At 44.0% G+C, this 57,671-nt stretch carries 37 protein-coding genes and 1 tRNA gene (1 of these 38 only partly in view); 24 read left to right on the top strand and 14 right to left on the bottom strand.

Going from position 1 to position 57,671, the window contains the following annotated elements; translation table 11 throughout:
• From rarD (JMY05_RS01710) to JMY05_RS01730, 5 genes are all read left to right on the top strand, one after another.
• Positions 1-927, top strand: the 3' portion of a protein-coding gene (gene rarD / locus JMY05_RS01710; RefSeq protein ID WP_045444959.1) for an EamA family transporter RarD. Its footprint begins 144 nt before the window's first position; only the last 927 of its 1,071 coding nucleotides appear in the window; its start codon lies off the left edge, out of view; its stop codon occupies positions 925-927.
• Between the two features lie 241 nt (positions 928-1,168).
• Positions 1,169-2,239, top strand: a complete 1,071-nt coding sequence (gene rarD / locus JMY05_RS01715; RefSeq protein ID WP_201553568.1) for an EamA family transporter RarD — start codon at positions 1,169-1,171, stop codon at positions 2,237-2,239.
• 215 nt (positions 2,240-2,454) lie between these two features.
• Entirely contained in the window at positions 2,455-3,123 is a 669-nt protein-coding gene (locus tag JMY05_RS01720) for a glutathione S-transferase (RefSeq protein ID WP_045444962.1), read from the top strand.
• 93 nt (positions 3,124-3,216) lie between these two features.
• Positions 3,217-3,486, top strand: coding sequence for a hypothetical protein (locus tag JMY05_RS01725; RefSeq protein WP_045444965.1), 270 nt, complete (start codon positions 3,217-3,219; stop codon positions 3,484-3,486).
• Positions 3,487-3,518: 32 nt separating this feature from the next.
• The gene (locus JMY05_RS01730; protein WP_045444968.1) at positions 3,519-4,646 is read left to right on the top strand and encodes a ribonuclease Z; all 1,128 of its coding nucleotides are present in this window, start codon (positions 3,519-3,521) and stop codon (positions 4,644-4,646) included.
• 39 nt (positions 4,647-4,685) lie between these two features.
• Here JMY05_RS01730 and JMY05_RS01735 read toward each other — a convergent pair whose 3' ends face one another.
• Complete coding sequence (locus JMY05_RS01735) at positions 4,686-5,648, bottom strand: ATP-binding protein (RefSeq protein WP_045444970.1); 963 nt, start codon at positions 5,646-5,648, stop codon at positions 4,686-4,688.
• Between the two features lie 69 nt (positions 5,649-5,717).
• Here JMY05_RS01735 and JMY05_RS01740 point away from each other — a divergent pair, with 69 nt between their 5' ends.
• On the top strand, positions 5,718-6,752 hold the full coding sequence (locus tag JMY05_RS01740) for a serine/threonine protein kinase (RefSeq protein ID WP_045444973.1): 1,035 nt from the start codon (positions 5,718-5,720) through the stop codon (positions 6,750-6,752).
• Positions 6,753-6,867: 115 nt separating this feature from the next.
• Here the strand turns inward: JMY05_RS01740 and JMY05_RS01745 are convergent.
• From JMY05_RS01745 to JMY05_RS01755, 3 genes are all read right to left on the bottom strand, one after another.
• Positions 6,868-6,952 (bottom strand) — tRNA-Leu (locus JMY05_RS01745).
• A gap of 215 nt (positions 6,953-7,167) precedes the next feature.
• Positions 7,168-9,006 (bottom strand): sigma 54-interacting transcriptional regulator, encoded by a 1,839-nt coding sequence (locus tag JMY05_RS01750; protein WP_201614018.1) that lies wholly within the window; start codon positions 9,004-9,006, stop codon positions 7,168-7,170.
• 83 nt (positions 9,007-9,089) lie between these two features.
• Positions 9,090-10,514, bottom strand: a complete 1,425-nt coding sequence (locus JMY05_RS01755; RefSeq protein WP_045444976.1) for a two-component system sensor histidine kinase NtrB — start codon at positions 10,512-10,514, stop codon at positions 9,090-9,092.
• A 135-nt stretch (positions 10,515-10,649) separates the two neighbouring features.
• Here JMY05_RS01755 and rimO point away from each other — a divergent pair, with 135 nt between their 5' ends.
• The 12 genes from rimO to JMY05_RS01815 all read left to right on the top strand — a co-directional run bounded on the left by rimO (position 10,650) and on the right by JMY05_RS01815 (position 25,910).
• Complete coding sequence (gene rimO / locus JMY05_RS01760; protein WP_201503100.1) at positions 10,650-12,257, top strand: 30S ribosomal protein S12 methylthiotransferase RimO; 1,608 nt, start codon at positions 10,650-10,652, stop codon at positions 12,255-12,257.
• A gap of 228 nt (positions 12,258-12,485) precedes the next feature.
• Positions 12,486-13,211 carry a UMP kinase gene (gene pyrH, locus JMY05_RS01765; protein WP_045444979.1) on the top strand — a complete coding sequence of 242 codons (726 nt, stop codon included), beginning with the start codon at positions 12,486-12,488 and terminating at the stop codon, positions 13,209-13,211.
• Between the two features lie 163 nt (positions 13,212-13,374).
• Positions 13,375-13,929 (top strand): ribosome recycling factor, encoded by a 555-nt coding sequence (gene frr / locus JMY05_RS01770; protein ID WP_045444983.1) that lies wholly within the window; start codon positions 13,375-13,377, stop codon positions 13,927-13,929.
• A gap of 313 nt (positions 13,930-14,242) precedes the next feature.
• Positions 14,243-15,001 carry a polyprenyl diphosphate synthase gene (gene uppS, locus JMY05_RS01775; protein WP_201539595.1) on the top strand — a complete coding sequence of 253 codons (759 nt, stop codon included), beginning with the start codon at positions 14,243-14,245 and terminating at the stop codon, positions 14,999-15,001.
• 201 nt (positions 15,002-15,202) lie between these two features.
• Complete coding sequence (locus tag JMY05_RS01780) at positions 15,203-16,012, top strand: phosphatidate cytidylyltransferase (protein ID WP_045444986.1); 810 nt, start codon at positions 15,203-15,205, stop codon at positions 16,010-16,012.
• 153 nt (positions 16,013-16,165) lie between these two features.
• Positions 16,166-17,374, top strand: coding sequence for a 1-deoxy-D-xylulose-5-phosphate reductoisomerase (gene ispC / locus JMY05_RS01785; protein WP_201614019.1), 1,209 nt, complete (start codon positions 16,166-16,168; stop codon positions 17,372-17,374).
• An 85-nt stretch (positions 17,375-17,459) separates the two neighbouring features.
• Complete coding sequence (gene rseP, locus JMY05_RS01790) at positions 17,460-18,836, top strand: RIP metalloprotease RseP (RefSeq protein ID WP_045444988.1); 1,377 nt, start codon at positions 17,460-17,462, stop codon at positions 18,834-18,836.
• A gap of 262 nt (positions 18,837-19,098) precedes the next feature.
• Positions 19,099-21,522 (top strand): outer membrane protein assembly factor BamA, encoded by a 2,424-nt coding sequence (bamA, locus tag JMY05_RS01795; protein ID WP_193216919.1) that lies wholly within the window; start codon positions 19,099-19,101, stop codon positions 21,520-21,522.
• Positions 21,523-21,668: 146 nt separating this feature from the next.
• On the top strand, positions 21,669-22,685 hold the full coding sequence (lpxD, locus tag JMY05_RS01800; RefSeq protein WP_045445201.1) for a UDP-3-O-(3-hydroxymyristoyl)glucosamine N-acyltransferase: 1,017 nt from the start codon (positions 21,669-21,671) through the stop codon (positions 22,683-22,685).
• A 70-nt stretch (positions 22,686-22,755) separates the two neighbouring features.
• On the top strand, positions 22,756-23,265 hold the full coding sequence (fabZ, locus tag JMY05_RS01805) for a 3-hydroxyacyl-ACP dehydratase FabZ (RefSeq protein ID WP_045444990.1): 510 nt from the start codon (positions 22,756-22,758) through the stop codon (positions 23,263-23,265).
• Between the two features lie 202 nt (positions 23,266-23,467).
• Positions 23,468-24,247: an acyl-ACP--UDP-N-acetylglucosamine O-acyltransferase gene (gene lpxA, locus JMY05_RS01810; protein WP_045444992.1), complete on the top strand. Its 780-nt coding sequence runs from the start codon at positions 23,468-23,470 to the stop codon at positions 24,245-24,247.
• A gap of 310 nt (positions 24,248-24,557) precedes the next feature.
• Positions 24,558-25,910, top strand: a complete 1,353-nt coding sequence (locus JMY05_RS01815; protein ID WP_045444994.1) for a sodium-dependent transporter — start codon at positions 24,558-24,560, stop codon at positions 25,908-25,910.
• A gap of 96 nt (positions 25,911-26,006) precedes the next feature.
• On the opposite strand, the gene tgt is transcribed toward JMY05_RS01815, so the two are convergent.
• On the bottom strand, positions 26,007-27,158 hold the full coding sequence (tgt, locus tag JMY05_RS01820) for a tRNA guanosine(34) transglycosylase Tgt (protein WP_201614020.1): 1,152 nt from the start codon (positions 27,156-27,158) through the stop codon (positions 26,007-26,009).
• A 235-nt stretch (positions 27,159-27,393) separates the two neighbouring features.
• Here tgt and JMY05_RS01825 point away from each other — a divergent pair, with 235 nt between their 5' ends.
• On the top strand, positions 27,394-28,044 hold the full coding sequence (locus JMY05_RS01825; RefSeq protein ID WP_045444997.1) for an SOUL family heme-binding protein: 651 nt from the start codon (positions 27,394-27,396) through the stop codon (positions 28,042-28,044).
• Positions 28,045-28,207: 163 nt separating this feature from the next.
• Here the strand turns inward: JMY05_RS01825 and asd are convergent, their stop codons facing one another.
• A complete protein-coding gene (gene asd, locus JMY05_RS01830; protein WP_109590430.1) occupies positions 28,208-29,341 on the bottom strand; it encodes an aspartate-semialdehyde dehydrogenase in 1,134 nt (377 codons plus the stop codon).
• 383 nt (positions 29,342-29,724) lie between these two features.
• Between asd and JMY05_RS01835 the strand changes: the two genes are divergently transcribed.
• Positions 29,725-30,849 carry an endonuclease/exonuclease/phosphatase family protein gene (locus JMY05_RS01835; RefSeq protein WP_201603344.1) on the top strand — a complete coding sequence of 375 codons (1,125 nt, stop codon included), beginning with the start codon at positions 29,725-29,727 and terminating at the stop codon, positions 30,847-30,849.
• Positions 30,850-31,344: 495 nt separating this feature from the next.
• Here the strand turns inward: JMY05_RS01835 and JMY05_RS01840 are convergent, their stop codons facing one another.
• Together JMY05_RS01840 and lptD are read right to left on the bottom strand one after the other, a co-directional pair.
• Positions 31,345-32,748 (bottom strand): peptidylprolyl isomerase, encoded by a 1,404-nt coding sequence (locus JMY05_RS01840; protein WP_201614021.1) that lies wholly within the window; start codon positions 32,746-32,748, stop codon positions 31,345-31,347.
• A gap of 150 nt (positions 32,749-32,898) precedes the next feature.
• Positions 32,899-36,045 (bottom strand): LPS assembly protein LptD, encoded by a 3,147-nt coding sequence (lptD, locus tag JMY05_RS01845; protein ID WP_201614022.1) that lies wholly within the window; start codon positions 36,043-36,045, stop codon positions 32,899-32,901.
• Positions 36,046-36,462: 417 nt separating this feature from the next.
• On the opposite strand from lptD, the gene JMY05_RS01850 reads away from it, so the two are divergent.
• Positions 36,463-37,545: an aminoglycoside phosphotransferase family protein gene (locus JMY05_RS01850; RefSeq protein ID WP_227678074.1), complete on the top strand. Its 1,083-nt coding sequence runs from the start codon at positions 36,463-36,465 to the stop codon at positions 37,543-37,545.
• A gap of 133 nt (positions 37,546-37,678) precedes the next feature.
• The gene (gene murU / locus JMY05_RS01855) at positions 37,679-38,422 is read left to right on the top strand and encodes an N-acetylmuramate alpha-1-phosphate uridylyltransferase MurU (protein WP_045445004.1); all 744 of its coding nucleotides are present in this window, start codon (positions 37,679-37,681) and stop codon (positions 38,420-38,422) included.
• A gap of 369 nt (positions 38,423-38,791) precedes the next feature.
• Here the strand turns inward: murU and cydB are convergent, their stop codons facing one another.
• The 6 genes from cydB to JMY05_RS01885 all read right to left on the bottom strand — a co-directional run bounded on the left by cydB (position 38,792) and on the right by JMY05_RS01885 (position 48,230).
• Positions 38,792-39,808, bottom strand: a complete 1,017-nt coding sequence (gene cydB / locus JMY05_RS01860; protein ID WP_045445007.1) for a cytochrome d ubiquinol oxidase subunit II — start codon at positions 39,806-39,808, stop codon at positions 38,792-38,794.
• Positions 39,808-41,304 (bottom strand): cytochrome ubiquinol oxidase subunit I, encoded by a 1,497-nt coding sequence (locus JMY05_RS01865; RefSeq protein WP_227678075.1) that lies wholly within the window; start codon positions 41,302-41,304, stop codon positions 39,808-39,810. The genes cydB and JMY05_RS01865 overlap by 1 nt, the downstream gene beginning before the upstream one ends.
• A gap of 503 nt (positions 41,305-41,807) precedes the next feature.
• Positions 41,808-44,282, bottom strand: a complete 2,475-nt coding sequence (locus tag JMY05_RS01870; protein ID WP_201614023.1) for an esterase/lipase family protein — start codon at positions 44,280-44,282, stop codon at positions 41,808-41,810.
• A 320-nt stretch (positions 44,283-44,602) separates the two neighbouring features.
• Positions 44,603-45,772 carry a hypothetical protein gene (locus JMY05_RS01875; protein WP_201614024.1) on the bottom strand — a complete coding sequence of 390 codons (1,170 nt, stop codon included), beginning with the start codon at positions 45,770-45,772 and terminating at the stop codon, positions 44,603-44,605.
• A 290-nt stretch (positions 45,773-46,062) separates the two neighbouring features.
• A complete protein-coding gene (gene coq7, locus JMY05_RS01880) occupies positions 46,063-46,701 on the bottom strand; it encodes a 2-polyprenyl-3-methyl-6-methoxy-1,4-benzoquinone monooxygenase (RefSeq protein ID WP_201615316.1) in 639 nt (212 codons plus the stop codon).
• Between the two features lie 197 nt (positions 46,702-46,898).
• Positions 46,899-48,230, bottom strand: coding sequence for an MFS transporter (locus JMY05_RS01885; RefSeq protein ID WP_201614025.1), 1,332 nt, complete (start codon positions 48,228-48,230; stop codon positions 46,899-46,901).
• Between the two features lie 464 nt (positions 48,231-48,694).
• Between JMY05_RS01885 and JMY05_RS01890 the strand changes: the two genes are divergently transcribed.
• Positions 48,695-52,243 (top strand): autotransporter assembly complex protein TamA, encoded by a 3,549-nt coding sequence (locus JMY05_RS01890; RefSeq protein ID WP_201614027.1) that lies wholly within the window; start codon positions 48,695-48,697, stop codon positions 52,241-52,243.
• Positions 52,244-52,408: 165 nt separating this feature from the next.
• Positions 52,409-57,403, top strand: coding sequence for a translocation/assembly module TamB domain-containing protein (locus JMY05_RS01895; protein WP_201614029.1), 4,995 nt, complete (start codon positions 52,409-52,411; stop codon positions 57,401-57,403).
• The last annotated feature ends 268 nt before the right edge of the window (positions 57,404-57,671 follow it).

The raw sequence follows: 57,671 nt of genomic DNA on the forward strand, positions 1-57,671 counted from the left end.
CTAAGTTTGCTATTGTTAGTCAGTTTTACCAAGCAATGGCAACACGTTTTTGATTATTTGAAAACCTTAAAAACTCCGAAAGAGTGGCTGATATTTATTTTGCCCACACCGATTTTGGGTGGTCAAATTTGGCTATTTATGTGGGCACCGGTCAATGGCTTTGGGCTGGATGTTACCTTGGGCTATTTTCTGTTACCGCTGGTGATGATTGTACTTGGCCGTTTCTTTTATCACGAGCATATGAGTGCGTTGCAGTGCGTGGCCGCGCTATGTGCAGCCTTAGGTATTGGCTATGATATCTTTCAATATGGCTCAGTATCTTGGGTAACGTTGTTTGTGTGCTTGGGCTATCCACCCTATTATCTGCTGCGGCGTAAACTGGCTGTGCCGCCTATCACAGGGCTGTTGTCTGATTTGGCTCTGTTAACGCCAGTAGTGCTCATTATGTTGTATTTTAGCGGCGGCTTTAGTACGGCAGCACAGGACATCAAGTTCTGGTATTTATTACCACTGCTAGGAGCCTTTAGTGCGCTGGCGATGTCCTTAACCATGATTGCCAGTAGCAAATTACCCGTGTCATTATTTGGGGCATTAAGCTATGTCGAGCCTATGCTGCTGTTTGTTTTATCCATCACTGTTCTAAGTCAAAGCCTCGATGAGGGTGGCTCTTTGTTCATGTATGGTATGGTAAGTTTGGCGTTACTGGTGATGATTGCTGATAGTATAAAAGGTTATCTTAAGCGCCGCCGTGACAATCATTTGCATGGCTATCGAGAGCCACAAGTGGGTGGGTTTCCGCCGCGTCGTCGTTTCATAGATCAGCGTATTGATGGGGTTTTAACCGCGCATCGTTTTCGTAAGATTCGGCGCTATCAAAAAAAGATGGATAGAATACAGCAAAAAATCGAGCAGTTGAGTGCAAAGTAAGATGCTGAATGGGTAGGTGAACGCTTTAGTGAAGCAGGTGTATTGCTTATCTATTCTGACTTTGACATAATACCGACCACAAGATAAACACGATATATTCCAAGTATTTATCTCAATATTATATGATTATGTTGTAGATAACAGAGTTTATAGATCAAAAAGCCTTCGACGTCCGCGTCGGAGGCTTTTGTTTTTTTCTAAAATTGCCAAGGACGTGCGCTCATTTTTCAAGGTTGTCGTTATGCTCACCACGAATCAAACGTCGCAAGGTACCATCGCTGCAGTGGCAGCAAATTTTTTATATTCATTGCTATTCTTATTTGGTCTATTGATGCAGCCGTTGTCAGGGACGCAAGTCGCTTCTTGGCGCGTACTGATGATGCTATTGAGTCTGGTGCTGCTGATTAGTGTGCTTAAGCAGTGGCAGCATATTTTTGATTATCTAAAAACCCTAAAGTCGCCCAAAGAATGGTTTTTATTTATCATACCCACACCAATATTGGGCGCGCAAATCTGGATATTTATGTGGGCACCTGTCAATGATTTGGGGCTTGAGGTGACATTGGGTTACTTTTTATATCCAATGATTATGATTATGGTTGGTCGGTTTTTTTATAACGAAGACATGAGCTTGTTACAATGGATTGCCACCATTTGCGCAGGCGCAGGTATTGCTTATGATGTCTTTCAGTACGGTAGTATCTCTTGGGCGACTTTATTTGTTTGCTTGGGTTATCCGCCTTATTATCTACTGCGTCGTAAATTGGCAGTGCCGCCGATTACAGGGCTTATCTCTGACCTTGTTTTATTGACGCCGGTGGTGTTGATTGCTTTATATCTCAATGGCGGGTTTGCGCTCGCGATATCTACCGATAAGTTTTGGTATCTGTTGCCACTATTAGGCATTATCAGTACGGCTGCGATGTCGTTGACCATGGTTGCCAGCCAAAAGCTGCCCGTCTCATTATTTGGCACCTTATGCTACCTTGAGCCGATATTTTTATTCATATTTTCCATCACGATTTTGCATCAAAGTATCGATGAGGGCGGCTCTTTATTTATGTACGGCATGATTTTTGTCGCGCTGTTGATGATGATTGTGGATAGTGCGCTTGGTTACTTGGCACGTAAGCGTGATGACCGTTTGCATGGTTATAATGAGCCACAAGTGGGTAGCTTCCCGCCACGTCGCCGTCTGAAAAACCGCCGTATTAAAGGTGTGTTAACTGCGCATCGTTTCCGCAAAATTAGAAAGTATCAGCAAAAAATACATAAGATGACACGCAAAATTGAAGAGCTGCATTCAAAGTAGTACCTACCAGCAAGTCGATATAGACTTGGCTTAGCGGGTAATGTTTTTCGTCATTACTCTACACAGTTTCTGTGTTAAAGAGGCATTAATTACGCTATTATCGATAGCATTGCTGCCACGCTTAACAACGTTTACCAATGGAATGCGTGGCACCAACTATACATATTATGACTTATTCATACGATAACTTATTCACATTATAACTAGGATGGTTTATGTTACATCTTCATCATTTAGCAAATTCGCGCTCATTTCGTATTATTTGGCTGTTAGAGGAGCTTGGCGTCGATTATCAATTGACTTGCTATGAGCGCAATAAAGCATACCGTGCGCCTGACAGTTTAAAAAAAATACATCCGCTCGGTCATGCACCCATGTTAGAAGTAAATGACCGTGTGCTCATCGAATCAGGGTTTATAATCGAATACTTGTTGAAGCATTATGATAGCGAGAAACAGTTCAAGCCTGCGGATGATAATGAAGCGGCGTGGGAGGCTTACACGTTTTGGTTACATTTCGCTGAAGCATCAGTGATGCCGCCATTGGTCATGCGTTTGGTATTTACCAAAGTGGTTGAGCAGTCGCCCATGCTCATCAAGCCTGTGAGCAAAAGCATCCGCAACCAAGTCGAAAAAAATATGATAAGCAAAAGTCTAGATGCTATATTGGCGATGATGGAGCAGCATTTGCAAGACAATCATTGGTTTGCAGGGGCCGAATTTAGTGCCGCTGATATCCAAATGCATCTTGCGGTTGTGGGTGCTAATGCTGGTACAGGATTAGATAGCAGTAAATATGCCAATATCTTAATTTGGCTAAAACGCTGTGAAGAGCGTGATGCTTTTAAGCGTGCAGAAGAAAAGGGTGGTCGTTTGCAGTTCTAAAAGCGTCGCATTTAATCGTTCATAAATGATTGATTTAATATTAAAATGAAGGGTTTTGTTTATTCATAGACAAAACCTTTTTTAGGATAAGAAATGACAGACTTAAATAAATCGCATAACAAGCATACTGATGTCGATACTGGCATTGCTGCTAAGCCCGCGCTGGATACTACTGCTGATAATGTGAACCATCAGCAGGTATCTATTAAAGCATGGTCACAAAAATTGCTCGTAGTGATTCTATGTATTGCCAGCTTTTATGGCGGCTGGAAATCTTATGAGTCCAATATGGTCAGTGAATGTACGGCCAATGGTGGGCAGATGGTTGCAGCGCAAAAAACCATGATGTGCCAATTGCCATAGCAGATAAGTATCATGTGTAAGAGGGGCAATCTATGTTGAAGCTGACTTTTTTGGGTACCTCTGCCGGTGTGCCAACCAAACAGCGCAATGTGACCGCACTGGCGATTGAATGTCTGAATCCTTATTTATCTGGCGCACAGCAAGGCAATCAACCACAGAATGCCAATCAAAATAAAAAATCGCGTCCATGGCTACTGATGGATTGCGGTGAAGGCACGCAGCAGCAGCTGTTACATACCAAGCTTTCTTTGCATCAACTAGCCGCTATCTGTATCACCCATGTGCATGGCGATCATTGCTACGGGTTACCAGGGTTGTTGGCGAGTGCCGCCATGTCAGGACGCCGCGAGGCGTTGACCCTCATTGCCCCAAAAGTCATCGCAACATTGATTGAAGCCATTACCTTAACCACGGAATTGTATTTACCTTTTGCTCTCAATTTTGTAGCGATTGAAGAGGTGCTATCTGAGCAAAGTGATACAAACAAGGTAAATATTCGCTTAAGCGACCAGCATCAGCTTGATATTGATATCACGCTGCTAGCACATCGGGTTGCTTCTCATGCATTTGGTATCACGCAGACTATCCATCATCGCACGCTTGATACGGACAAACTGCTAGAGCAAGGTATCCCCGCAAGCGCACTATGGGGTAAATTGCAGCAAGGTCAAGATGTCATCACTGAAGACGGTCAGCAGTTATGTGCAGATGATTATGTCAATGATGAGGTATCACGAACGCGAGTAGTGGTGGCTGGTGATAACGATACGCCAGCGTCTCTCACTGCGGCGTTGGTTGATACGGATTTATTGGTACATGAAGCGACATATACGCATGAGGTATTGACTAAGATTCAAGGCAAAAATCCAGAGTTTGATCCAATGCATAGTAGTGCACAATTGGTGGCTGATTTTGTGGAAAAAAGTGGTGTAAATAATCTAATATTGACCCATTTTAGCGCTCGTTATCAAAGCTTTGATAATCCAAGCAGCAGCACGCCCAACATGGCGCATATTCGCTTAGATGCTGAGAGCGTTTACAAAGGTAATTTATGGTTAGCCGCAGATTTTGACCAATATATGGTCGATGGTGCCGTTGACTTGGCAGGTGTTAACGGAAATAACCGCGTACAATATTTGGGTTCTGCACGCGGTCGTTAAGCACTGAGCGTCATCATAAACATAACTTTTAATGAAGCTTTACGATGGACTGTCTTCAGCTGCTAATCGTGTCTGTCCTATCCAATAGCGGCTAAACTGATACGCCACTCGTCCTGAACGTCCACCGCGCTCTGATGCCCAACGTAGCGCTGCTGCTCTGATGTTATCAGATAGCGTCTTATTTTTTTCTTCATTATTACTTTCTTTAACGTCATTCGCACTATCTAGATGGCGGTTTGGCGAAAGTGATAAATAATGGCGCACGATGTGCAAATAAGTATTTTGATCCATTGGATGAAAGGACAACCAAAGCCCAAAGCGATCAGACAGCGATACCGTCTCATCAATGGTTTCATAAGGATTGACCTCATCGGTTTGACCATTATAAATATTGACATTGTCTTTCATTAGCTGAGGCAATAGATGACGGCGATTACTGGTCGCATAAACCAATAACTTGTCTTGCTCTGAGTCTAGCGAGCCGTCCAATACGCTTTTTAATGTCCGATAACTTTCATCTTGACCGTTAAACGCTAAGTCATCACAGTACACCACATAGTGACAACCACACTCGGTCGGCAGTGCATTAATGGCGGCGCGTATCTTATCAAGCACTCGAAGGTCATCACGGGCAATTTCAATAATGCGTAATCCTTCACTATGATAGGCTTGTAGCAATGCCCGAATCAGTGATGATTTGCCAGCACCACGTGTCCCTGTCATTAAAACATGATTGGCAGGATAGCCCTTTAGAAATTGCCGTGTGTTTTGTACCAGTTTTGCCTTTTGGATATCGATACCATGCAAATCATCTAAACTTAAAAATAAGTTCACTGCCAATGGCTCCAAATGTCCATTATGACCACCGACCCAGCGATAGGCCAGCTGTGCAGGGTCAATCTCGATAGTGGGCGTGACTTGCTCTTGTAGATACTGTCCGAGTAAATCCAATAAATGGTCGGGCAGGGCGTAATTCGTAACAGGCTTAGTGGATTGGGGCATAATACTCAGTCGCTCATAAAAATTAAAATGACGTTTGGCATACTAGTTATATAGAGGTATCACTTTACCATGAAAAATAATGCCAGTAATTCCTCTAATACAAAAGCGTGTGCAAAACAAGCATTACAAATGCAAGCGCAGCAAATGTTGCCAACATTGACCATGTTATTCTCAAGCTTGAATTATAGCGAGATTTCGCATCAGCGCATCAGCCAGCAAAGTAACAATAATAATAATAATAACGAGAATGACTACCAAGGCTTGACGCGTGCCCAGCATCTACAGTTTGGTCGAGTGATGATTAAATGGCAGTTAACGGCTGCTAGCAATCAAAATTTGGCTGGCTTAACCCATGAAATCGGTGTTCTAAAATCTATCAATAATTTATCAGCCAATCAAAAGAGATTTCAAGACAGTCTTTTTGCTATTGCTCCGCCAATGCTCGCTTATGAAACTCTAAGGGTAAAGGTATTAGATCAGTTTTCGCAGCTGACGATACTTACCATGCCATATTATCCCAGTGGTAGCTTAGCAACCCAGCTTAATATTCGAAATTACTCTTCATTAACCACTCAAAAAAAGCATCATTTTATGGTGCAATCTGCGCACCTTATCGCCACTCTACATAGCGCTGGCTGGCTACACAATGATATTAAGCCCAGTAATATTTTGCTAGATAATTTTTTGCCAAATCATGCGGATAATAGCTGTATCAAGGCTGATTTATTGTTAACTGATTTTGCCTTAGCAGAATGTCTTAACACCCCAATTTTGGCAAGTCCTGCTGGTACACCTGCGTATCTTGCCCCTGAACGCTGGCAAAGTCAGAGTGCAACAGTGCAAAGTGATATCTATGCGTTTGGCATCATGATGGTTGAAATACTAACAGGCAAGCGACCGTTTCAGATAAGTGCTAACAGTAATGACAAATTAAAAGCATGGGCGATTCAGCATTGCCAACAGCCTATTCCAACCTTACCGTTAGAATATAGTCACTATCAAGGTATCATTAATAAAGCATTGGCAAAGCGGGTGGAGAGGCGATATCAGAATATGAAGCAGATACTTTTAGATTTAGAAAGTATTGACAGGTCATGGCTCTAAGCAAATAAATCGGAAAATATAAATCCACCACACTCTAAATACAAAAAGAACAGACACAAAAAAACCTGCTAAAAAGCAGGCTTTGATATTTGGTCTAAGATGTACTATCCGAAAATGGTGGGGCTGGAGAGACTCGAACTCTCACACCTTGCGGCGCCAGAACCTAAATCTGGTGCGTCTACCAATTCCGCCACAGCCCCATTTTCCGTTACTCTATCATTATTAGCGTTTAAACTCAAACACAATATAGACAGTTAACTGATTCGGTAGTGCGTCTCAGTGGTTGGCTATTATATAGAGTTTGAAACGTTTGGCAACCCCTATTTGCAATTATTTTTAAATATTTATCATTTATTTTCACTTATTTTTATAAGCTATTGATATTAATGGTATTCATGTTTATGAGTTTGCGCCTTTAATAACGATTATTTTGTCCTTCTTCTGAAGAAATATCTAATTGCTGTAATTTGCGTGTCAGGGTATTGCGCCCCCAACCGAGTAAATTAGCAGCAGCGATCTTTTTGCCACCACTATGGTTGAGCGCTGCCGTCAATAAAACGCGTTCAAACTGAGGGGTTGCCGTCTGCAAGATATCGGTTTCTCCTGTTTGTAGCGATTGCTCAGCCCAAGCAGCCAATGCTTGTTGCCAACTGGAACTGTGGGAATAAGGGCGTATTTGGTCATTGTGAGTCATAGCTTGTGTAGGCTGACTTTGCTCTTGATATTCTTCTAAATTAGACGAGATATTTTCAAGCAGCTCTGGTGGCAAATCATCCACCATCACGGTGTCGCCTGTGGCCATCACTGTCAACCAAAGGCAAACATTCTCAAGTTGGCGGACATTGCCGCGCCACTCAAAAGCCTGCATGATGTGTAGTGCTGTCGGATGCAGCTGTTTCTCTGCACTGTTCATCTGTTCAGCAGCCCGCTGCATAAAGTAATGGGCTAATGCTGGAATGTCTTCAGGTCGTGTCCGTAATGGTGGCAGGGGCAAGCGAATAACGTTAAGGCGATAAAATAGATCTTCACGGAATTTGCCTTGTTTGACCAGTTCTTCTAAGTTTTGATGAGTAGCGGCAATGATGCGTACATTCACTTTGACCGGCTGCTGTCCACCGACGCGAAAAAACTCACCATTGGCCAGTACTCGTAGCAGCCGAGTTTGAGTGCTATAAGGCATATCGCCAATTTCATCTAGAAATAATGTCCCACCATCCGCTTGCTCAAAACGCCCTTGTCGCGTCGTCGTCGCACCAGTAAACGCCCCTTTTTCGTGACCGAATAATTCAGATTCAATCAAATCATGTGGAATGGCGGCCATATTGAGGGCAATAAAAGGTTGCTGGTGACGCGGTGAATGCTGGTGCAACGCACTGGCGACCAACTCTTTACCCGTACCTGATTCACCAGTAATCAAGACGGTAATGGGTGAGTGCGCTAAGCGCCCAATGGCACGAAACACCGTCTGCATCGCTTGTGATTGCCCAATGATGCCGCTCGGATTGTCATTAGCGCTGATGGCAGGTTTAACTTTGATTTTAGGGCTGGATGTTTTATTGGTTTTGCTGACCAGAGTAGCCTTGCTAGCAAGCTTGGGTCTGGTATTGGGTTTTACCTGCATATTGGGTAAAGTATCTGATGAATTTTTGGTAACGGTCTTCGGAGCAGGTTCAGCTGTAGAGTTTGCTGCCGCCGCTGCCAGCATATTGGGCTGATAATTAATGGCTTTATAAATCGTGACGACTGCATCATCTAAGTCAAAAGGTTTTGGCAGATATTCAAAAGCACCTGTTTGATAGCTATTAATAGCAGAGGTGAGGTCGGAATGCGCCGTCATAATGACAATGGGAAGCTTAGGGAAGTGCTCATGTACCCAATCACTAAAAGATAACCCGTCCATCATGGGCATACGAATATCAGTCAATATCACATCGGGCAACTGAGCGGCTGATTCCTGCTGTTGCAAAATATCGTTGAGGCGTGTCCACGCCGCTTGCGCTTGGGTAAAGCTAATAACGTTTAAGCCTGCATCTTCAAAAGTATCTGCTAATACCAAACGCAGGGCTGCATCGTCATCGATGAGCCATAACGTTGCAGGGTTAGTATTAGGTGCATTATTGACCGTTACTTTTGTAGCTTGATTATCAGGTTCTCGGTTATCAGACTCTCGGTTACTAGATTCTTGATTGTCTGATGTTTGGGCAGAGCCTTGATTGTCGCTGTTAGATGTGGCGTGGTCATTATATGCAGTCATTTATCAGGCCTAATAAGCAAGTGATTCAGGGTGATTGTTTCATAGGTTAGGTCATGGTTTCTAAGCCTTGGGTGCTGGCTGTTTTAAGCATGGTGCGCTGGCTGATTGAAAGGCAAGTACAGCGTAAAACTGGTGTGTTGATGGTTGTAGTCATTTTTGACACTGTCGTTAAGGTTTTTTGATTGCTGGGAGCTCACGTCAATCATACCATGGTGATGACTGATGATATCTTGCACGATAGACAATCCTAGCCCCGTCCCTGCGGCACGGCTGGTCACCATTGGGAAAAATATCTGTCCGATCAATGCCGGATCAATGCCTGAACCGTTATCGGCAATATTGATTTGTAGCACTTGCTTGTGCTGTTGCCCAGCAATGGTATGTTGAAAGGCAATGCGGGTTTGAATGTGCAGCGTTGGCTTATAACTGGCGCTGTCGTTATTGCTCATTTGTGAAGTGACAGGTTGTTGCGCCTTAGGCTCGGACAACTCTCTTTGCTGCAGCGTTTGCTCAAACTCAGTCATCGATTCGCAGGCATTATTAATCAGATTTAAAAACACTTGTATCAGCTGATCTTTATCAGCGCATAACTCAGGCAGTGACAAATCATAATCGCGCTGTAGCGTCACTTGCGGATATTGATTGACGACCAAAGATAAAACATGCTCCAGTGGCTCATGGATATTTAGCGTTTGCCAATTTGGTAATTGATTGGAGCCAAGAAACTTGCCAATAAGGTGGGTTAGACGATCCGTTTCTGAGATGATGATATCAGTATAATTGCGCAGTTTTTCAGCCGTTTTTTGCAGGTGGCTATTCGGGTTTACCATAGGGTTTGTACCAATAATAGCAGGAGGAGCACTATTAAGAGGCGAGGCGTCACTGAATTTGATGAATTGCCGTTGTAATAATTGCGCCGCCCCGCGAATACCGGCAAGCGGATTTTTGATTTCATGAGCGACCGAGCGCAGCATATGACGGGCAACATTATATTGCTGCTGCTGGCGTTGTTCCTCTGATATACGACTTTGGCGATCCTTGCCCCACATCTCAATAATAAAATAAGGTTGCTGCTCATAAATGACAGGGGTCACGCTATAATCAACTGAGAATGATAAATTACCATTTAGCGGTGTGCTGATAAGGTGATCATGATCGATAAAGGGTTGTTGATACTGCTTTGCTTGCTGAAATCGTTCTTTCAAAGAGCACGGTTGTTCATGGATATCTTCACCACTACTTTTATCGACAGTTATATTGTTGTCATGGTTATCACTGTCATGATTGCTATCGGCTGATTTCAATGCTTTGGATGTTTCGGATGCAAGCAGGGTCAATATAGACTGACCCAATAAGCGTCCACTACTAATAGCAAGTAGTTGTTCGGCTTGGGCATTTAGCCAAGTGATTGATAAATCATCATTGATCCATAAAATAGCGGTGAACAAATGCTGTGACATGAATGCTAAGTCAGGTGTCAGTTTTACAGTTGTCAAATGGGTTGTCATGGCTATTGCCTAGAATAAAAGAAGACGCGATATAATATTTAACCATAAATCAACACTATAGAGCGGCAAAACTGGCGATTTTTGCAAAAAAAACGTACAATGCGCACAGCCAATTTATCTCTAGCAAGGTCAGCCATGCCCAACACTTCTACCGAGTCGGTTAATACGACTGTTACTACCTCACCGTCAACTTCTACGCCAACAGATTCTATGTTAAAAGACACTGCCACCGTTTTTAATCCTGCCAAACCAAATATAGCACAAGACAATCAGGCAGATGTTAGTCAAGCAAACACTAACCAACCTTACCATCATAAAGCCAATCACAATCAAAACCGTAGCATTGAGCAAAGCAGCGATGTGACTTCAGGTGCTTTATCGACTGAAAATGCGCCAGTGAATGCAGCGCCAAAGATTGGGTTTGTGTCACTAGGTTGCCCAAAAGCCTTGGTTGATAGTGAGCGCATTATCACTGAGCTTAGCCGTGATGGTTATCAAGTGGCGAGCGATTATGAAGGTGCTGATTTAGTGGTCGTGAATACTTGCGGTTTTATTGAGTCAGCAGTACAAGAGTCGCTTGATGCCATCGGCGAAGCGATTAGCAAAAACGGTAAAGTCATCGTCACAGGTTGCTTGGGTAAAGAAGCGGACAAAATCCGTGAAATGCACCCAGCCGTGCTAGCTGTGACGGGCGCTCATGCTTATGACGAAGTCATTAGAGCCGTTTCGCTGCATGTGCCCAAGCCTGACCGTAGTCAGGACGCTAGTTATGATCCAAAGATAGATTTGATTAATGAAGCGGGTATCAAATTGACGCCAAGCCATTATGCTTATCTAAAAATATCAGAAGGTTGCAACCATCGTTGTACTTTCTGCATCATTCCAAGCTTACGTGGAGACTTGGTTTCACGTCCAATTGATAGCGTGATGAATGAAGCACTGGCGCTGAAAAATGCTGGCGTGAAAGAATTGTTAATTATTTCGCAAGATACCTCTGCTTATGGACTGGATTTGAAGTATAAGACCAGTTTTTGGAATGGCATGCCGCTGAAGTCGAAGTTTTATGACTTGTGCCAAGCCTTAAATGACTTGGGCATTTGGGTGCGCTTGCATTATGTCTATCCGTATCCGCATGTCGATAAAGTGGTTGAGCTAATGGGCGAGAAAAAGCTACTGCCTTATCTCGACATTCCGTTTCAACATGCCAGCCATCGCATCCTAAAAGCGATGAAACGCCCAGCGCATAGCGAAAACACCTTGGCGCGTATCCATGCATGGCGTGAGATTTGCCCTGATATCGTCATTCGTTCAACCTTCGTTGTTGGCTTCCCTGGCGAGACAGAAGAAGATTTCCAATGTTTGCTTGATTGGTTAGTAGAAGCTCGACTTGATCGTGTTGGCGCGTTTACCTATTCAGAAGTCGAAGGCGCAGTGGCTAATGACCTGCCAAATCATGTGCCAGAAGAGATTAAGCAAGAGCGCTATGAGCGTTTGATGACGCTGCAACAAGACATCTCAGCGCAAAAGCTACAAGAGAAAGTCGGTAAAACCTTGATGGTATTGGTCGACGAAATTGATAGTGAAGAGGGTGTTGCGATTTGTCGTAGCTATGCCGATGCACCAGAGATTGACGGTCACGTCTACGTTGATGAGATTACTGCTCAAGTTAAAGTCGGACAATTCCTAACGGTTACGATTGACGACGCTAGCGAATATGATTTGTTTGCCAGTTACAAAGGCTAAGCAGTCACTGTAGCTGATTAGTCACTACAATATACGAGTGAAAATTGCCCAATCGCGAGCAGTTTTTGCTACAATTAGCGCAATTTAGCCTTTTTACACGTTTGTCATCAGTTGCGGTATTTCTTATATAGTACCTCGGTGATGACACTTCGAGTAAATTCGAAGGCAAACTCTATTTGTGTTTTACCGCTCATTTTAATTATAATTTAATGCCAACAAGGTGACCTCATGTCTGACAAAAACCCGCGTTACTCTCGTATCTTGCTGAAACTCTCTGGCGAAGCCTTAGCTGGTGGCAAAGAGATGGGAATTGATAGCGAAGTGCTCGATAAGATGAGCTTGTCTATCGCCCATTTGCGTGGTCTTGGTGTTCAAGTCGGTATCGTGGTCGGCGGCGGTAACTTATATCGCGGCGCGCAGTTGCAACAAGAAGGCTTAGTCGGCCGTGTGACTGGTGATCAAATGGGTATGTTAGCAACCGTTATGAACGGTCTGGCGATGCGTGATGCGCTTGAGCGCCGCAATATTAAAACTCGCCTGATGTCGGCCTTGCCAATCGGTGAAGTGACCGAAAGCTATAGCAGTCGCAATGCCATTCGCTATCTCAAAAATGGTGAAGTATGTATCTTTGTTGCTGGTACGGGCAACCCTTTCTTTACCACTGATACAGCCGCTTGCTTACGTGGTATTGAAATTGAAGCTGGCTTGATTTTAAAAGCCACCAAAGTTGATGGCGTTTATGACAAAGACCCAAGCTTACATGACGATGCAGTTAAATATGATGGCTTGACCTTTGATGAAGTATTAGAGCAAAAACTTGGCGTGATGGATTTAACTGCCATTGCCTTATGCCGTGAGCACAACGTGCCGCTACAAGTGTTTGATATGACCAAGCCTAATGCATTATTAAACGTCATTATGGGCGAAAATGAAGGCACACGCGTTTATCACTGATTTGCCTGAACGCTCTGAACGCTCTAAATATTAATACGAGAATACCAGTCATTAAAATTAGATTGGTCGCTAATAACGACCAGTCGCTAATAATTAGTAGTGAACACCCGTATATTTACTAACAAATGAATGATTTATCGATAGCGATAAATAAGGATATCTAATGATCAAAGAGATTAAGCAAGACGGCGAAGCGCGTATGCAAAAAACACTGGAAGCGCTTGAGAGCACTTTTAGCAAAGTCCGTACAGGGCGCGCACATCCGGGTATGTTGTCAGGCGTGATGGTTAGCTACTACGGGTCGCCTACACCTTTGAATCAAGTGGCGAGTGTCAACGTTGAAGACTCACGTACGCTCATGGTTCAGCCATTCGAGCGTACCATGGTACAAGCAATTGACAAGGCCATTCGCGAAGCAGATTTGGGTCTCAACCCAGTGACCGCCGATGTGATTCGTGTGCCAATGCCTGCATTGACAGAAGAGACACGCCGCGACATGCAAAAGCTTGCGCGTGGAGAAGCAGAAAGTAGCCGTGTTTCTATCCGTAATATTCGCCGTGACATGATGAATGACATCAAAGAATTGGCCAAAGAAAAAGAGATCTCAGAAGACGACGAGCGCCGCGCCAGTGATGATATTCAAAAAATCACTGACAAGTATATCGAAACCATCGATAAACGTTTGAGCAAAAAAGAAACTGACTTGATGGACGTGTAAAGCACTGGTTTTTTCGATCATTTTAGAAAAAATCCGTTATGTCATATTCTTATAATAAGCAGCCAATCTGTCAGTACTATTGGCTGCTTATTATTGTGTAGACGGTACCGATAATAGCGTCAATATTATATCAATCGGATACGGTAATAGGCTTGCTCAGATTTGCAAACTGTATTTTATAAGCGTTATCTTGCAAACTAAATCACGCCCATAGATGGGTTTATGATAAGTTTGTGAATTATGGTTATGACGCTTTCTAATCGTTATCGCAGCCGTTATTATTATTTTACCTTAACAATAAGCACTTTCGCCTATGTCCACTTCAGCCGTTTTGGCTCCTGATCTTCTTCCACGCCATATCGCTATCATCATGGATGGCAATAATCGTTATGGTAAAGCCAATGATTTGGGCAAAGGCCAAGGGCATGTGGCTGGCAAAGATGCACTCGATCCTATCGTCGAGTATTGCGTCAATACGGGTATCGAAGTATTAACGGTATTTGCATTTTCTAGTGAGAATTGGCAACGCCCGCCCAGTGAGGTGGCACTACTCATGCAATTGTTAGCCTCGACCATTCATGAGCAAATACCACGCATGAATGAGTATCGTATTCGTCTGCGTTTTATTGGTGACCGCAGTCAGCTGAGTGATGATTTGCAAGCATTAATGGCGGACGCTGAAGCAAAAACAGCAAACTTTAAAGCCATGACTCTAGTCATCGCTATCAGTTATGGTGGGCAATGGGATATTGCCCATGCGGCAAAACAGCTGGCGCAGCAAGTAGAGGCTGGTCAGTTACGTGCTGATGATATTAATAAAGAATTGCTCGGTAACTATGTGCAATTAGCAGATGCACCAGCAGTAGATATGCTGATACGCACAGGCGGTGAATACCGAATTTCTAACTTTTTATTGTGGCAGTCAGCCTATGCTGAGCTATTCTTTACCCAGACATTATGGCCGAATTTTGCAGCTGATGAGCTGGCAGCAATGGTAAAAGAGTTCGCTCAGCGGCAGCGCCGTTTTGGCAAAACCAGTGAGCAGATAGTGATAGAGCAAGCAAGTCGTTAATGGTGTTAAGCATTTGCCTGTTATTTTGTAAAGGAAAAAGCTCTTACAAAGCCGCTATCGTATAAGTAGTTAATATTGCTTGTTTGTGAAATAATAAACCGCGTTAATAAGCGTCAACTGCTATTAGTGGGCTATTGTAGATTAGCTGCTATAATGCACGTTTTGACCATGCGTTTTTCATTATTATAAGGCTCAATAAGTATGTGGCAACGAATTAAGACGGCAGTTGTTCTCGTTATTATCGTTGGTATTGCAATGTTTGCGAGCCAAACCCCTATTTTATTTGCACCGCTATTAGCGATTGGCGTCATTATTGCCGCTCACGAATGGACTAAGCTGATGCCTAAGTGGCGTCATCCTGCGCTGTTTGTGCTATTGGTTTTGGTGTTGACCCTAGTATCACTCATGTTTAAAGTGACATGGCTGTTTTGGTGGGTGGCTTCACTGGCTATATGGCTAATGGCGCTGTCTTGGGTGCGAGTGTTCCCGACTCATACCAATTGGTATGGCAAGAAACTGGCATTGATGGGTGCGGTGATATTGACCGCATCGATTACGGCGATGTTTTATTTGTGGCAACTGTCAGCATGGTGGTTGTTCTATGTGTTCCTCTTGGTCTGGTGCGCAGATAGTGGCGCTTATTTTGTGGGGCGTAAGCTTGGTCGCCGCAAAATGGCGCCAAATGTCTCACCCAATAAAAGTATGGAAGGGCTGGCTGGTGGTTTGGTCACTGGTCTGCTCGTGGTCATTGCCATCAGTGTATTTAAGTTGCAATTGACGGGTGTGCCGTTAGTCGCATTTGTAGCATTATCAGCCTTGACCATTTTAGCCTCGGTACTTGGCGATTTATTTGAGTCGATGCTTAAGCGCCGCGCTGATGTCAAAGATTCAGGAACGATTTTACCGGGGCATGGCGGCGTGCTTGACCGTATCGACTCACTGCTATCTGCCACACCGATATTTGCGCTTGGTTTTTGGGCGATACAGCAGTTAGGTTTGATAGTGGTTTAGGACTGAAAAAAGAATTCATAGACGATGATACGCCCTAATTATAGTAGTTAAGATGAGTGACTAATCAATATACTGGATATCGTTCATCTCTTATTTATCAGGCGTTTTATCGATTTCTTATTTAATTTTTTAGAGTATCATTTACAGGCACTGATGGTTATGACGCAACGCATCGCCGTACTAGGCGCGACAGGTTCGATTGGCGATAGCACGTTAGCAATATTAGCGGCGCAACCACAGCTTTACACGGTCTACGCTCTGTCAGGCTATCACCGTTTAGACAAACTGTTTGCACTTTGCCAGCAGTTTTTGCCAAAGCGCGTTAGCGTACCGACCGCCGCAGTCGATGATTTTGCCCAGCGACTCCGTGCGGCAGGTCTTGACATCGATGTGGTAGGCGGCGAAGCAGGGCTGGTCGACATTGCCACTGATTCGCAGACGGATACCGTTGTCGCTGCGATCGTAGGCGCAGCTGGTCTGCCTTCTACTTTAGCCGCTGCTCGTGCAGGTAAGCGTATTTTACTAGCCAATAAAGAAGCGCTGGTGATGGCAGGGCAAGTGATGATTACTGCCGTCAAAACGCACAATGCTACTTTGTTACCGCTTGACTCTGAGCATAACGCTATTTTTCAGTGTTTACCACTGGCTATTCAGCAGGACAATACCCAAATTCATCAGCCAAACCACGGTGTGCGTAAGCTATGGTTAACGGCCTCTGGTGGGCCATTTTTGCAAAAATCGTTTGCGCAGATGCAGCAAGCGAGCGTCGCTGAAGCGGTCAAACATCCAAATTGGTCAATGGGTCAAAAGATATCTGTCGACTCAGCTACGATGATGAATAAGGGTTTAGAGTTAATCGAAGCCTGCCATCTGTTTGATTTGCCTGAAAATAAGATAAATGTGGTGATTCATCCACAAAGTATCATTCACTCAATGGTAGAATATAGCGATGGTAGCTTTTTGGCGCAGCTCGGCAGTCCCGATATGAAAACGCCCATTGCCCATGCACTCAGTTACCCTGATCGTATTAATAGTGGCTCGCAGCCGTTAGACTTATTTGCGCTCAGCGGCTTAGAGTTTATTGAGCCTGACTTGCAAAAATTTGCGTGTTTACGTTTGGCACGCCAAGCCATGCAAGCGGGCACACAAGCGACGATTGTCTTAAATGCAGCGAATGAAATTGCCGTGGCGGCGTTTTTGGCTGGAAAAATTCGCCTGACCGACATTGCTGATATCAACGAGCAGGCTTTGAATGACATACAGCTGCCACCGTTAAATGAAACGGCTGACATAGAAGATATACTAGCAATTGATAAAATAGCACGTCACCTGACGGACAAACTTGTGGCAAAGTTGGTGTAAGTGTACCAACAACTGCGTCGTTAAAAAATGATGTTAATAAAAGATGCAAAGAAAGAATGCTGAGAAACCATACTGAGAAAAGATCATGACGTTTTTATTAACGCTCCTTGCGGCAATATTTGTCTTAGGTCCGCTTATTGCCTTACATGAATGGGGACACTATATCGTCGCCCGTCTTTGCGGCGTTAAAGTCTTGACCTATTCTATCGGGTTTGGTCCCAAACTCTTTGGCTGGACGAGCAAAAAAAGCGGTATTGATTATCGTATTTCTGCTTTGCCACTTGGTGGTTATGTCAAAATGCTCGATGAGCGCGAAGGTGAGGTAGCAAAAGCTGAGCAACATTTGGCGTTTAATCGTCAGCATCCGCTAAAAAAGATTGCGATTGTTGCAGCTGGTCCTATCATGAACTTTATCATTGCTATTGCGCTGTTTTGGGTGTTATTTATGACACCATCAGAGCAGTTGGCGACGAAGATTGGGCAGGTATTACCTGATACGCCTGCCGCAATGGCACAGTTACCAGTTGGCGACAAAATCGTTGCAATTGATGGCCATGAGGTACAGACGTGGGAAGGCATCAACTATCGCCTTGCTGGACGGATGGGCGAGACGGACAATGTCAGTATTACTCTGCAATCAGAGACACAAGCTGATAATGTGATCAAAACTTATCAAGCGCCCGTAACTCAGTTTATGCAAGGCAGCGCGCAAGGTAAAGATGCGTTGACCAGCTTTGGCATGCTGCCATGGCAACCAGATATTGCACCGATAGTAGGTGATTTGACCGCTGATGGTGCCGCCAGTCGCCAAGGACTAAAAGTAGGCGATCGTATTATTGCTATCAATGATCAACCAATTAAAGATTGGCTCAGTGCTACTCGTATCATCCGCGACAGTCCTGAAACTTTGCTTAACTTCACAGTATTGCGTGATGGTAAAACCGTACAGCTTCAGATTATGCCGCAAGGCAAAAAAGACAATTTGGGTAACGATTATGGGCAAATTGGTGCTATGGTGGCACAGTCCGAAATTGTTATTCCTGACGCTTACAAGACCACTGTAGTCTATGGCCCTGGTGAGTCATTGGTGAAATCATTTGAGAAAACTGAACAGCTTGCAGTGATGACCGTCAGCTCAATGGGGAAAATGCTATCAGGCATGATTGGTTTGGATAATTTGTCAGGTCCGATTACCATCGCTAAAGTGGCCAAACAGAGTTTTGATATCAGTTGGCAGATGGTGTTATCGACGGCGGCTTTGATTAGTTTGAGTCTTGCTGTACTCAATCTTTTACCCATTCCTGTGTTGGATGGCGGTCATATTGTGTATTATCTTATTGAATTGATTCGCGGTAAGCCACTCTCGGAAGGGGTGCAAATGATTGGACTAAATATCGGTTTACTCTTGCTGGCAGGTTTCATGGTGTTAGCAATTGGTAATGATATCAGTCGGCTGTTTTGACCAGTGAATCGCTAATATGATCGATAAGGCACGAGATACTAATGGTTTTACGCCTATTATGGGATGATTATGACCATGATAGGTAGCATGCTTTGTATCATGGCCTCTGTACTAATCGTAATTTTTAGTTTATTTTGTGATGCATTTTATATAAAGTGTTCTGAGTCTGCTGCGTATGCGCTTAAATTTCATGCGAGATGCGCTAGACAATATGGGCTTTTTAACTTAACTTAAGCAAGTTTTTTATTGACGGATAGTGTTTATGCGTACGCCTTTATTTATGAGCGCGGCAGGGTTGCCGTTAGTTGTAGCGATGATGAGTATGCCAGTACAGGCTGCAGAATTTGTAGTCACTGACATCGGTTTCAATGGTTTGCAACGTTTAACCCCCGATAGCCTCTATCCGGTTCTACCTATTTCGGTAGGGGATACGGTAAATGACAGTAGTTTAGCAGCCAGTATTAAGGCGCTTTATGCGACCGAAAATTTTGCTGATATTCAAAGCCGTATCGAAGGTGGACAGCTACGGTTTGATGTCGTTGAGCGCCCAACGATTGCTGAAGTCAATTTTGAGGGCAATAAGCTCATTCCAAAAGAAGGGTTAGAGCAAGGGTTGGACAATGCTGGTCTGTCTGCCGGTAATGTGCTGAAACAAGCCACACTACAAGGCGTCGCCAACGAGCTACAGCAGCAATATATCAGCCAAGGCTATTACAACAGCAATATCGAGGTTGATCAAACGTTACTTGATGGCAATCGCGTCAAGCTCGACGTGCGTTTTGTCGAAGGCAAACCTGCCAAAGTGGTTGATATCAATATCATTGGCAATAAACATTTTAGTGATGAAGAAATCAAAGACGTTTTTGCGGTAAAAGAGTCCTCGTGGACACGTCTGCTGTCAAAGTCTGATCGTTATGCCAAAGAAAAACTGGCTGCCAGTTTAGAGAATTTAAAAGCGCTTTACCAAAACGATGGTTATGTGCGTTTTGCAGTAGATAATGCGGTGCTCAACATCAGTGAAGATAAGAGCAGCGTGTTTATCGAAGTGAGTCTAAGCGAAGGCGAGCAATATCAGTTTGGTGAAGTGAATTTCTTAGGTAAGCCGACTTTTGAGAATAATGAACTAACAGAGTTGGTGACTTTTGCACCCAATGAAAAATACTCGCAAGCCAAGCTCGATGAAACCACCGCGGCACTTAAGAGTCGTTACGGTAATGAGGGCTATTATTTGGCGCAGGTGAGACCAGTACCACGTATCAATGACGAGACCAAAGTAGTAGATATCGATTATTTCATCGACCCTGCACGTCCTATTTACGTTCGTCGTATTAATTTTACTGGTAACATCAAAACTCAAGACGAAGTACTGCGCCGAGAAATGCGTCAATTAGAAGGCGCATTGGCAACGAGTGACAAAATCCAGTTGTCACGGACACGTCTGATGCGTACAGGCTTCTTTAAAGCTGTCAACGTTGATGTGAAACCAGTACCGAACCAACCAGACCAAGTAGATATCAATTATACGGTTGAAGAGCAGCCTTCTGGTAGCTCAACGATTGCCGCGGGTTACTCACAAAGCGGCGGTGTGACTTTCCAGTTAGATCTAACACAAAACAACTTTATGGGTACAGGTAACCGTGTGAAAGCGGCACTATCACGCTCAGAAACCCGTGATTCTTATAGTTTGGGTTATACCGATCCGTACTTTACCGAAAACGGCGTCTCACAAGGTCTTAGTGCCTATTATCGTGAAACGAAATACGATGATAGAAACGTCAGTAACTATGTCACCGATTCTTATGGTGCTACGCTGAACTACAGTTATCCTGTTGACGAAACCAAACGTGTTAGTGCCGGTTTGAATGTTGATAACACTTCAGTACGTGGTGGTCGCTTCTTAGGTGTATCAAACGTTCAGCAAATTATTGATGATGGCGGTACGTTTGAGAACTTTGTCAATGACGAAAATGAGGCTTCTGGACGCACAGGCTTTAAAAATGATTACAATACTTATAACCTACTATTCGGCTGGGACTATAGCACCTTAGATCGTCCAGTGTTCCCGACCAAAGGTATGAGCCATACGGTCGATGCCACTATTGGCTTGGGTGATACCAACTATCAAAAACTTGTTTATAGCGGCAACATCTATTATCCCTTCTACAAAGACTGGGTAGCACGTGGTTATACTAAGCTTGGCTATGGTAATGATTTGCCGTTTTATGAAAACTTTTATGCTGGGGGCTATGGCTCTGTACGTGGTTATGAGGCCTCAACCCTTGGGCCAAAATCACAAACGTATTATGATGCCATAAATGATGATGTGCGTTACAAAGACGAAGACATCGGTGGTAATGCGTTAGTCAGCTTCGGTAGTGAGCTAATTTTGCCAATGCCGTTTAAGGGCGATTGGGCAGATCAAGTGCGTCCAGTATTGTTTGCTGAAGGTGGTCAAGTATTTGATACGACTGATAAGGAAGATCGCACTTTTATCAATCCTAATGACGGTACTGATACGGGCGTACCACTGTTGACGCAAGACAATAGCATGCGCTTTAGTGCGGGTGCAGGTATAACCTGGTATACGCCAATTGGTCCAATTTCATTGAGTTATGCTGTACCTATTGGTGATAAAGAAGGCGATGAAACTGAAAAAGTTCAGTTCCAGATTGGTAATACGTTTTAACGTAGCATGATTGTTTGCATTCATGTCGTTAACCATAGCAGTTACTTACATGAACGCAGCATCTGTTAGATATTAGTAGATCGCCAAGGTGATTGTTCAGCTTGGCGATTGTCTTATTCATAACAATATTTATATTAATAGTCACTATGATAACGATTGAGCAACTTATCACTCGGATTGAGCAGCGTCAGCCTATTACCAATAAGGCTGAAATTAACGCTGAACAGTTACGTCAAAAATTCAGCAGTATTGGTAGCTTGACCACGGCTGATCATAATCAGCTAAGTTTTTTGGCTGATCCCCATTATATTTCTAGTCTGGCAATAAGTAACGCAGGGGCTGTATTGGTCACTGCAGAATATCGCGACCAAGTGCCCGCCACAGCGATAGCGTTAGTCGTCGCAAGCCCATACTTAGCTTATGCTGGTGCCAGCCAGTTGTTTGCTCGTGAGTCACTGTCTGGTGGCATTCATCCTAGTGCTGTGATTGCTGATAGTGCAGTCATCGGTGAGCAGGTGAATATCGGACCTTTTTGTGTGATCGCTGATTATGTACAAATTGGTGCGCGTAGCTCACTTGCTGCACATGTAGTGATCGACGCAAATACGACTATTGGTACTGATGGCGTTATCAAATCACAAGTGGTGATCGGGCATGATTGTGTCATTGGTGATCATGTAAGGTTACACGCGGGTGTCAGTGTGGGTGCAGAAGGCTTTGGTTTTGCACCAACCAAAGATCCTAGTACCACTGGCTGGGAGCGTATCGCTCAGTTAGGACGGGTCGTAATTGGCAACCATGTGCGAATTGGTAGTCAAACTTGCATTGACCGAGGTGCCATTGATGATACGATCATTGGCAATCACGTTATTATTGATAATTTGGTACAAATTGCTCATAACGTGCGTATCGGTGATGGCACGGCCATCGCTGCCCAAACGGGTATCGCAGGCAGTACCAGTATAGGCAAGCGCTGTATTATTGGCGGTGCGGTCGGTATCACAGGTCATATTGAGATTACCGATGATGTCACTTTATCTGGGATGACCATGGTAACCAAATCTATCAAAAACGCCGGTTCATACTCATCTGGAACGGCTGCGATGCCGACAGCTAACTGGCGACGGGCAGCTGTACGCTTTCGCCAGCTTGGGCGTGATTAGCGCAAATATCAATCCATATACAAACACAGTAAAATCATAGCGATTTAAAACATAGCAAGGAAGCACCATTATGAGCAGCACCGATATCGATATTTTGAATGATAAAGAAATGAAAAGCTTAGCTGAGCAAGGTCTTACGCTGCCATTAACCTATCATACGTTAAAGCATTATTTGCCACACCGTTATCCTTTTCTTTTAGTAGATAAGATTATTGATTGTACGCCTGGTGAGTGCATTACAGGTATTAAGAATGTGACTATCAATGAAGAATTTTTCAATGGTCATTTTCCTGATGAGCCGATTATGCCAGGGGTACTCATGGTTGAGTGCATGGCTCAGGTCTCAGGTGTGCTCGGATTTATCAGTGCCGGTCTGACCGCAGAAGATGGTTATTTATATCTATTTGCAGGTGTTGATAAAGTCCGTTTTAAGCGTCGAGTGATTCCTGGTGATCAGCTGACTATCCGTGCTAAAACAGTGATGCAGAAGCGCGGTATTTATAAGTTTGACTGCACTGTACATGTTGACGATGAGTTAGCCGCCAGTGCGCAAATAATGATTGCTCGCCAAGAACAATAACGTTTACCAATAGCCATTGTGGCTCGTAGCTGACCTAATTCTTTAAACAAAGCGTCTAAAGAATTAGGTCAAAGCGGGTCATAAGCATTATAATTGACACTCGCATTTAACAGCAGAGCCATGCTTAGGTTTTTTCATAAAACTGAATTGGCTGTATTTGTTTTACCATTTACTCGCATCAGATCATACAAAGGCCCACATTATGAGTCAGATCCATCCAACAGCACTCATCTCACCGTCCGCCCAAATTGATGAGACTGCTATCATTGGTCCGTATTGTATCGTCGGTGATGAGGTCACTATTGGCGCTCACACGGTTCTGCATCGCCATGTAGTTGTTACCAAATTGACTCGTATTGGTCAACACAATGAGTTTTATCAATTTGCGAGCATTGGCGAAGATCCTCAGGATTTGAAGTATGCTGGTGAGCGTACTTGGCTTGAGATTGGCGATCATAATACCATTCGAGAAGCCTGTAGTTTACACCGCGGTACCGCACAAGATAGTGAGCTCACTAAAATAGGCAGCCATAATCTACTGATGGTGAACACTCACGTGGCTCATGATTGTGTGATTGGCGATCATAATGTATTGGCCAACAATGTTGGCGTTGCAGGGCATGTGACTGTTGGTAATCACACGATTATTGGCGGTAATTCAGGTATTCATCAGTTTTGTACGGTCGATGACTATAGCTTGATTGGAGGCGCAAGTCTGATTCTAAAAGATGTAGCCGCCTTTACCATGGTATCTGGTAATCCAGCAACGACTCATGGTCTCAATGTGGAAGGCATGCGTCGTAAAGGATGGTCAAAAGAGACAATTGAGGTATTGCGTCAAGCTTATCGTATGATTTTTAGATCTGGTCTGACGACCGTGCAAGCGCTTGAAGTTTTGAATAATGAGCTGCTACCAAAAGAGCCAAAAATCCAGTTGCTCATCGATTCACTACAAAAAAGCCGTCGTGGTGTGGTGCGCTAGAACGGCGATTGGCTTTTGCTGAAAATTATATATAGTATGCATTCATTAATCAGCCAAACTCTTGTCAGTTATAGATAAAATTGCCAGAAGCCATAACCAATTGTTATGGCTTTTTATGTTTATGAGCGCTTGACTTTTTTGGTGGCTTAGCAGAAACTGAGCCTTTACGATATTGTAAACAATTCTTTCTTAATGTTGCTGGATGCCTCACATTGAGGTGTTTATTGAATAGCTTGATATTTTTCATGGCTATTTATGATAATCAAGGAAGATTATCAGTGATGTTAATTGAAGCACGAGGACGGAAAAAATGGCTATTAATAAACAAGAACATGCACAGTGGAGCTCAAGTTTTGGCTTCGTATTGGCAGCGGTTGGTTCAGCAGTTGGTTTGGGAAACATATGGAAGTTTCCCTATATGGTCGGTGAAAGCGGTGGTTCAGCTTTCGTTATCGCTTATTTATTCTGTATCGCGCTGGTAGGTTTTCCGATTCTAGTCGCTGAATGGCTAATTGGTCGCCGTGGGCAAAAGAACCCAGTCAACACTTTTGCGGATGTTGCAGCAAGTGAAGGTAAGTCGCGCAGTTGGGGCATCATTGGCGCGTCAGGTATTTTAGGTGGTTTCTTAATTCTATCGTTTTATAGTGTGATTGGCGGTTGGGCACTCAACTATATTACTAAAGCAGGTACAGGCAGTTTTATTGGTCAAGACAGTGATTCTATTGCTGCGACCTTTGATGCTATGTTGGCTTCAGCAGGTACATTGACGATTTGGCATACCGTGTTTATGGCTATTACTGCTTTGATTGTCGGTATTGGTGTGACCAAAGGTATCGAAACTACGGCTAAAGTCTTAATGCCACTACTCGGCGTGATTTTGTTCGTCATCGTTGGTTATAACGTAATAAACGGTGGTTTTGGCGAAGCAGTGGCTTATCTATTCACACCAGATCTTAGTAAGTTGACTGGCGATGTAATGCTTGCAGCATTGGGTCATGCATTCTTCACCCTATCTATTGGTATGGGTATTATGATTGCTTATGGCTCATATTTGGGTCGTGAAGTGAACTTACTAAAAACCGCCCGTACCGTTGTGATTTTAGATACGGTTATTGCTTTGGCTGCTGGTCTAGCAATCTTCCCAATCATCTTTAGCAATGGTCTAGACCCTGCTTCAGGTCCTGGTCTTATCTTTGTCAGCCTACCGATCGCTTTTGGTAGCATGGGCGCAGGGACGATCATTGGTACATTGTTCTTCTTACTCATTACTTTTGCTGCTATTACCTCCTCAATCTCATTGCTTGAGCCAACCGTTGAGTTTTTAGAAGAACGTACACCGATGAGTCGTACGGTATCAACCATCGTTGCCAGTACAGTGATTTGGCTATTAGGCGTTGCGGCACTACTATCATTTAACCTATGGTCTGACTTTACTATCATGGGTAACGGTATCTTTGATGCATTGGATAAAATTACCAGTAAATTCCTTCTCCCGCTAACTGGTCTTGCTGCAATTATTTTCGTTGGTTGGCAAATGGATCAACGCAGTATTCAGCAAGAGCTTGGTCTGTCTAATGGTGCATGGCAATTATGGCAAATCGTTGCTAAGTTTGTAGCACCAATTGCCGTGATCGTGGTATTTGTAACCTCGTTAATGGGCTAGTACTGATTAACTAGAAATAATAAAAGCAACACACTAAAAAGGGCTTAAGATAATTCTTAAGCCCTTTTTATAGCTATGACAATGGCAAAAGTATGATTAGCGTAGATTTAACTCAGGTACTGTTTGTCCACGTTTGTTATAAAATTCGCTGACAAACTCATCAAATTTGTCTTGTTCAATGGCATCACGAATACCTTGCATCAAACGCTGATAATAGCGCAAGTTATGGATAGTCGCTAATTGAGCGCCCAGCATCTCTTTACACTTATTAAGATGGTAGAGATAAGCACGGCTAAAATTTTGGCAAGTATAGCAGTCGCACTCAGGATCTAATGGACCTTCGTCATTGCGATATTGGCTGTTACGGATACGTACCACACCAGCATTGTCTGCATCGCCTGTGACGAAGTAGTGACCGTTACGCGCGTTACGCGTCGGCATCACACAGTCGAACATATCGACACCGCGGCGTACACCTTCAACTAAATCCTCAGGCTTACCAACGCCCATTAGATAGCGTGGCTTATCTGCTGGCATATCATCAGGGAGGTAGTCTAGGACATCTATCATTTCATCTTTTGGTTCACCAACCGACAGACCACCGATGGCATAACCATCAAAGCCGATATCGAGCAGGCCTTCAAGTGATTGCTGACGCAAATCAGGATACATACTGCCTTGAATAATGCCAAATAATGCGTTGGTGCTGCCCAGTCTGTTGTGCTCATCAACACAGCGCTGTCCCCAACGTAATGACAGCTCTAATGATTTTTTGGCTTCGTCATGAGTCGCAGGATAGGGCGTACACTCATCAAATTGCATGACGATGTCTGAGTTCAAGCTGTACTGAATCTGCATCGATTTTTCTGGAGACAGAAAAACTTTCGCACCATCGATAGGAGATTTAAAGTCGACCCCTTCTTCGGTGATTTTACGCATGGCACCCAGACTGAATACTTGAAAGCCACCTGAATCGGTCAGGATAGGCTTATCCCAATGCATGAACTTATGCAAACCGCCAAACTTATCGATCACCTCGGTACTTGGACGTAACCATAGATGAAAGGTATTGCCTAAAATGATATCAGCACCAATGGCTTCAATATCACGTGGCAGCATGCCCTTGACTGTACCATAAGTGCCAACAGGCATAAACGCTGGCGTTTGTACGTCGCCATGATTGAGATGAACCGTACCACGGCGCGCACGCGTGTCACCGCTGGCCGTTTTATGTAAAACAAATTGCATATGATAACCGCTATGTAAGCTATGAAAATGGCGATAATTATAGCATTGTTAGCGGTTTTTTGGACATGGATGTTTATGAGGTATTGATATATCTGACAAATGGGTCTTTTGGTTAATAGTATTTTTTCATAACCAAAAGACACAGACAGTACTTACGAGTAATTGATAAAGTAGAAATCATAATGGCGAGACAGTAACCATTGCTAAGCGATGTTTCAACTGCTGGAGACATACTATGAAAAAGGCAACCTACTTATTATTAAGTGGTTCATTATTAACCTCAGGAGCAGCTATGGCGACCGAAGAGCCGAATTATACAGTGTTGTCGCAAATGGATGACTTTGAGCTGCGTCGTTACGATAAGCAGCTAGTGGCGCAAACGTTGGTAAGTGGTGACCAAGACTCCGCCAGTCGCGAAGGGTTTAAGATGTTAGCCGACTATATATTTGGCAATAATACAGCGCCAACGGGCGGCAGTAGTAAAATAAGCATGACAGCACCTGTGACAATGCAGCCTGAAAATAAAAAAAGTGTTGATGAGTCACAAAAAATCGCGATGACAGCTCCAGTAAGTATGCAGCAAGACGATGGGAAGTGGCGTGTACAATTTACTATGCCCAGTAAATACACGATGCAAACACTGCCCAAACCCAATAATCCAAACATTACAATCACAGAATTACCTGCACAAACGTACGGTGTGATTAAGTTCTCAGGGTTAGCAGGCAGTAAAAAAGTAGCGACTAAAACGGAAGAGCTACAATCTTGGATGCAAACCCAAAATTTGACTATAACGGGCGAGCCTGAACTGGCACGTTATAATCCGCCTTGGACGCTGCCTTTTTTGCGCCGTAATGAAGTGATGATTGCTTACAAGCCAAAGTAATACTAGGCTCAAAGTATAAGATGAGCGTTGTCACATTTGCTGAGCTTATTATAAGTAGTGTTTGCATCTGTTTGCCGTGCTATTCAAATTTTTGGAAGTGGTACGCCCATAAAAAAAGACAGCATTTGCTGTCTTTTTTGTACTGACTTTTAAGAAAATAAACTTAGTCTTTTTGCTCACGGATGATATTAAGCATACGACGTAGCGGCTCGGCTGCGCCCCATAATAGTTGATCACCAACGGTAAATGCGCCTAGATACTCAGGGCCCATATTAAGCTTACGTAAGCGACCTAATGCAACTGTCAATGTACCAGTCACGGCTACTGGCGTTAAACGGTTCATAGTCGCTTCTTTGTCGTCTTCGACCAAGTCCAACCACTCATTGCCGCTGTTTTTAAGTGCTGCTTCGATTTCTTCTAGCGGAATGTCTTTTTTGAGCTTGATGGTAAGGCCTTGCGCATGACAGCGCATCGCGCCAACGCGCACACACATGCCGTCGATAGCAATCTTATCGGCTTCTGCATTACCAAGGATTTTATTGGTCTCGACGCCACCTTTCCATTCTTCCTTGGATTGCTTGTTTTCTAACTGAACATCGATATAAGGAATCAAGCTACCTGCTAGTGGCACACCAAAGTATTGCTTAGGAAAATCATCTGAGCGCTGAGTCTGAGCGATTTTTTTATCAATCTCAAGGATGGCGCTGGCAGGATCAGCCAATTCGTCTTTGACCGCATCGTGTAGCACGCCCATGCCAGCGATTAATTCGCGCATGTTGTTAGCACCAGAACCACTAGCAGCCTGATAAGTCATGGCGCTGACCCATTCTACCCAGCCTTTATTAAACAGCTCACCAATCGCCATGAGCATCAATGACACGGTACAGTTACCACCGATAAAGTCTTTTTTGCCATTGGCTAGGGCGCTGTCAATAACGGCGCGATTGACTGGATCGAGAATGATGATGCTGTCATCTTCCATTCGCAAGGTGCTTGCCGCATCAATCCAGTAGCCATTCCAGCCACTATCACGTAGCGGTTGATGGACTTGCGAGGTATAGTCGCCGCCTTGGCAGGTAATGATGACATCACAAGCTGCTAGCGCGTCAATATCATGAGCATCTTTTAATTGGCCGGTATGAATACCATCAAGGCTTGGGGCATCACCACCTGCATTGCTGGTTGAGAAAAACACGGGTGTAATACCGTCAAAATCTTTTTCCTCAGTCATACGTTGTATTAATACTGAACCGACCATGCCGCGCCAGCCTACCAAGCCTACTGTTAAATTACTCATGAAACTCAATCCTTTTTACCGTAAATTGTTGCATTGCCAGCCGATAACAATGCCGTGAATAGCCATAAAAAGCAAGGCGTTTTGGCCATTTTTAGGGGTTTTTCATACACTATTAATGATGTTCAGTATAACTTTAAGTTATTAACCTAATGACGATAGCGGCGATGCCTCACTCGCCACAAGTAGATAGCCCTAAAAATAAAATTCGTCCGTAGTACCCGTTATGGTGGGCGAATTAAAAGTGTAATGTTTTATAGCGGTTAACGAATAATCCGTGCTCATCAGTAGGCGATAACCTCCTGAAATGCTAAAGTAAACAGCTAACGTCAGTTCAGTTAAAACCATGGCGATATTCATCATTTAATAGACGGCTAATACATACTATGGATCTCTCACTATTATATTACAGCATACAGTGGCTAGCAGGGTTCATCGCATTTGTGACGATTTGGGGCTGGATACCACTGGATAATTGGTGGGTGCGCGGTGTTGAATTTCCGCGTATTCAGATCATGGTGTTGGGTGTCATCGCTTGGATTGGTATGCTGATTTTTTGGTCAGAGTGGCAGCTGGGACAGTGGCTGTTATTTACCGTCTTAAGCATTACATTAGCCTTTCAGCTTAGGATGGTATTGCCTTATACCAAGCTATGGAAAAAAGAAGTTCAAAAGGCAAAAGACAAGCCAGAAGGGCAGGCGCATCAACTAAAAATAATGGTATCAAACGTACTAACGCCCAATGATGACACCCAAAAATTGGTGGATTTGGTGAAGCAAAGACAGCCTGATATTTTAATTACGCTAGAGAGTGATGAAAAATGGGAAAAAGCGCTGCATCAAATCGAGGCTGATTATCCTTACACCGTAAAAGTGCCACTAGACAATCTGTATGGGATGCATCTTTATTCTAAGCTTGAGTTGATTGATCCTGAAGTTAAGTACTTGATGATTGATGACATACCTTCTATTCATGCCCAACTGCGCCTGCAAAGTGGTCGCGTGATTTGGTTGTATTGCTTGCATCCCATGCCGCCAAGCCCGACGGAAGCGGATAAATCTACCACCCGCGATGCTGAGCTATTGATGGTTGGCAAACACATCAAAGAAAACAAGCAAACGGCGATATTGGCAGGCGACCTCAATGATGTAGCATGGTCAAAGACCACGCGACGTTTTCAACGTATCTCAGGATTGTTGGATCCGCGTATTGGTCGACATTTTATCAATACGTTTCATGTCAGCTATCCATTTTTACGTTGGGCGCTGGATCACATCTTCCATAGTGCTTGTTTTACGGTGGTGGATATTCGGCGTATGCCGTCGATAGGCTCCGATCACTTCCCTGTTATGACGACTTTACAATACGAACCAGAAGAGGAGAGCAATCAAGCGCAAAATGCCCCTACTGCAGAAGCGGAAGATATCAAAGAGACCGATCATAAAATAGTAGAAGGTAAAAAAGAAGGTGAAAAAGTCTCAAAGGAACATGCAGAAGAGCAGAGAAGTTAGGGTTGATAGCCTGCCAATACTATAGCCATCGTATGATGCAATGTTAAAAGAGGCTGTAAGCATATGCTTACGTTAAATAAGGTCTTTAGCCTCTAGTCGCATCAAACTGATTACCCTACAATACCTGCATCAACACAAGGATACGCATGGATGCAGTGTTGAGACAGTATCAATAAAAGCACAGGTCAGCCCGCTGTCTTATAGGATACTGTTTATGACTTAGGATGAGTCAGCATGGAAGAAATAATAACAACAATATGAAGCGCCATAGCCCCGAACCAATCGCCCTAGGTTCGGGGCTTTTCTTTGTGTGTGTAATGCTTATAATAATTTTATTCGATATTCTTGTGTTTGGACATGCTGTAATATATTTGAGATTACCTTCTGATTATTTTTAGCGCATAAATAAACGTTAATAAAAAAAGGGTACATGCATTAGCATATACCCTTTTTGACAAAGCATTATTAGATTTGACTTATCGATGCCTATATCAGTTAGCCAAGTACTTGGATGTAAGCACCTGCACGTAGCTCTTGTAGCCAGTCTTCTTTGGCTTGCGGTGCTAAGCGCTGATAAAGCGCTTGACGTGCCATGTTGCGACGATATTGATCGCTAATATCTTGTTGGCGTTTGCCTTCTATTTTCAATATATGCCAGCCAAACTGGGTTTTGAAAGGAGCAGAGTAGTCACCAACCGCCGTGTTTTTCATCATGGCTTCGAATGGACCAATCATATCTTCTTCACTTACCCAATCAAGATCGCCACCGCGGCCAGCGGAACCGGGATCATCTGAATAGGTCGATGCTAAACCAGCAAAATCAGCGCCGCTGCGTAACTGTTCATACAAATCATTAATTTTTTGCTCAGCAAGCGCGTCTGTCTGTAGCTCATCAACTTTTACCAATATGTGACGAGTACGCCACTGCGGTATCAGCATAGTGTCGCTGGCTTTTTTGTCAGCAAGTTTAATGATATCGATGCCTTCAGGCGTTATTAGTGGTGCGCTGACCGCGCCAACCTCAAGTTTGGTAATCTCACTTGATAGCTCTGTAGGTAGAGACGCGGCTTTATGAAAGCCCATATCGCCACCTTGTAACGGAATAGGATAGCTGCCTTGACTAGCAGCGACCGCTTCAGCGACATCAACGTTTGGCGCAAGCAGGCGAGTCCGCAGAGCTTCTGCTACCTTTAACGCCTCATTGCGTTGGGCTTCTGAGAGTCGGCTGTAGTCATCCATGTAGGGCACTCGTACATGAATCGTTTGATACTCACTCTGGTTTAAGCGCTTGGCTTCAGGCGAGGCCAAAAATGCATCAATATCTTGTTCGCTGATGCGCACGCGGTTACCGATTTGGCGCTGTTGCAAGGCTTGAATGGCTGCATCTTCGATTAATTGCGCACGTAGCGCCGCATAGCTACCAGGTTTTGCTGCGTCCAAACGCTGTTGCAAAGCTGAGATGCTCGTCAGCCCTTCTGCTTGAGCGATTTGACCGAGGCGTTGATTGATAGCCGCTTCATCAGGGTTTAAACCGACGCGCTTGACCATGGATAGTTGTAACTCACGCAATATGAGCGCATTTAACACCTCAGACTGTAGTTGTGCTGAGTTTGCTATTGGTTCACCAGCCGCTTGTGCACGTGCTTGTGCTTGGGTAATAGCATCGATCAAATCGCTTTTTAAGATAGCATTTTCATTGACTAAAGCAATAATACCGTCGGTGCTATTGGCTGGCGTCAAACGATTGACGTTATCCTGCGCGGTCACGGCATTTGCTTGAGGCGCTTGTGCTTTTGCAGGTTTAATGGTGGCAGCTTGGGCGCTCAATGTAAGCGCAAGGCTGGCACTCATAGATAGCAATACAGCACGGCTGATTTGACGTAAAGAAAAAAATCTCATGATGCTCCTCATCAATGTCATCGCATCGGATGGTAGTTGGTCAACGCTGTTTAATACTTTTAACAGTCAAATATTAGACAGGGTTGACCATAATAGGGTTACAAACAGGGTTATGAAATATATAGTAAAAATATTTATACAAGCACGGTCTTAATCTTTCCAAGCAGTCTGGACAGGTTCAAAGCCCAAAATTTTATCAGAGAGTAAGCGAGTCAGGCGGCTGCTACCACTACCCAAACCATTCAATCTAATCTCTGCCATAATGGCTTGCGTTGGTTTGTCTTTGACATTTAAGTCATTATAGTAACGACGACCATAAACTGCAAAACCAAAGCAGCAATCTTCGTAATCAACGCCGACTAACGAATCAAGAACTTTATCACGATTGTAATCGTATTGACCTTGAGCCAAGATTCGCCAGCTGTTATTGATTGGAAAGACAGCCGATGCGGTAAAAGCAGAGAGCGGCAGCTGATCGGTGTTTTCATCACGTTGACGTTTGACAAATCCAACATTAAACAAGCTGTTGTCAGACGGCTGATAACGCAGCTCAGTCGTAATATAATTTAAATCATAATCATTGGTCAGTGCACCACTAACATCAACCCAAAAGTTGTTGTAAGGCTGCGTGCTGGTATCCCAAACCATCCCTGAAGATGAAGAGGTGAAGACAGGTTGCTGATCATCAAGCGTAACACGTCCATTATCGATATAAAACTGCTCTGCAATGCTACCATCAAAACGTGTCACACCCGTTGCGTCGATGTAACGATAATTGATACCAGGAGTAATTGAATGCAAATCTTGCAAGCGATCATGCCCTAAGAACCAACTGTCAGAGAACAGCTGTTCATAGTTAATAGAGGCAATACGAGTATTAAAGTTCGGAATATCGTTTTGGTCTTCATATGGCGAGTAGGTGTATTTCAATCGCGGGCTAAGCAAGCGATAGCCACCCATGGTATCGTCGAATGCGCCAAAAGGCGAGCCTGCTTGATAGAAATTTAGACCTGCATCGATACTGGCTTGCGGTACAAATACCGACTGGCTACCATCTTTATCACTCAACTGATTGTCGGCTAAGCTATCCTCATCATAAGAGGTATAGAGATGTTGCAAGCTCAGTTTGGGCTTGATATAACCCCAAGATTTTTCCATTGGATAAACGGCGCTGAGTTTATTATAAATTCGCCCGCCACTTTTTTCATTCTCAGAGCCATCGTCGATGGATTTTTTGAAATAAGCGGAATCATGTACACCAGTGATATCGAAGCTCTTCGCCCAAGGCAGTCGATAATCGAGCTTGAGCTGCGGCAATCTTGAATAAGGCTTATCTTTATCTTCTAAGGGTTTGCCATTACTGGTAAAAGCGTCTAGAGTTTGAAAGGTTTCTACCTTCAATTCACCATCAACATAGTCATTATAATAATTGACACGTGCACGGCGTGGTAAGTTTATGGTGCTGTCTGATAGACCCAGCGTGTCAAAATCATTGAGGTAGTCTGAATCTGACACATAGCTGTATTTTGCATCACCGCTTAAGCGTGGAATGCTCTTAGATGACCAATAATGATCATAAAAAAAGCTAGAGCGGTCTTCGTCATTGTACTCTTTGTCATTAGGTAAATATGAACCATTAAAAATACCTTCGCCATAACTTTCGGTCAGATAGCGAAACTCGCCTGACACCATAGGATTACGATCGGTATAAATATGGGTATTGAGCGTGGCATCATAATTGGGTGCCAAATTGAAATAGTAGGGTATATCAACCTCAAGACCGCTTTCACTACTGATACTGGCATTCGGCAATAAAAAACCACTGGTGCGACGATTATCAATCGGAAAGTTGAAATAAGGCAAATAGAACACAGGTACGTCAGCGATACGGAAAGTAGTGTTATAGGCTTCGCCGCGACCTGTATCGGTATCTAAATCAATGCTTTTGGCATCAAACTGCCATTTACGATTGGTTGGTGGACAGGTACTAAACATGACATCATCTAGCTCATATTGACTGTCATTTGGTCTGTTCAAGCGCTTGGCATAACCATGAGCTTGCAGTTCTACACTAGCAAAAGCCACATCATTGGCTGTCGACTGTCCAGTTTCAGTATTATAATTTAAGCTATCGGCGACCCCAATAAGCCCGCCTTTTGATGCTTTTTCAGTGAAATTGGCTTGGGGGTTATTCGATGAGCGGTTTGGCGCATTGCTATCTAGTGCGTTGTTGCGTGATACTTGCTGACCTGTCGCTTGGTCAGTAAACATGACTTTGCCTTGAGCAGCGGCTACGCCATTGCTCAAATCTAACAAGACTTTTTCTGCTTCTATCTGCTGGGTACCCTGATTGATGATGACATTGCCCGACAGCTCTGCATAGTCGACATTGTCGTAATAACCATAATCTGATTCTGAAAACAGCGGCGCTTGATTATTCGGGAGACCATTTAAGTTTGGCGCAGGCTGTCCATTGGTTGCTCCCGCCTCATTGACCGCGCGTTGATAGTTGGGGTTGCTCTTTGGATAGACCCATTGACCTTCGCAGCGTTGGGCGCTATCTACGGCATCCGGTAATAACTGTAAGTTTTTACCCACTTTTGGAATGGTTTGCGGGGTAGGTGTTAGCTCGTTTTGAATGATATCTTGGTTAGCATTATCACTATTGTTTAACGTTGAGGCATCTGTATCAGGTGTCAGCTCATAAAATTCTGCTAAACGCAGCAGACTATCTTGAATACTTTCATCACTCACATCAACTTTACCAGTCTTCTGTGCGGCTTTAGGTGCAGTGGTTTCAGTAAGCTGAGCAGTGCTATTGTTTTGAGTGGTCGCAATCGTATCTGCTGGTACAAAACCTTTATTATCACTCTCATTAATGGCGGTAATTTCTAGAGGGCGGTTGTCTAAGGGACTTTCATTAATAGCATTCTCATTAGAGATGCTGTCGTTGAAGGTGTTTTCACTAAAGGCGCTTTCATTAAAAGTATTGTCAAAACTACTGTCTGAAGTATTGTTATCAGTAGCAGCCTTTTGAGACGTATTACGCTGAAAGTCAGTTTTTTGATTATTGCTATTTTGATAGCGGATATCATTATAGTCGCTGTCTTTTTGGACGCTACTGCGATTGGCATCAGGTGTAACATCAGAGATATAGCGGGTGCTACTGTCAGTGATTAGCGACTCCGTTTGCTGTGTGTCAGCATTGCTGGGCGCAGCACTAACGGTTAGGCTGGACAAGCCTAAGGCACCAAATAAGATCAAACGGATGCTTTGGTAAAGCGGAGAATATAACAAGGGCACACCTATGATTGCAGAGCCTATTGAATTGCGATACTGAATTTAGTAACCATATTATTAATCATGTATGGCGGTTAATAAACGACTAAAAAATCACTGATTGATAATGCTATCTTAAGAATTTGGCTGTTTTACATATAATGACGACTAATCATAGTCAAAAAAAACCAAATCAGCTACACTATTTACCAAAATTTATAATATAGCCAAGCTGTTTTTTGAATGGTTGCTGAGGTTATGCTCAGCGCTAGATGTCGAATGATATTCCAATACGCCTGCTATCGCAGTTTTTTTGGCTCAAGACGTTGCTATTTTAACAAGGTTTTGCCTGACTTATCACTATTTTAATTGTTTATGACTTATATTTAACCTGCGATGCCCATTATGACTGATAAAATACTTTTAGAGCCTAATATGATCGATAACAAACTCAATAGCCGTCTACAACAATTAGAGAGCTGGTTGCAGCAAGTATTTGCTGGTCAAACGTTCCAACTCGATAGTCTACCCGGTGACGCAAGCGCTCGCCAATACCATAGAATCCAGCTGTCAGACAGTAATGGCACGACAGTTGCACATTATATTGTTATGGATTCAGCGGACGAACAAGACGCCATGCGCCAGTTTATCAATGTGACTAAGCTGATGGCACCAGCGATCAATGTGCCGACACTCATTGCGCAAGACGTGACGAAAGGATTTTTGGTGTTACAGGATTTTGGTGCGATAGAGTTCGCCCATCTGCTCGTTGATGCGACGCCTGCGCAGATAGATGAGCATTATCAGTTGGCAATGCAGACGTTGGTCGCGCTACAGACTGTGCCAGTTGAAACAGCAAAGTCGCAACATCAATTGCCAGATTATGATACCGCGTTATTAGATCGTGAGATGGATTTATTTAGCGATTGGTTTATACCTTATATCGGTGTCGAGTTTGATAAAGCATTATGGAATACTTTAAAAGAAGCCTTAATAAAAGAGATTCTGCAGCAACCACAAGTCATCGTCCATCGTGACTATCACAGTCGCAATTTGATGCAGGACCAAGCGGATCGCTCGCGCTTAGGCGTGATTGACTTTCAAGACGCCGTCATCGGCTCTTATACTTATGATTTGGTGTCATTGCTGCGAGATGCTTATGTAGAATGGCCAGAGAGCCAAGTCTCTGCATGGATTAATGATTTTTGGCAGTTGCAAAAGCAGGCAGGCTTGACTACGGCAGATAAAATAGAGCAGCTCGAAAACGATATGAATGTCATGGGCGTGCAGCGACATTTAAAAGTGTTGGGGATTTTTATTCGCTTGTCTGAGCGAGATGGCAAAGACCGCTATTTGGCGGATATTCCTAAGGTGATGCGTGATTTAATGTTCGAGTTAGAATGGTTAGAGGCGCACGGTAGACCGCATATGCAACAAGCAGTAGCGCCGTTTAATGAGAGTCTTAGGGATAATATACTGCCAGCTTATCAAAATAAGTTCGTACAGCAATATATTTAGAACGAAACACTTGCGAGCTTTATTTGACGCGAATGCTCATCTGATAAGTAATGCTCATTTGATAAGTTACGTTAAAACATTAGCAAGCTTTAATCTGAATGTATAATCCCATAAAATAAAAAAAGGAGCGCACATGTCTGAGATTGACCGAGCAATGATTACCCAAGCAATGATTTTGGCTGCTGGTAAGGGCACGCGTCTGCGCCCGTTAACACTGGATACACCCAAACCTCTGGTCGAGGTGGGTGGACAGCCGCTGATCGTCTGGCATATTAAAGCGCTACAAGCGGCTGGTATCACTGATATCACCATTAATGCATCATGGCTGGCTGACAAGCTGATGGATACGCTGGGTGATGGCAGTCAGTATGGTGTTAAATTGCATTGGTCAGTAGAGGATGATGAGCCTCTAGAGACCGCAGGTGGTATTTTTCGAGCGTTACAAACTGGCAAGCTGCGTGATGAGCCATTTATCTTAGTGAACTCAGATGTATGGACGACCTATGATTTTGCGCAGTTGCGAGATTATAAGCTTGGCGCTGATCAGCGCGCACATCTGTTATTGATTGACAATCCAGAGCATAATAACGGCGGTGATTTTGCCATCAATAATGGTTTAGCCAGCGAGCAGCCGATTGGTGATGCAGACAAATACACCTTTGCTGGCATTAGTGTGATGTCACCACGATTGGTCGATGGGCTGATATCAGGTCAGCCAGCGGCGTTGGCACCATTGCTCAAGCAAGCGATGATAAAGTTCCAAATCACGGCTGAAATCATTTCTGATAATTGGATCGATGTGGGCACGCCTGAACGCTTAGCGCAGGTAAATGAATTTATCAAAAGTAACAGTGTTGATCACCATCAAGGCGCTTAGATTATGGCGTTTAGACTATGGTATTTATAATAAAGGGCTTAGATCAAGATGCCTAATTCTTATTAATCTTATATAAGTAATCACATAAAAAAGCAGCGTCGATGAATCGGCGCTGCTTTTTTATGTGATATAGCCATGGCTAAGTGGGCTGCAAATGATTGCTAGATGCCCATAGCCAACTTGATTAATTGAGCAATTGTAAAAATAACTGCAAACCCTGCTATATATAGCCCAATGAACCATGCCCATTGTGACTGTTTCTTACTGAGCTTCTTCATGCTCGCCTCCTACTACGTGTGAATGCGCTTTAAAAAGTGTAGCTACTGCTCATATTTGCAGTAGCCACATTTTTATATCCTTTGTTTACCCTTAGTACATATGCTCATGTCCGGTTTTACCCTTAAAGGTGTAGTAGGCAAAAGCGGTATAACTCAGGATAATCGGTAGCATTATGACGGCACCAACTAACATAAAGGATAGTGAGGTGTCAGCTGCGGCTGCCTCATAAATCGTCATCTGATACGGTACGATGTATGGGAACATGGCGAAACAAACCCCGATATAGCCCATCAAAAACAGTGCCACAGTCAACAAGAAAGGACGATATTCGCGCTCGCCACTTAAGTCTTTACGCATCAAGAAAAATAATAGTAAAACTATAATTGGCATAGGTGCTAGATATAATAGACCTGGGAAGCCAAACCAGCCTTCGAGGGCATTAATGTCTGAAAAATACATAAACGCTGTGACGACGATCATTGCCACTACCAAAGCAGACAGCATCCAGCCAGACACTTTGCGTGCCCAGACTTGTAGGGTATGCTCAGTTTTGATAATGAGCCATGTAGAGCCAAGCAAGGCGTAACCGATAATCATGGCAAAGCCGCAGACGATCGAGAAAGGTGTGAGCCAGTCAAACGGCCCACCAGTATATAGGCGGTTGCTTGCCTCAAGACCTTGTACAAGCGCCCCAAGCATAATACCTTGAGAGAATGTAGCAACGACTGAACCAACAAAAAAGAAAGTGTCCCATACGTGACGACGTGACGATGCTTTGAAGCGAAATTCAAATGCCACACCACGCATTATTAGACCGAATAGCATAAAAGTAACAGGCAGATAAAGCCCCGTCATAATGATGCCATAAGCCACTGGGAAAGCAGCGAACAAGCCGCCACCGCCCAATACTAGCCAAGTCTCGTTACCATCCCAAAATGGGGCAATAGAGTTCATGATGCGGCTACGGTTTTTATCTGAGCCAGCAAAGGGAAACAAGATGCCGCAGCCTAAATCAAAGCCATCAAGCAATACATAGATAAAGACGGATAGAGCGATCAGTCCGCCCCAAATTAAAGGTAAGTCTAATACATCACCGTAGTTAAACATTAGCGTAACCCTCCATCATCGACGTCGTTTGCAGGAGTATCTATATCTTCTTCAGTACTCTTAGCAGGATTGTTATCGCCACTGAGCGCACGACCTTGGCTTTCGGTCACTGAGTGTTCATAGAAATTATCATCGGCAGGATCTTCATACGGTTTTGGCCCTTGAGCGATCAAGCGTAGAATATAAAAACTGCCTGCACCGAAAACAAATATATAGAGGACAATAAAACCAATCAACGTGGTTGCCACTTGCTGTGCTGCGAGCGGTGACATACTTTCTGCGGTGCGTATCACACCATATACAGTCCATGGTTGACGTCCTGTCTCGGTCACAAACCAGCCCGCCAATAATGCGATAAAGCCAAGTGGCGTCATCATCATCCAAGCACGGTGGAACCAGACACTTTCGGGATTATACTGCTGCTTTTTAAAGTATTTATAGAGACTAAATAAGCCGACCAGCACCATTAACATGCCAATACCAACCATGATGCGAAATGCCCAGAATACAATCATCACCGGTGGTTGGTCTTCAGGTGCCCAGTTTTTTAGACCTTTTACTTCCCCATCTAACGAATGGGTAAGAATCAAGCCTGAAACATAGGGGATGCTTATTTCATATTTATTGGTTTGGTTTTCTTGGTCAGGAATAGCAAATAAGCGTAACGCTGCGCCGCGCTCATCCTCCCAAATACCTTCCATCGCTGCGACTTTGGCTGGCTGATGCTCTAAAGTGTTTAGACCATGCTCATCGCCAATCAATACTTGAGCGGGTGCGACAAATATCGCCATAATCATGGCCATACCTAGCATGACACGACCATGTTGACGGTGTTCGGTGTGTTTTTTGGACTGAATATAATAAGCACCAACCCCGCCAATGACAAAGGCAGTCGTCAAGAATGCCGCTGTCATCATATGAGCATAGCGGTAAGGGAATGAAGGGCTAAAGATGATCTCAAGCCAATTGGTAGGATATAACAGTCCATCTGCGCCCATCATAAAGCCTTGCGGCGTCTGCATAAAGCTGTTGGCGGCTAAAATCCAAAAGCCTGAAATCAGTGTACCAATGGCGACAATGGCAGTGGAAGCGAAATGCATACGCTTGCTCACACGCCCCCAACCAAATAGCATAATACCTAAAAAGGATGCTTCTAAGAAAAACGCGGTCAATACTTCGTAGGCGAGTAGTGGCCCCAAGACGTTACCGGCTTTGTCAGAAAATACCGCCCAGTTAGTACCGAACTGGTAGGACATTACTACACCAGATACCACGCCCATACCGAATACCACGGCAAATATCTTGACCCAGTGTTTATAAACTTCAGCATAAATTGGCTCGCCTGTTTTGAGCCAACGGAATTCAAGCACCGTTAACCAGCTGGCAAGTCCGATAGAAAACGCGGGAAAAACAATATGAAACGAGATAACAAAAGCGAATTGGATACGCGCGAGCATCAGCGCATCGAGCTGGTCAATCATAAACGTAGCGAACATAAACGGTTACCCTTATCTGTTAGCTGAATAGCGCTGGCTTCCATAAAACGCTCAAGTAACTGCCCGCAATCGTCTATAGATTAAGGTAAAAAATAGTACGGGCAATGGCTCAGTGTTGATTAGCGAGCAATCTTAGGGATAGAGTGCGGCTAAGCTAACGACTGTTTAGCTGAATTAAGTAATTTATATCCCTATAAATTAATACATTACTGTCAGGTGCTGTCAATATATTATGCGCTTCCCTCGATACACACGCAAGCTGCGCAACAGATTGGTCGCATACCTGAGAGTCATTAAAAACTGCTGAGATAAACCCAGATATATCAGACTAATCGCTTGAGAAAACAAGGTGTTATCAAGTTCACCTTAATAACAGTAATGTTTTATTTTTGTACTAGTATAGGCACAAATATCCAACAGAGTACAAAGTTGCAAAGCCATCTGCTTTACTCTTAATTTTAAAGCGCAAAGACCAGTGCAGTGCTATATGACACAAGCAATCATTATTCCTGCAATTGTTTATGTAGAATCTGGCGTAATGTCAAAATAGTTTGCGGGTTAGTTTGAATGCTATGACCACCGCTGATAATCGTCTCAGAGGCTGCGCCATCAAGATGAGCGCTGGTATAAGGAACAATACCATCTGATAAACGTTCAGTTAGTGCTTGGCTGATATCTTCATTGACGGTGACGGCTGCAACCAGTGGTTGGGCAGAGAGCTTTGAGCTATCAGAAGGGCTACTGGTACCGACTGTTTCATTTTCAATGTCTTCTTCTACTGCTTGCGACAAATCAACCTTTGCACCGGCTGGCTGCATTTGCGCCAGTCCTTTGGTAATGTCGGCATCATTATTGGCAATGATAGAATGATAGGTCACACGATCATTGATGGTGATGTCTTTCGTCAGTTGTATAAAAGAAGATTTGTCACTCAGCTGACTTGCACCATTTTGTAAATATAACGCACCCAAAGGATTTTGTGCCAAATCACCTTGCGTGGCAATGGTGGCCAAGTTGTCCGTGACAGTTTTTACCAAACCGACTGGCAAATAGACAATACGGCGCAGTGCCCGAGTGAACCAGCGATCTGCATAGTCAGTTCCGCGAAAAGGCGCTGATAAAAAGACAGCCGTATCTACTTGTGGTAAGGCTTTTAGCTCAAAGCGTTCTTTTAGCTGATCTTCGCCAAATGATGCTTTAAGTGCGTCACGAATCTTACGTTTTTCACTATCAGACAGCAAATTTTGATCGTCTAGTCGATCTAGGTCATCGACCAAGTTCTCATCAGATAGCATCATGCGAGCGATAATGGCACCCATACTATGACTGATAATCACGCTGTTTTTGCTGGCGCGATTTTGTCCTTTAGGATCAGTTTGCTCGTAGGTGCTGTTGATTAACTGTTGTATTTGATAACGATTTTCTAAAATGGGCAAATTGGTTGGATAGAATATCTGCCACACTTGATAGTTATCACGCAACTTATCGTCGTTGAGAATATCGTTGGTTAAATTGACCCAAGTGGCAGGGCTAGAAGCCAAACCATGCAGCATAATCAGGACGCGCTTATTGGGATCATAAGGCTCAAGCATGAATAATTTGGGCAGTCTGGCCTCTGGCTGGCGAGTGATTAAATTGAGATAACCGACGCCATCTAGCTGGTTCTCTGACAGCCACAAGCCATAACCTGCAGAAAAGTTAGCCGCCAGTGGATAGTCACTATTAAGGATATTAACGCTTTCGCTTTGGTACGGGTTGTACAAATGAATATCGAGCTTGCGACTGCTTAGTACATCCAATACGCTATCGCCGCTTGGTTCAATCAATCCTGTTAATAGCAAATGTCCAGTAGGGTAGATACGAGAACTTGGCTTGCTCTCATCTGTGTCTCCATCTTTCTCATTGGTCAATCGACCTGACAATGATGACACTAATAATTGGCGAATCGTGGTGGTATAGCGGTCATCCAGTGAGGCCACCAAGCTGATACCTAAGCCTGGACGTTTGCTGATTGAGTTAAGCCCAGAGAGGCGTAATTCGTAAGTGGAAACCAAGTCTGCTAGTGCAGAGGTCTGCTTATGTGCATTTTGCAAATAGTTATTTTCATTAGGCAAATACACACCAAGATCATAATCATCAATTTGTATTTTCATGACGTTGACTTGATCAGTCGGTTTGCCCTTGAGCGGTGAGTAATTGGCAATCGCGGCTTGGCTACTGTCATTAAGATGGCTAGCGGATGTGGGCAAATAATCTACTTTGGTGCCGCCCATCAATTTATTTGAGCCGTTGGTTGATCTATAAAGCTGGGTTATCACATCATTACTGGCGGCATTATAGATGTCTTGGGTCTGAATATCGGTGTCATTTGGAATACGATTCTGTGCCTGAGAGGGGCTTTTGTCTTGATCTGCGCCCTCAAAATCATGCGTCAAACTGTCATAAAATAAATAGGTATAACTGGATTTGATAGCATCGAATAATCGCTCTTGATAACCTGTTAGACAGCGATTGGTGTTTTCTTGCTGGACTTTAGCTTCTGTATCTTCTAAAGGTGCGTTGGCATAATAAGGATCAAGTGGCGGGCGAGCCAGCGCATTGCGGCAGTCCTGAGAGGCAGAAAGCTGTCGCGCTTTTGCGTAGTGTAACTCTGCAAAAACTGCCAAAGCAGGACGGTAGTGTTCATTCAAAATACTGTCAGTAAGCTGAGTAAGGCATAAATCAAACTGCTGCATACAGGCTTGCTCATTGAGCCCTGCCGATAAGAGCGCTGATGCCGTATCACTGCTTAGTTTCTTGGTGGTGACGATATTACCGCGCTGCGCAGTAATCGTCTTCGCTGACGCTTGCTTATTCACTGATACCGTACTGCACGCAGGTAGTAATGCTACCGCGGCTATCAAGGCGACTGATGTGATCGAAAATGGGGTTTTCTTAGCATGCGTCACCATATTTTTGATAGGGCTAGCGAAAGTCATAGGTGAGTCCAGTTAGTCGTAAAAGCATGATTGAGTCAGTAATTTATAAGAAGAAGTGTAGCGTAACTTTTCGCATTAAACTATTTTATTTAAATTTCAAAAATACGGTTTAAACTTCGATAATTGAATCGAACACGCATTTAAATAAGGCAGACAGCAAGTTGGGTTCAATGGAGTTTCGTTAGACATAAAAAAGCCCCTGACTCTATATTGAAGTAATTTCTATATAAAGTCAGGGGCTTAGTCGAGTCAATCTAGCTTATGGAGCAATCATGGAATTTGGTAAATTTACTTAATGAGATTTAAATACCCAATCAATGTTAAGCACTAGGCTTAACATTGATGTCAGGCGCAGGTATATCCCAGATGTAGAATTTACCCTCTTCAATAAGTTTGATTTGCTGACGAATGATGTCATTGTTAGGATTTTTCTGTTCAAGACGACGCAAGCGCTCTAGTGCATTATCGCGGCGATCACTTAATAAGTCTGACTGTGCCAAGCTTTGCTCTGCTTCGGTATAGCCAAGAGACACTGCGCGGTCTAGGTATTTTTGACCTTCTTTGAAGCCGCCGCCTTCTGACAACATCATGCCATATAAGAAGTTGGCTTCGCCGCTATCAGGTTGCAGTTTAATGGCACGGTCAACATATTTTCCACCGCGTATCGTATAGTCTGATCCCAAATCTAAGTTACGTCCCATGCCATTGAGTTTAGCGGCACGAATCAATACATCATAAGAGGCATTTGGTGATTCAGCATAAGGCTGTATCCATTCAGCCAATACTTTGATTTTTTCACGCGTATAATGGCGCTGTGAGCGGTTAGGGAAGTTTGGTGGGTAATGACGGGCATTAGGTGAGACGTCTTCGATAAAGTCATCAAGCAAGCTCACATCTAGCTGATCGTTGTTATTACCGTTTTGCTGAGGAATCAACACAGTCGGTACAAAGCTTACGTCTGACAATTGCACTTGCGGCGTTGGTATATTGGCAAGCTGACCACTACGCAGGTCGACACCAGTAGCGGTCAAAGGACCAGGCTCATAAACTCGAGTGGTGCCAGTGAACTCAGGTATTTTTGGTGCTGGTACAACATCTTGTGGTTGCAATGTACTCATTGGCGCACGATACGGCTGAGCATTATTTGGTAAAGGAGCACTTTGTGGAACGCTAGTGCTTTGAAGGTCAGTTGGTTGAGTATTGGCTGTTACCGCCGCAGTTGGTGAAGTTGATGGAGTACCCTCTTGTGCTGTACTAGCCGCAGTCGGTCGAGCAAGGCGAATCACACGTTTGCTAGAATCCATAGCGCTAGGCACCGATGTGGCAGTAGTATCGGTCTTTGCAGCATCTGTTGCCGCATTGGTTTCTGCTGCATTGACAGGCGCTGATAATAGCATGGCACAAGCTGTTGCCAGTGCTGTCAGAGTTGCCAGTTTAGGCGACTTGCTAGACGCACGGGCAGAGAGAGTCGATTGGTTGATGGCTTTCATAAAAATCGTTACCTTAGTTTATTTAGTTGTTATTTAGTTGTTATTTAGCAATTGAATGGTTATTAGCTCATGTCTTTGCGGCAAAATCATACAAATTTTTAATACCCTAACAAATTCAGCTGAGCGCTATCAGTAGTAGGATTGTTAATAGTAACGCGATAGCGTGTACGTCATGCCAGCGACAGCAGGGTAAATGAGAGCAATATCAATAATAAAGCGCACTGTAATTACCATCACAACACACTTATCATCATAACCTATCGCTCAAAATCTGCTATCACAGATGGCAATTACAAGTGATATGCCGTGGCTTTCATGCGATTGGCCATCCAGCGCATAGTATGACGTACAGGCGGTGATAACGCTGCGCCGCCACTTGCTAATGCCAGCTCACGATGATGCAACTCTTCAATATCCATTTGTGCCAGTATCTCTTTTGAGCGTTTATCGTGCTCTGGTAATTGGGTGATATGGTCTTGTAAATGTTCGCTGACTTGAGCTTCTGTCTCTGCGACGAATCCCAAGCTAAATTCATTAGAGATGGCACCCGCGACTGCACCAAGACCGAAAGACATGCCATACCATAATGGCGTAAAGACACTGGCATGACTGCCAAGCTCGTCTAATCGCGTCTCGCACCAGACCAAATGATCGACCTCTTCTTCGGCTGATTGTTGCATGGCTTGCTTGACGCCACTGTTTTTGGCGGCAAATGCTTGACCATGATACAGACCTTGCGCGCATACTTCACCAGTATGATTGATACGCATCAATCCGGCGACATGTCGCGCCTCGGTGATAGTGAGCTCAGGAATCTCGTCACTGCTGACTGGTAGTGGACGAGTGCTAGGGTTTGAATGTGGTACGACAGCTCGTAATGCCTTATCGACCCCAAGTAATAATTGGTCGACTTTGGATAAGGGGCGCAGGGCCATGATTCACTCCTGATGGCTTAAATACGATCAAAAAATTAAACTTATCTGTTCTTCTAAAACATTATCTGTTTTTCTAAAATAATGATAGTGATTAACGCATAGGTATTACTATAGCAAACAATCCAAATGATCAGCATCAATATTATCAGTTTGATAACACATTGATTGCTATAGCAGCATGCCAATCTTACTTATGGAGCCACTTCATCATGCGTTTGGATGACTGCATTTTTAATATGTTTATTGAGTTTACTGTATAAAAAGGCACCGAAGGCAATGTTTATGAGTCCTGTCACCAAAAATAGCTGAGGTAAATTGAATCCCAAAGCGTTCAAGATCACGATAGAGAAAATCGCTGAGGTGACCATAAATATCGCGTTAAAGATATTGTTGGCACCAACGACGCGCGCGCGGTGGCTCTTGGGTGCATAGGCCTGCATAGAGGCATATAATGGTACGATGTATAAACCGCCGCTAAAGCCCAAAAAGAATAAATCAGCAAAGACGCGCCAGCTGCCACTCACCGCAAATAGCTCACTGATGCCAAACAGAGTCGCATTATTCACATTGATGTTGAGACTTGACAGTGAAAAATACAAATCAATTGCAAAAATACTTAAGCCGGCGATACCAAAGGGCAAAAGACGTAAGCTGACTTGGTTTTTGGTTAGTGATTTGCATAATAATGAGCCAATCGACACACCAACAGAAAACAAGGTTAATAGGAAAATAACCACTGATTCATCACCATGTAAGATGACCTTGCTGAATTCTGGCGTTTGGGTCAAAAACGTCGCGCCATAAAACCAAAACCAGCTATTACCAAGGATGACAAAGAACAAAAAAGGCAATGAATATAAGTAGCGCACCGTCGCCACACTAGTGGTCACAATGTTCCAGTTGATTTTTAGGTTTGGCTGCATCGCTGGCATGTGGGGTATCAATCGTGCGACAAAATAACCCAATACGGCGATGACCAATACGGTCACACTTATCCAATAGAGCGGCTGTGCTATCTGGGTTAAAACACCCGCGATAATCATACCGAGTAAGATCGCTAACGACGTCCCCATTTGAAACAAACCATTAGCGCCAACCAATTCATCTTCTTTCATCGCTTGTGGTAAGTAGGCGTATTTAATAGGCCCGAAAAAAGTAGATTGAGTACCCATGAGAAACAACGCAACAAATAACAATGCGTACCACTCAAACACGAACCCTACTGCCGCAATCACCATAATTAAGAACTCAAGCAGCTTAATCAATCGTGTGAGTTTTGATTTTTCAAATTTATCCGCGATTTGTCCTGCCAGTGCAGAAAACAAAAAGTAGGGCAAAATAAACAACATCGCGGCCAAGTTATTCAAAATACTGACTTCCATGCCCAACTGACTCGCAGCGGTGTAAGTCAAAACCAGTATGAGTGCTTGCTTAAAAATATTGTCATTAAACGCGCCCAAGAACTGGGTAAAAAACATGGCGCTAAAACGGCGGTGCTTAAATAATTGAAACTGATTGGCCATGAAAATTCCTACAGACGGGTCGCGGTTGCTAGATCAAAGAAAAGCGCTGAATACCGCTTTTAAAGTGAAAATAATTATCGATATAATTATTAACAGTATCAAAAACTTATCGAAATATAGCATAGGTTTTATCAATATTAAGCCGTATAATAGCAAGGCTTTGGTAAAAATACATGCGCTCGACGCTATGATTTCATAATTATCTAAGTTATGATTTGTAAATTTTGCATGGTTACGTCGCGAGGCGTGAGTGATCTCAAAGGCTTGCTACCACTCACGCATGTCTATTTTTTGATAAAAACAGGGTGCTAATCTGACACCAAGGTTTGCATTATAAACGGTCATTATCCAAAGCAAGACAGTAAACCATAATTCAGCCAACTGCTATAAGTTTATTCACCGGTAAGACTAGGCGATTGTTATCGTTCATAATATTGTGCCGCGTGAGGTGATAGGAAATACACATGAAACACCAGCCTTCAACGCTCGCGCGCAATGTATCGATGATGCAGTGTGATACGGATAATGTTCGAGAGGATATTAAAATTCAAGATTTTCAGAGTAACCGTTTTCAAAAAACACGTCGTTCAGCAGCTATGGCAACTCATGGCAATACGCCGCGCATTTATTTTACGCGTTCAGCACTTTTCACTGCGCTAGCGACCAGCCTAGTGGGTTTCGGTATGGCACCTGCTGCATTGGCTGATACCACAAATAATATCAGTTCTCCTAAACAACCTACGAGCAATCAAATAGCTGTCGATCAATCAAACATTCAACCAACCAGTACTCAATCAACCACACTGTCAGATGATGATACTCAGCTCGATATCGCTTTGGATGCATTGCGCCTAAAAAAGGCAGTAGAGCAGGGCATTATCGATCAGTCAGTATTGGATGAGTACAGCGAACAAAGCCTAGGCATTAAGAAGTCTGATGCTCAAGATAAAAGCGCTAAAAAACCAGCTGCTCAGGGTATGGCCAATTCTCAGGCAAATGCCATGGATAATATGGCTGGCGCAAATGATGACTTGTTGCAACAAGCCGCAGCCATACAGCAGCAGGGTTATCAGATGATGACGCCCGAGGAGATTGATCGTGAGCTGGCTGCGATGGATATGCAGAATGCCCAAGATATTGATGACATCAGTAATAGTACGGACATTAATAGTACCAACGTTAATAACAACTACAGTAACAACAATAATGATATCAGCAATAACGATCGCGATTTTGACGCGCCAATTGCTACATTAGATGATACAACCCCGCCTATTGGTTTAGATGTGGATTTGGATGCGACCAATCTGCCAACTCCTAACAATCTTGAGACATTGGGTAGGAATGAGAGCGCCGCTGAACGCGCACAGACGGCTGAAGTTATGTCGCGTCCGATCGATGTTAGCGACTCTGTCAGTAGTGGGCGCGTGGATGGAACCGGTACTTTCGATAATGAGATTGTTGCCAATGCCAGTGATGAGGCCAATGAAGACGGTACAACGTCAGATATCATCAATCCTGATGACTACTTGCCAGACTATCAAGCGGACTCTCAGGGAATAAACCAGAGTATCGAACAAGCCAGTAAGCCTAAGCCAATGGCACGTAATAAAGGCAATATCGTGAAACGCCTTTATAACCGTTTATTCAATGCAGGTGTGATGGCATTACCACATGTAGATACCACAATTTATCTACGGCAGGCGACCGCTGAAGATGCTGTCGATGGTAAGCCAAAGCTCACCAAAGCGGATAATGACGTTCAGCCCATGAAAAACATCAAGGCTGCCCTTGATGATACGACGGTTCAGTCAGTTACCGACTTTACGGCCGCATTGCCACGCCTACGCCAAACAGCATTAGAGGCAGCCCAAGCAGTGGGTTACTATGATATTACGTTACGCCTACGTCAGCGCAATGCTGACACGATCGATGTCATTATCGAAGAGCTGGGCGAGCCGGTACGTGTGGATAGCCGTATTGTTGAGATTCGCGGTGAAGGCAGTGAACAACCAGAATATATAGCACTTGAAAAAGACTTGCCGCCACAAGTAGGCGATATCTTCAATCACCGTGTTTATAAAGATAGCAAGGCGGCCCTTGAGTCGCTGAGTAATACTTATGGCTATTTTGATCAATATTGGTTAAACAAATCCGTTGATATTATCTTGCCAGATAATACAGCAGATATATCGCTGGTCTATAACACTGGTGATCGTTATGAGTTTGATGACGTTGTGTTTTTTACATACGATGAAAAAACCAACACCTTAACCCAAGATCCTGACAAGCTACCTGTTGAGTTGCCACTATTACAACAGTTGTTTGACTTTAAGCCCGGTGATCCTTTTTATCGTCCAGCGGTGACCGAGTTTAGTAATGACTTATCAGCGACTCGTTATTTTAATACGGTCAACGTTGAGTCGATATTGCCGCCAGATGAACGCAGTGAAGCCAGTACTTTAGCTTTTGATAACACGCCTACCAATAATAGCGGCACACTCGACGACGATATTAATAGTGATGGCGCCTCAGACATTGCGGGCAATAATGGTGCTGAAAGCTCAGCTGCTTCTAAAAGTTCAGCTGCTTCTAATAGTAGCCGTGTTAATCAAGACAATAACGCTGATGATGGTGATGAAAATAACGCAGAGAGTGAGGGTAATACGACTGCCAATAGCGGTGAAACAGTCAATCCCGCCGATATTGCGGCGATCGATTTTGAAGCTGATGCAGCAACACTTGATAAACTACAAGCTATCAAACAAAAAGCAGAGCGCTTGAGCCGCTTACCAAATGACCGTGTATTGGATGAAAAAGACCAAGAGGCGGACAATCTTTTGGGTAAAATAAGCGACGGCATCAGTAATATTGCGCAAAAAATATTCCCTGATGAAGAAAGCTTAATCACTGATGAAAACTTTGTACCACCAACGCTGGCTGGTCGAAAAACGCCGCGACAAGTGGCAGAAAGTAAAAAAGTACCGTTGTATGTTTTTGTCTCTTCAAGTAAGCCGCGCGATGCCCAAGTAGGTCTTGGTTACGGCACAGATACGGGCGTGCGAGCGACGGCAAAAATAGACTATAATTTGCTCAATCGTAAAGGCTACCAAGCTGGTGCGGAGACCGAGGTTTCCAGAATTACTAAAAACGTCGCTGTTTATGCCAGTCGACCTTGGAAACATCCACTTAACGATAAATTAGATGCGCGTCTTACCTATGAAGAAGAGGTCATCGACCAAGGTGAAGGCAACTTTGACTTATCTACTACGACGCTAAAAGCAGCATTGGCGCGTAATATTCGCCGTGACAGTGGCTGGAATCGCAGCTACTCTGTGAATTACCGTTTAGATGAGCTAGAGACTGGGGTCGATGAAACAGAGTTGGACGATCTACCTATTCGCTTTACTTCCTCTAAGCCTAAGCAGCAAGCGCTGCTATTTGGTTATGGTATGAACAAAACCGATGTAGACAGTGTGACCAATCCGACTCGCGGTATGCGTCAGTATTACTCGCTTGAAGCAGGGGCTGATAAAGCCCTTAGCGACACTAATATGGCAATCATTCGCGCGGGTGTCAGCGGCATTTATAGTTTTGGCGATGAGCAAAAGCATCAAGTGCTGGGCAGTCTGAATACAGGCTACATCTGGGCAGATGATTTTTATGATGTGCCTTATAAATTACGCTTCTTTGCGGGTGGTGACCAAAGTATTCGTGGCTATGACTATGAGAGCTTGTCACCGCTTGACAAGGGCTATTTGACTGGTGGGCAAGTGCTTGCGGTTGGTAGTGCAGAGTATAACTATGAATTTAAACCAGGATTCCGCGGGGCATTCTTCACTGATGTGGGTAATGCTTACGACAAAAACTTCGAGACTGAAACAAAGGTCGGCGTCGGTGTTGGTATCCGCTGGGCATCGCCAGTCGGTGTGGTAAGAGTTGATGTGGCGGCTGGGGTGACAGAAGAAAGCATACCCGTTAGACTGCATTTCTTTATTGGCTCGCCTTTATAGCCATGTAATCCAGTAGTGACATCATTTAGCGCGTATTGATCATTATTAAGTCGTCTCCGTTAGTGAAATAGAGACAGGTTCAACACGCGCTATTAGCATTATCCGTTGTATTCCTTATTTATCGTGCCGATTGCCGGTGACCATTCTTTAACGTAGTTGAGTGTCATGCTGACAAAAAATACCCCGCCTAATAACGCCCCAGATGAAGATCCAGCACAGCGCGATGCTCGTGCCGTCAGACGTTGGTATCCGCTGTCATTTTTGCTCAAATTACTGGTGCTTATTTTAATTGTGCTGGCCATCATGTTTGCCGTATTTTTTTACGCAATGGGCACAGAGTCGGGTACGAAGTTTATATTAGAGAAAGTCAGTGCTGAGACGGGCATTGATTTTAAATATGGTCGCGGTAATTTACGTGATGGAATCTGGGTCACTGATATCGATATCAAGGCGACTGAAGACCTTGAAGTATTGGTTGATAAAGCTTATGTCAAGATAGGCTGGCGTGCCATATTTGCCAAAGAAGTGCATCTGCGTGATGCAGACATACAAACCATTGAGATTATCAATAACAAGCCACCAACGGGTGAGCCGTTCGATTATAAAACGTTACAGCTACCAGTAAACTTACGCTTTGATCACGCTAAAATAAAAAATATTACTTATAAACAAGTGACCAAAGAGCCCATCGTTGTGCAGGATATTGTTGCCCGTGATTTGACATGGGTCGGTAGCATGGTAACGGTTGGTCGCGGCGATTTACAATATGCTGATATCGTCAAAATCAGTGCCTTACAAGGTGAAATTGATTTACAAGGCGACTATCCGCTAGATTTAAGCGCGATTGCAGAAGTCAGTGCGCTAGAAAAAGCCTATGTTGACCCATTGAATATCACAGCAACAGGGACGCTAAAACGTACGGTTGGTAAGGTTCGTAGTCGCTACAATGACAGCGATGTGAGCGGTGATTTTGTTGTCCAAGGATTGGATCAGGATTCGCCTTTTCAGGCAAAATTGCAATGGGATGATATTTTGATCCCTTATGCGGAAAGCCAAAAAATTCGTTTAAAAAGTGGTACTGCTACCGCGACAGGGGTGATCTCTGAAATACGTCTGCGTATCAATACTGAGCTGACGGCTAAAGACATTCCGTCCGGTCACTATCAAGGTCGCGCCGTCATTGCAAACAGTCAGTTACGTATTGATCGCTTAGATGCTCAGGTACCAGCTGGAAATTTAATTCTGCAAGGTATTTTAGATTGGCAAGGCAGCTTTGATGCAAAAGTGCGAGCGACAGGTAGCAATTTTGATATTCGCCGTGTTATTCCTGATGACTATGCTGATTTCAAAGCATATGCACCGCAAAGGCTGAATGGTCGACTGTCATTACATTATCAGCAGAAAAACAGCGCTGGTAGCATAGAGCTTGATGCAGATTTGCGTCAACGTGATGGCGAGCATGTGAATGCTAATATCGTCCAAGGCAAAACGTCAGCGAAGTCGACACAGGTAGCGCCTTGGTATATCGATGCCAAATGGCAAAACCTAATCCGCCGCGATGTGCCTAATATCGGTAATATTGATAGTCCGCGTGGACAGGCGGATGTCATCATTCGTGGCTCACGGTTATCAGTAGATGCCAATGCGGTCATTAATGAATTGAATGCCGCTCCTAAAGGTAACTATGATGTGCGCGTGCGCAAAGCTGGGGATGTCATCGACATCAATCGCCTGAATTATAAAGGGGTCGTGGGCGACTTATCAGGTACTGGGCAGATTCAATTGGCAAATAAAAAGCGTCCGCTCACATGGCAGATAGATGCGCGTACCAATGGATTATTACCCAAACAGTATCGCAGTGATTTGCCGCTTGAGCGCCTAACCGGTAGTGTCAGCGCGCGTGGTCGTTTATTGACTATTACTAAAGGTGGCGTTAGTGGTCAGCGTCATATTATTACCTTAAACAAGACCGACTTGCAGGCGCAACTTGATGCGACTCAAGATGGCCGTGCTATTGGTATAACGGGTGCGGGTGATGCTAAAATCGATATTGTTGGTGGCGAGCTATCTATGTTCGATGCGCGCTTCAATGGGCAAGTCGATACTGCAGATGTACCAAAAGGACGCCTATCTATTGATGCGGCTGGCACGCCAAAGTTTATCAGTATTCGTAAGCTTAATTACAATGGTGAAGCGGGCGCAGTGAATGCCAAGGGCGTCATCGATTTGCGTAAAAATATCGGCTGGACGATAGATGGTCGCTTCGATAAGTTTAATTTGGGTTATTTTTTACCCAATAATCCAGCGATTATCACCGGTGACTTGAAGACCAGTGGCGAGTGGCAAACTGCGCCTAAGAATAGTAAAAATGCCGCAGGCAAACTGCAACGTTTTGCGGTGAATTTCGATGGAGTGCTAGATGCTGAGCAACTGCCAGCGGGCAAGCTAACCATTGATGCCAGTGGCGATGACCAGCTGATTCGTATCAAGCGTTTCCGTCATGTGGGCGCGGCAGGCAGTATTGATGCCAAAGGGACGGTTGATGTACGTCAAGGCATTGCGTGGGATATTGACGCAGTGATGGATCGTTTTAATATTGGTTATTTCCTCAAAGATACCCCAAGCCTTATCACCGGTACTATCGATACGGATGGGCGCTGGAGTGACTCGCAGCAAATCATTAATATCAAAAAAATTGATTTAAGAGGTATGCTAAAGGGTCAACCGCTTAGTGCCAAGGGTAGCTTAGCGGCGAAGATGCGTCTGCCAAAAGATTTGGCAAGCTATTTCAAGCGTCTACAAACGCAAGATGCACAGGCGCAATATAAGCAAGTAAATGCCTTGATAGACAGCTTAAACGCGGATAATTTAGTGCTACGTTGGGGTGATAATTATGTCACTGCTAATGGCAATGCTAAGCAATTACAAACCAAAATTAATATCACCAGTCTGGATCAGTTGTCAGATAAATTGGCTGGCAAAGTCACTGGCGGTGCGACCTTATCACAGCCAGCAGGACAAGCGCTGCCAACCATTTATATCGATTTAGTCGGTGAGCGGATTGCGCTGCCGGGCTTTATTTTGCGCCAAGGTCGCGTGCGCGGTAAGCTGGTCAATTTGGCAAACAGCCCAAGTCAGCTGATTATCACCGCTGAAGGCTTAGATGCAGCTGGACAGAGTTTTAAAAGCGTTAAAGCAACTTTTAATGGTACTGAGCAGGCGCATGTGGTCAACCTTGACGTTGCCAATGAGCAGCTTACGATTGGCGCAAGGCTTAAAGGCGGCTTCAATCGGGATAAACTGAGCTGGTCTGGCGTCATCGGTAAGGGCCGTGTTCAATCTAAATATGCGACCTTAAATCAGTTACAGCCAGCGCAGTTAATTGTTAATTTACCCAACAATCAAAATGGCAATAATAACGATTTAAAAGTACAGTTGGCAGCACACTGCTGGCAAGCCACTGATCAAACGGGCAAGGTGTGCTTACGTGAAAACTTAATCGCGTCACCTGATAAAGGTGAGGTGAATATTGCCTTACAAAATCTAGATACGTCATTACTCTCGGTCTTTTTACCCAAAGATATCGACTGGCATGGCAAAATTAATGGTAAGGCGATTGTTGGCTGGCAACGTGGTCGTCCACCGACGATTAATACCACCCTGTATTCAGACAACGGCAAAATCGGCTTGATTCAAGATGGTGATAGTTTACCTGTCACTCTGCCTTATAAGCGGGTCTCACTAATTGCACTATCCGTCCCTGAGGGCATCAAACTACGTACCGATATCAATACTGGTGGCGGTGCGCGTGGCTATGCGGAAGTGGTCGTTGATCCTTATAAGACGCCTAAGCCAATTTCGGGTGCTTTGGTATTGAATGAGCTTAACCTTGCGATATTCAAGCCTTTCTTCCCAGGTATGCGAGTGCTAGAGGGCAATGTCACGATGGCAGGAGGATTGGGCGGTACATTAGATAAGCCGCAATTCTATGGCGATGTGAAACTTGCTAATGGCCGTATTGCGATGCTTGATTTGCCCATTAATTTAACCAATGTAAATACTGACGCCAAAATTCGTGGTACGCAAGCGACTATTGATGGAACCTTTAGCAGTGGTACGGGTAAAGGGGTTTTGACTGGTACCGTTAATTGGCAACAAAAACTCCAAGCCAAGCTTAGCGTCAGCGGCGAGCGTTTGGTGATTACCCAGCCACCATTGTTAGTGGCAGAAATCAATCCTGATATTGATATCATCGTGCGTCCAGGCGATCGCTATGTCGATATTAAGGGGGCGGTCAGCGTACCGTCAGCGACCATTCGTCCGCCAGAAGCCAGCGAAGATATCATTACTCAAACCGAGGATGCAGTGGTTCTTGATCGTCGTCTCATTGGCAATATTGACGAGGTATTGGCAATATCGAAACCTTGGTCAATCAATGCAGATATCGGTGTCGACTTGGGTGATGATATCAACTTCCGTGGTTTTGGTGCCGTTATTCCTTTAGCTGGTGCGATTAATATCACTCAAAATGGCACGGGTGTCATGCGTGCAAAAGGGGTGGTGCAAGTATCACGTCGTACCAATATCAACGCTTTTGGTCAGAACCTAGAGCTTAACTACGGACAAGTGCGCTTTAACGGTGATGTGATGAAACCTAACCTCAGTATTGAGGCGGTTAAAACGATCAGTGGCAAAACGGTAGGTGTGCGTGTCAAAGGCAATACAGAAAGCCCCAATATTATTGTCTTTAATAATGCAGGCTTGACTCAACAGCAGGCAATGAATGCTTTGGTGACAGGTCGAATTAATAACAAGGGCGCCACCCAAATCAGTGAGCAAGGCTTTAAATCGCAAGTGACGAATAACCTAGCCGCCGCGGGCTTAAGCTTTGGACTGAGTGGCACGCGCAATCTAACCAATCAAATTGGTCAGATTTTTGGTTTTCAGAGCTTGACCGTTGATGCCTCAGGCAGTAGTGAAGACACCAACGTCAACGTCACCGGTTATGTGACGCCTGACTTGTATATACGCTACGGAGTAGGGGTATTTAATGCTCAAAATAGCTTATCTATTCGTTATCAGTTAACTCGACGTATTTATGTAGAGGCAACCTCAGCGGCAGAAAACGCGGTGGATGTGGTTTACAGCTGGCAGTTCTAAATCGCATCGTTTTATCCAATAAAAAACGCCTTTTAATGAAGGCGTTTTTTTATAGGTAGGCTAGGGCATGTCCTCAATTCAATCGATAGTCATCTAAATAGGTTAGAAATGGCTAAATCTTACCAAACGGCGTCAAATAGTTGACTAATATCTCGATATTATCGGCGCTATTTTCCTTGTTTAATTGCAATTTATCTCATTTTTATCACCATTTTTATCACCATTTTTAAAATGAGGACACGCCCTAATATTGATGATCAATGATATT

Source organism: Psychrobacter sp. JCM 18902 (assembly GCF_904846615.1).
GTDB lineage: Bacteria > Pseudomonadota > Gammaproteobacteria > Pseudomonadales > Moraxellaceae > Psychrobacter.

What these genes read in the sequence shown, in the direction of transcription:
- rarD (WP_201553568.1), top strand. Translation starts at nt 1,169, where the DNA reads ATGCTCACCACGAATCAAACGTCGCAAGGTACCATCGCTGCAGTGGCA.
- JMY05_RS01720 (WP_045444962.1), top strand. Translation starts at nt 2,455, where the DNA reads ATGTTACATCTTCATCATTTAGCAAATTCGCGCTCATTTCGTATTATT.
- JMY05_RS01725 (WP_045444965.1), top strand. Translation starts at nt 3,217, where the DNA reads ATGACAGACTTAAATAAATCGCATAACAAGCATACTGATGTCGATACT.
- JMY05_RS01730 (WP_045444968.1), top strand. Translation starts at nt 3,519, where the DNA reads ATGTTGAAGCTGACTTTTTTGGGTACCTCTGCCGGTGTGCCAACCAAA.
- JMY05_RS01735 (WP_045444970.1), bottom strand. Translation starts at nt 5,648, where the DNA reads ATGCCCCAATCCACTAAGCCTGTTACGAATTACGCCCTGCCCGACCAT.
- JMY05_RS01740 (WP_045444973.1), top strand. Translation starts at nt 5,718, where the DNA reads ATGAAAAATAATGCCAGTAATTCCTCTAATACAAAAGCGTGTGCAAAA.
- JMY05_RS01750 (WP_201614018.1), bottom strand. Translation starts at nt 9,006, where the DNA reads ATGACTGCATATAATGACCACGCCACATCTAACAGCGACAATCAAGGC.
- JMY05_RS01755 (WP_045444976.1), bottom strand. Translation starts at nt 10,514, where the DNA reads ATGACAACCCATTTGACAACTGTAAAACTGACACCTGACTTAGCATTC.
- rimO (WP_201503100.1), top strand. Translation starts at nt 10,650, where the DNA reads ATGCCCAACACTTCTACCGAGTCGGTTAATACGACTGTTACTACCTCA.
- pyrH (WP_045444979.1), top strand. Translation starts at nt 12,486, where the DNA reads ATGTCTGACAAAAACCCGCGTTACTCTCGTATCTTGCTGAAACTCTCT.
- frr (WP_045444983.1), top strand. Translation starts at nt 13,375, where the DNA reads ATGATCAAAGAGATTAAGCAAGACGGCGAAGCGCGTATGCAAAAAACA.
- uppS (WP_201539595.1), top strand. Translation starts at nt 14,243, where the DNA reads ATGTCCACTTCAGCCGTTTTGGCTCCTGATCTTCTTCCACGCCATATC.
- JMY05_RS01780 (WP_045444986.1), top strand. Translation starts at nt 15,203, where the DNA reads ATGTGGCAACGAATTAAGACGGCAGTTGTTCTCGTTATTATCGTTGGT.
- ispC (WP_201614019.1), top strand. Translation starts at nt 16,166, where the DNA reads ATGGTTATGACGCAACGCATCGCCGTACTAGGCGCGACAGGTTCGATT.
- rseP (WP_045444988.1), top strand. Translation starts at nt 17,460, where the DNA reads ATGACGTTTTTATTAACGCTCCTTGCGGCAATATTTGTCTTAGGTCCG.
- bamA (WP_193216919.1), top strand. Translation starts at nt 19,099, where the DNA reads ATGCGTACGCCTTTATTTATGAGCGCGGCAGGGTTGCCGTTAGTTGTA.
- lpxD (WP_045445201.1), top strand. Translation starts at nt 21,669, where the DNA reads ATGATAACGATTGAGCAACTTATCACTCGGATTGAGCAGCGTCAGCCT.
- fabZ (WP_045444990.1), top strand. Translation starts at nt 22,756, where the DNA reads ATGAGCAGCACCGATATCGATATTTTGAATGATAAAGAAATGAAAAGC.
- lpxA (WP_045444992.1), top strand. Translation starts at nt 23,468, where the DNA reads ATGAGTCAGATCCATCCAACAGCACTCATCTCACCGTCCGCCCAAATT.
- JMY05_RS01815 (WP_045444994.1), top strand. Translation starts at nt 24,558, where the DNA reads ATGGCTATTAATAAACAAGAACATGCACAGTGGAGCTCAAGTTTTGGC.
- tgt (WP_201614020.1), bottom strand. Translation starts at nt 27,158, where the DNA reads ATGCAATTTGTTTTACATAAAACGGCCAGCGGTGACACGCGTGCGCGC.
- JMY05_RS01825 (WP_045444997.1), top strand. Translation starts at nt 27,394, where the DNA reads ATGAAAAAGGCAACCTACTTATTATTAAGTGGTTCATTATTAACCTCA.
- asd (WP_109590430.1), bottom strand. Translation starts at nt 29,341, where the DNA reads ATGAGTAATTTAACAGTAGGCTTGGTAGGCTGGCGCGGCATGGTCGGT.
- JMY05_RS01835 (WP_201603344.1), top strand. Translation starts at nt 29,725, where the DNA reads ATGGATCTCTCACTATTATATTACAGCATACAGTGGCTAGCAGGGTTC.
- JMY05_RS01840 (WP_201614021.1), bottom strand. Translation starts at nt 32,748, where the DNA reads ATGAGATTTTTTTCTTTACGTCAAATCAGCCGTGCTGTATTGCTATCT.
- JMY05_RS01850 (WP_227678074.1), top strand. Translation starts at nt 36,463, where the DNA reads ATGATCGATAACAAACTCAATAGCCGTCTACAACAATTAGAGAGCTGG.
- murU (WP_045445004.1), top strand. Translation starts at nt 37,679, where the DNA reads ATGTCTGAGATTGACCGAGCAATGATTACCCAAGCAATGATTTTGGCT.
- cydB (WP_045445007.1), bottom strand. Translation starts at nt 39,808, where the DNA reads ATGTTTAACTACGGTGATGTATTAGACTTACCTTTAATTTGGGGCGGA.
- JMY05_RS01865 (WP_227678075.1), bottom strand. Translation starts at nt 41,304, where the DNA reads ATGTTCGCTACGTTTATGATTGACCAGCTCGATGCGCTGATGCTCGCG.
- JMY05_RS01870 (WP_201614023.1), bottom strand. Translation starts at nt 44,282, where the DNA reads ATGACTTTCGCTAGCCCTATCAAAAATATGGTGACGCATGCTAAGAAA.
- JMY05_RS01875 (WP_201614024.1), bottom strand. Translation starts at nt 45,772, where the DNA reads ATGAAAGCCATCAACCAATCGACTCTCTCTGCCCGTGCGTCTAGCAAG.
- JMY05_RS01885 (WP_201614025.1), bottom strand. Translation starts at nt 48,230, where the DNA reads ATGGCCAATCAGTTTCAATTATTTAAGCACCGCCGTTTTAGCGCCATG.
- JMY05_RS01890 (WP_201614027.1), top strand. Translation starts at nt 48,695, where the DNA reads ATGAAACACCAGCCTTCAACGCTCGCGCGCAATGTATCGATGATGCAG.
- JMY05_RS01895 (WP_201614029.1), top strand. Translation starts at nt 52,409, where the DNA reads ATGCTGACAAAAAATACCCCGCCTAATAACGCCCCAGATGAAGATCCA.